The following is a 57,172-nucleotide window of genomic DNA, read 5'->3' as shown; positions in this document are numbered from 1 at the left end:
CGTAGGCAATGAGTCCGAACCGGGAGATGCGGCCATAGGTGGGTTTGAGCCCAACGATGCCGCAGAAAGACGCCGGAGTACGGATGGAGCCGCCGGTGTCGGTGCCGAGGGCCGCATAACACTGGCCCGCCGCCACGGTCGCACCGGAACCGCCGGACGAGCCGCCGGGTACGCGCTCCAGGTCCCAGGGGTTGGCGGTCATGAAAAAAGCGGAGTTTTCCGTGGAGGAACCCATGGCAAACTCGTCCATATTGGCCTTGCCGACGATGACGGCCCCGGCTTCCTTGAGCTTGGTCACGGCTGTGGCGTCATAAAAGGGAACGAAATCATCGAGGATCTTGGACCCGCAAGTGGTCCTGGTTCCCTTGGTGGTCAGCAAATCCTTGAGAACAATGGGAACGCCCCACAAGGGCTTGCTCGCGTCCGGCCCGGCATCGTCCATGGCCTCGGCCTCTTTCATGGCCTCTTCGGTCATGACCGTGATCAGCGCCCTGACCCTGGGTTCGGTGGCATCAATGCGATCCAGACAGCTTTTGACCGCCTGGACGGCCGTCACTTCCCCGGACCGGAGCAGTGCGGCGATTTCGGTCAGCGTCTTGGTATAGAGTTCAGACATCAATCAATCCTGAATTATATCAAATTATTAAACAATGCGAGGAACAATGAAGAACTGACCGTCCTGCTCTGGGGCGTTGGACAGCACTTCTTGGCGGGTGTAATCCTTGCGCGCTTCATCCTTGCGCAGCACCGTGGTGTGCGTGACCGGACTGTACATGGGTTCCACGGCGTCCGTGTCGAGTTCGCCAAGCTTGTCCATGTGGTCGAGAATATCCCCGAGCTGTCCGGCGAACAGCTCAAGCTTGTCCTGGGACAGGTCGAGCCGGGAAAGGCTGGCGACCTTGGCCACTTCTTCGGGACTGATTTTCATTATGGTCTCCTTTATGAACAAGTCTGCTACTGAATCGGCGGAGTATCGGGATTAACCGCAGCGGGCTTTTTCACAACCCCGCCCTCCATGCGCTTCTCATAGGCTTCCATGCGTTTCTCACGCCGGGCCTTTGCCCGAACGACCCTGTCGGTAATCTTGTCGGCATCCACTATCTCCTTGCCGTTCTGGACTGGGCTGAACAGATACAGCTTCTGACTGGCCACGCCATCCTTATTCCAGACCATGGGGGCCATGCTGAACTCCATGTCCTGGGCATCCTGGATGCGTTTGTTGACCAGACGACCGTTCCAGGAAGCCGGCAACGTGCCGAGTTTCCCGGCAAAGCGAATAAAATCGTAGCCCAGCGCCACCCAGAAATCGGCCTGTCCCAGACCCTCTTCAGTGAGCGCGTATTGCAGGGCCTTTCCGCCCTGCGAACCGTCCCACCAGGCACCGGGACAGACTGCCAGCCTGAAGTAATGCTCGTCCACGTCCTTGACGGAATCCAGGGCGCGGCTCCACAATCCGGGGCCGAGAAAGACCAACTGGTCTCCTTCAAAGAAAAAGAAATTGGGCAACAGGGCCTCGGCCTGACTCCAGCCGTCCGGAATGAACACGGCCCCGAAGTCGGGCATCGCCAACGGAACATCCTTGTTGTCGTTGAAATCCGCAGGCACTTTCAACAACTGCCCCACCCGCTTGCTCCACTGCTTGAGATCATGCGAGGGATAGGACACCATGCCCTTGATGCGTCCGCCCAGGGGAGTGGCCTCCTGATAGAAGGTCTGGGCCATGGTCCGGCCGAACTTCTCCTCGGGGTAGAAGACCGCCAGGTCCTTGATGCCAAGCTCGTCCACAGCCAGGGAGACCAGACTGCGAACCTCGTCATTGCGGCTGGTAAAGAACCGCCAGGCGTCCTTGCCCTCGGTCAAATCCCCGAGACTGGAGAGAAAGGTAAACACGGCCCGCTGTTCGAGCAGGTCGCTGGCCGGAGAGCCTGGTTCATAAAGCCGCTTGAAGGCGTCGATCCGCAAGGGGCCGCCCACCACGGTGTAATGACGCGGCAGTTCGGCCAGAAGCTTCTCCCATCCAGCCGCTTCGGTGTTGATAACGCGCAGATCGACGTTGACGCCCTCCTGGGCAAGCCGCCACTGGGCAAGCCCGGCGCCGCGCAAAACCTTCACGCCCACCTTGGCGTAGGGGCCTGTGACAGGCAGCAACAAGGCCAATCCGACACTGGGCACCCCGTACCGGGCTTCAAGTTCGGCCAGCCGGGTCTCCAGCGGAACAGTGTCCACAAGCTCGCTGCCGGTGCTCAGGCTGCGCATGGTGCGCCATACGGCGGACCATGCCTCAGGGTCGACAGCCTTGCGCACGCCTCGCTCAAAAGCCACAAGGGCATAGGGAAAACGCCATTGGTTGGCCGGGGTGACCGCCGTGGACAGGGACTCCACCACCCCATCATCACAGGTCAGCAGCCTCTGCAGGTATTCCTGCTCGAAGAGGGCTTTCGCCTGCTTGTCCGGGGCCTGCTTGTAAAATCCGTCCAGGACGTCCAGAGCGCGCTCGGGGTCGTCTTTTGTCTGAAAATAGCCCGTATACCACAGGGCCACTTCCCGCTTGGTTTCCCATGGGACAGAGGTACTTTCCAGCAACCACTTGAGGTGATTGCGCAGCCGTTCCACCTTGTCCAGCCCGGCCATGGCATTGAGATACGGTTGCTCCCAATCCATGCGCTCCAGGGCGGTGGTATCGATATTGGCCCACTTTTCCAACGCGATGCGCGCCTGGTGGTAATGGCCGTTCATGTTGGCGGATTCGGCAAGGCGGGCATAGACCACAGGCAATTCGCCCTTGGTCAGATCGGCCCTCTCAAGGGCGGCTGCGTAATACAGCTCTGCCGCCTCGTATCGCTTGGCCTGCCAGGAGGCATCGGCCTCGACCAACAGATTGGGCGTGGACAGCATGTCAACACTCTTCATAGATGGCTGCTTGGGGGCGCACCCCCAGGCAAAAAGAACGATCATCACCAGAACGGCAAGACCCCTGGCGCAATATGTTGATTTCTTCATAGGACGGATTCGATCCATTGTCTGTTCTGTTACAGCTATTTCACAGCCAGATAAAAAACCCGGCCCGCAAGGGTGCGGACCGGGTAATGCTATACTTCGCTTGATCTGTGAAAGCAAGCCGAACTACTTGACCTCGGTGTAGTCGGCGTCGACCACGTCATCGTCATCCTTGGCGGCAGAGCCTGCGTCGGCACCTGCTGCACCCGCATCCGGCCCGGCACTTTCGGAATTCTGCTGGGCATAGAGCTGTTCGGCCAACTTATGGGAACTCTGGGCCAGATCATCGGCCTTGGCCTTGATCTCGGCAGTGTCGTCGGTTTCGAGCGCCTTTTTAACGGCTTCGATCTTGCCTTCGATCTCCACCTTCAGTTCCGAGCTGACCTTGTCGCCGAGATCCCGCAGGGATTTCTCGGAGGTGTAGACAAGGGTGTCGGCCTGGTTGCGAGTCTCGATAAGCTCCTGCTTCTTCTTGTCCTCGTCGGCATGAGCCTCGGCGTCCTTGACCATCTGGTCGATTTCGTCGTCGGACAGGCCGGAGCTGGCCGTAATCTGGATGGACTGCTCGCGGCCGGTGCCCAGATCCTTGGCATGGACGTGGACAATGCCGTTGGCGTCGATGTCAAAGGAGACTTCGACCTGCGGCACGCCGCGCGGCGCCGGCGGAATGCCGGTCAATTCGAAGTTGCCGAGCAGCTTGTTGTCCGCAGACATGGGGCGCTCGCCCTGGAAGACGCGGATGGACACGGACGGCTGATTATCGGATGCCGTGGTGAACACCTGGGACTTCTTGGTCGGGATGGTGGTGTTGCGCTCGATGAGGTGCGTCATCACGCCGCCCATGGTCTCGATACCCAGTGAAAGCGGGGTCACGTCGAGAAGCAGGACGTCCTTGACGTCACCGGCCAGGATGCCGCCCTGAATGGCCGCGCCCATGGCTACGACTTCGTCGGGGTTCACGGAGCGGTTGGGTTCCTTGCCGAAGAAGGACTTCACCTTTTCCTGGACCAGCGGCATACGGGTCATGCCGCCCACCAGAATGACTTCGTCGATATCGGCAGCAGACAGGCCTGCGTCCTTGAGAGCCTTCTTGCACGGTTCGACAGTCCGGTCGACCAGATCCTCGACAAGCTTTTCCAGCTTGCTTCGGGTGATCTTGACCATCATGTGCTTGGGACCGTTCTGGTCGGCGGTGATGAACGGAAGGTTGACCTCGGACTCCATGGAAGAGGACAGCTCGTGCTTGGCCTTTTCCGAAGCCTCTTTCAACCGCTGAAGGGCCATGCGGTCCTTGGACAGGTCGATGCCGGTCTCCTTCTTGAACTCGTCCACCAGATACTCGATGATGCGGTGGTCGAAATCCTCGCCGCCGAGGAAGGTGTCGCCGTTGGTGGCGCGGACTTCCACGACGTTGTCGCCCACTTCCAGAATGGAGATGTCGAAGGTACCGCCGCCGAGGTCGAAGACCGCGATCTTCTCGTTGGCCTTCTTGTCGAAACCATAGGCCAGGGAAGCCGCAGTGGGTTCGTTGATGATACGCTTGACCTCAAGGCCGGCGATCTTGCCTGCGTCCTTGGTGGCCTGGCGCTGAGAGTCGTTGAAGTAGGCCGGAACGGTGATGACCGCTTCGGTGACGGGCTCGCCCAGGTAAATCTCGGCATCCTTCTTCAGTTTCTGAAGAATCATGGCAGACACTTCGGGCGGGGAATATTTCTTGCCGTCGATCTCGACCCAGGCGTCGTTGCCGTTACCGGCCACGATTCTGTACGGACAGTGCTTCTGCCACTTCTTGACCTCGGGCGCATCGGAAGCACGGCCCATGAGGCGCTTGATGGCGAACACGGTCTTTTCAGGGTTGGTGACGGACTGGCGTTTCGCGATATCGCCCACCAGGCGTTCCTTGTCAGTAAAGGCCACGACAGACGGCGTGGTACGGCCACCCTCGGGATTGCTGACGCATTTCGGGTCTTTGCCCTCCATGACGTAAACGCAGGAGTTGGTGGTTCCAAGGTCGATCCCTATGATCTTACCCATATGTATGTCCTCCTAAATATAAATGTCGTATGAAACGGTAAATTTACGTTACTTTGTTCAATAATCATGCGTTCGGCCTTGTAAAGAGCCTGCGCATCAAAAAAGCCTTAAACCTTGTTGACCATGACCTTGGCCGGACGGATGAGCCGTCCTTTCAGCCGATAGCCACCCTGGATCACCTGGGCTATCAGGTTGTCGCCCAGCCCCTGTTCTTCCACGGTCCCCACGGCCTCATGAATCTCCGGATCGAATTCGGTGCCGACCTCGGCCTGCACCTGTTCCAGCCCGTGGCCCTTGACCGCCCCCAGAAAGAGCTTGCGGGTCATGTCCACGCCGATGACGAAATTCTGGCATTCAGGGCTCAGCCCGCCGGTGTGCGCCAGTGCAAGATCAAGATTGTCGAGGATCGGCAGCAGATCGGCCAGAATGGACTCTCCCGCGTACTTCTTCAGTTCCTCGGTTTCCCGCATGAGCCGTTTCTTGACGTTCTCGGAATCGGCCAGGGCGCGCAACCGGATTCCTTCGGCCTCCTTGTGCACATCACACGCCGGGCAAACCGACTCGCGGCACAGGGCATACAATTCCTCCTGACTCAGGGAAACCTCGGCCTCGGTTTCTCCGGCCTCTGCCTCGTCGGGCGTCTCGAAGGCCTGTTCTTCGGTGAAGATCCTTCCTTCATCGTCATACAGGCCGTTGATGGGCACTTCGTTTTTGTTTTTCGCCATGAAATATTAATCCTTAAAACGTATTATGGTATGAAAAAGCCCGCAGGGAGCGAGATCTGTTGGGGAAATAAGCATGTGGAAAGGGTTGTCAATGGCCGCGATGACAAGAAAAACACCGTCCGTGCGGCCACGGAAGCGAAGCGGCAATCAGATTTTGAAGACGCCGTTCTCATAGATCAGCCGGGGAGAACCGGTCTTGAGCCAGGCTGTGACCCGCTTGGGCTGGGTGTTGACCAGATCCCAATGCATGTCCGAGGAGTTGAATCCAAGTTCATATTCCAGCTCCGGAGTGAGCATTTCCGGCGGCCCGGTAAAGCTCTCCAGAACCGAGCCACCCAAGGCCAGGTGGCAATTGCCGTGTTCCCCACCGTGGTTCTCGTCCAGCAGGGTGTGGGCCATGAACCGGTCCACGCGGGAAAACCGCTTGTCCGTCAACGAAAACTCGCCCACTCTCCGTGCGCCCGCGTCAGAGTACATCTGGTTCTGCAGGAAGACCTGTCCGCGCTCGGCTTCCACCTGCGTGGCGATACCATCGGAAAAATCCAGGGACATGCCGGTCACGAGATGGCCGTAGCGCAGGGTCGGCTGGTCCATATAGTAGGTGCCGTCGACCTTGCGGGCATCGGGCGCAAAGTAGACTTCATACCCCGGTATATTGGCCCCGTTCACCCCCACGAACCGGCGATTATCGCCCACGCCGACCTTGAGGTTGATATCCTCGGATTCCACCTTCAGACTCCGTATCTCCATGGAATCAAGCCAGGCGCAGAGCTCCCTCACCTCCCGTTGCAGCCGCTGCCATTCCCTGACCGGATTGGGCATGTTCAGCCAGCAGGCACGCTTCAACGCATGGGCGTACTCCTCCAGGGTCATGCCCGAGGCCTCGGCCAGGGCCGAGGTGGGGTAGAGACAGGTCGTCCAGCCCATGGAACCGGACTGCATCCGCCGTTGCAGGATGCGCCGATTGGGCGCGTCGGCCCGCCGGGCCTCGGCAATGGTGCGCGGGTCCACGGTCTGAAGATGAGTCAGAGATTCCGGGGCGATTATGTTGATGACGCCTGCGGCCTGAGAATAAAGTTCCGACAATCCGGGCTGCTGGAACAACAACTGGCCGTAGCTGGAATTGAGATACCGCTCCATCTCCATGTACGGAGTAGGCATGGCCGCGGGTACGGGCATGAGATGAAGGTCCATAAGTCGTGAATAGACCGCCTCGGCCAAAGGCAGCCCGGGGATGTCGTACCTGATGAGCACGACCTCGCTGTTGCGAAGCGGGCGTTCCCTGGTCTGGTTCATGGCCCAGACCATAACCTCGGCGTAGTTTTCCAAATCGACCTGATCGTACAACGACACGGCATCTCCTTGTTTCGCCGTCTTGCACGGCGAAACGCCAGGGTACAAAACCAAGTCGGGCGGAGGCAACCATTTTCATCCCGGCAAGGTCTTTACATCCTGAACGGGTGGCCGTACACATCGGGAATGCCCGTACTGCCGACACCCGACTACCAGCCTCCTCTGCCCTTCCTCTTCGGCAATCTGGCCACCGTGTATCCGCCCCTGTTCCGCCTGACTCCGCTGACCGCCCCCGAACCGGAGCGCATCGAATTGGCGGACACCGATTTCCTGGATCTGGACTGGCATCGCTGCCGGACCGGGGAAACCCGCGGGCTGGCCATTGTCAGTCACGGCCTTGAAGGAAATTCCCGGAAGAAATACATGCTCGGCATGGCCCGCATGGCAACAGGCGCGGGCTGGGATACGGTCTGCTGGTCCCAGCGGGGGTGCAGCTCGGAACCCAACCGGCTTCCTCGTTCCTACCACTCCGGCGAGACCGACGACCTGCATGAGGTCATTCTCCACTGCCTTTCGACAGGCCGATATGACCGGATCGTCTTGATCGGCTTTTCCATGGGCGGCAACCAGATCCTCAAGTACCTGGGGGAAGCCCCGGACCGGGTGCCCGCGCAGGTGGCGGCTGCCGCAACCTTTTCCGTGCCCTGCGACCTGTCCGCAGCGGAACGGATCATTTCCCGGCACCGCATCTATTTCGAATATTTCATGAAGGGGTTGCGCAGCAAAATGCGCGATAAAGGGGTCCGCTTTCCGGACGTCGTGAATGCCTCCCGGCTCAAGGGCATCCGCACCCTGCGCGAATTCGACGACCGATTCACTGCACCGATGGGCGGCTTTCTGGACGCCAACGACTACTACACGCGCGCTTCCAGCCTGCAATTCCTCAAGGACATCCGCATCCCCACCCTGCTGGTGACAGCCCAGGACGACCCGTTCATGGCCCCCTCCTGTTATCCGGTGCTTGACGCCACGACCAACCCGAAGCTGTTCCTGGAGATGCCGCGCTACGGCGGGCATGTGGGGTTCGTTCTGGGTGGCCGGGACAACGTCTATTGGTCCGAGTGCAGGACCAAGGCCTTCCTGGACGAAATCCCCGGCTAGAACCGGCAGCGCTTCTTGATGGCCTGCAGGGCCACAAACGGAACCACGGCGCTGCTCAGAGCCAACCAGCCCAAAACCATCGGCTTGGCATCCCATTCCAGAGAAATAAGCTGCATGGACACGGCGGCGACAAAGAATATTTCGAACGTCAGGATACCCGAGGCCGCACCCACGTCCTTGTCCACCTGGTCCAGGATCATGGAATTGCTGATGGGACGGGAAAAGCCCACGCAAAAGGAAATGCACACCATGGGGATGGCCACGGCAACCGGGGAATGCCCGCCCATGAACAACATGAGCACCCCTGCCCCGAAAAATGCAAACAGGGTAAAATAGAGCATGTTCAAAGGCTTGTACACGCCCACCAACCGGGTACAGACAAAGGAGCCGAGCATGAATCCCAGGGCGTTGAACCCGAAATACAGACCGAACATCTGCTCGGATATGCCGAACCCGTTTATATAGATGTCGGTGGACCCGCCGATAAATCCGAAATGCGGCAGGGACATCATGGCGAATCCCGCTGACAGACCCATGAAAGGCAGGTTCTTCATAACCGTGACGTACCGCCCGGCCATGGACAGGATACCGCCCTGGGTAAACTCGGTGAGCGGCTCTTCCAACCGGTACACGCCATACAACCCGATCAGGGCCAGCAATACCTGGACCACGAAGATATACCGCCATGAAGCGAATTTGAGCATCAGGCCACCCAGGGTGGGAGCCAGCATGGGAGCCAGGGCCATGATCACGCCGATGTAAGCCAATATCTTCTGCCGTTCAGGCCCGGAATACAGATCCTTGGAAAGGGCCAGAGCCAGAGAAGACGCGGCAGCGGCACCTGCGGCCTGAACGCACCGGCCAACAAGAAGCGTGAAGATGGAATTGGAGACCGCGCACAGGATGGTGCCCGCGATGAACAACAGGATGCCGTAAATCAGCACCGGCCGTCTGCCGAAGCGGTCCGAAAGCGGGCCATGGATGAGCAGACAGACACTGAACGTGGCCATGAACAGCACCAGCGAGAGGTTGGCCGTGGCAAAGGATATCCCCCAGCTGGCCTGAAGTGCCGGAATGGCCGGGAGATACATGTCGGTGGATAAAGGCGGAAAAGCCGCAAGAAGGGCCAGTAAAATCAAATTAGGCATTCAGTCCTCTGGGGAAAAGTTGAAGGTGCAACCTTTCAGCAAGAGGCCAGCGTTGTCAAGCGCGTTTTTCCCCCGCGGGCATCACCTCCGATTATGGAACAGCGCAAACAGAATTGCGCCGATCAGGACAATGGCACCGGCCACAAGAATCGCGATCAACCAGCTTGAAGTCGAAGAGGAAAGGACGACCCAATGGCTGAACAGCCGCTCCCGTTTCTTTTCGGTAACCCCCGCCTGACCTGCCCTGACCAGCCGCAGAAGTTCCTCGTTCCCCCGAGCCACCGCCCCACAAACCGAACGGCTATACAGGGTCTTTATCGGTATGAACTCTTCCAACTTGTTCCTGGCCCCCAGATGATTGACCATTGTCGTGTGTTCAGTCAGGAGGACATCCACTTCGCCGGAGAAAGCAGCCTGGACCATCTGGTCGGAATTCTTGTATGCTTTGCGCCGTATCCAGGGATGGGACTTGCGCAAATAGGATTCTGAATAGCCCGATTCCAGCACGGCCACCGGGGTTTCGCCAAGCTCAATCAATGAATCAATGCCAAGGGATTTACGAACGTATATTGCCGTATCCATTGAGAAAAATGAATCGGAAAAATCCAGATACCCATCTCGTTCTTCACTATAATAAAGCCCGCCATGAATATCGGCCCTGCCGTCCCGAACCATTTCCAGCGTTTCCGGCCAATCCGCCTGCACAAACGTGATGGCATTGCCGCTGGCAAGGGACCATGCTTTCCAGTAGTCGACGACCAATCCCTCGGGGTCGCCGTTCAACCCGACATACGAAAGCGGGGGCGTGTTGTTGGAATGCACCACGATGAGCGGTCTCCCCGTTCGCATGCTGTTGCCTGATTGAGAATCGGTCGGAACTGCTGCGACAAGGAGCAGAATGAATATGAAAATGAATCGTTTCACCATCCATCCCCCTGTATCCTCGGCACATTACGCATTCCACCCTCTCCAAGTCAACAGATGCAGGCTGAACGCCAACAAGACAAAAGGCCGACACCCGGTTCCGGGTGTCGGCCTTGATCAATTCATTCCTTCCGTCTAACTGAACACCAACTCGCCGTCCCGTTCGTCCACGGTGACAGACGTCCCATCCAGCAGGTCTCCGCTGATGAGTCTTTTGGCCAGCGGCGTCTCCAGATAGTGCTGGAGATAGCGGTGCAGCGGTCTGGCCCCGAAACTCGGATCGTAGGCGGTCTCGGCAATGAAGCCCTTGGCCTTGTCCGTAAGCTTCAGCTCGATCTTGCGATCCTCAAGCCGACCGCGCAGACCGGCCACCAGCAGATCGATGATGCCCATGAGCTGCGTGGGAGTGAGCGGCCGGAAAAGCACGGTCTCGTCCACGCGGTTGAGGAACTCGGGCCGAAAGTGGTGGCGCAGGACGTCCATGACCTTGGCCTCGACGCCCTCCCTGAATCCACCGACCTCGTCGATGCCGTCGAGCAGGTACTCTGCCCCCAGGTTGCTGGTCATGATGACGATGGTATTCTTGAAATCCACGGTCCGGCCATGGGAATCGGTCAGCCGTCCGTCGTCGAGAATCTGCAACAGGATGTTGAACACGTCATGGTGCGCCTTCTCGATCTCGTCGAACAGGATGACGGAATACGGCTTGCGGCGAACGGCCTCGGTCAGTTGGCCGCCCTCGTCATAGCCTATGTAGCCAGGAGGCGCGCCGATGAGCCGGGCCACGGTATGCTTCTCCATGTATTCGGACATATCGATGCGCACCATGTTCTCCTCGGAATCGAACAGGGCCGAAGCCAGGGTCTTGCACAACTCGGTCTTGCCCACGCCCGTGGGGCCGAGAAAAATGAACGAACCTATGGGGCGTGAGGGGTCCTTAAGCCCGGCGCGGGCGCGCAGGACCGCATCGGCCACGGCCTGAACAGCCGTATCCTGACCGATGACCCGCTCGTGCAGGGTGTCGGCCAGCTTGAGCAGCTTGTCGCGCTCTCCTTCCAAAAGCCGGGAGACCGGGATGCCGGTCCACTTGGCAATGACCTGGGCAACGTCGTCGGGACCGACCTCTTCCCTGACCATGCGCGGTCCATCGCCGGATTCCAGGGCTTCGTTGCGCGCGGCCAATTCCTTTTCCAGGGCATTGAGGCGGCCATACTCCAACTCTGCGGCCCGGTTGTAGTCGTGCACGCGCTTGGCTTCGTCCACCTCGCGGCGGGTGGTCTCGATATCCCCCTTGAGGGACCGCAGCCGCTCAATGCCGGATTTCTCGTTCTCCCACTGGGCGAGCAGCGCACTCTGCTGCTCCTTGAGTTCGGCCAGCTTCTTTTCGAGCACGATCAACCGCTCGCGGGAGGCCTTGTCGGATTCCCGCTTCAATGCCTCGCGTTCGATCTCGAACTGCATGATCTGGCGGTTGGCCTTGTCCAGCTCGTAAGGCTGGGAATCGATCTCTGTACGAATCAGGGCCGCGGCCTCGTCGATAAGGTCGATGGCCTTGTCCGGGAGCTGACGATCGGTGATATACCGGTTGGAGAGCACGGCGGCCTCCACAATGGCACCGTCGGCGATGCGCACGCCATGGTGCACCTCGAACCGCTCGCGCAGCCCTCGAAGGATGGAAATGGTGTCTTCCACATTGGGCTCTTCCACCAGGACGGTCTGGAAACGGCGTTCCAGGGCCGGGTCCTTCTCAATGTACTTGCGGTACTCGTCCAGGGTGGTGGCACCGATGCAGTGCAGTTCGCCACGGGCCAACATGGGCTTGAGGATGTTGCTCGCGTCCATGGCCCCGTCGGTCTTGCCCGCACCCACAATGGTGTGCAGTTCGTCGATGAACATGAGAATCTGCCCGGCGGACTCGGCCACCTCCTTGAGCACGGCCTTGAGCCGCTCCTCGAATTCTCCCCGGTACTTAGCCCCGGCGATCAAGGCGGACATGTCCAGGGAGAACAAGGTCTTTTCCTTGAGGCCTTCGGGGACGTCGCCCTTGACGATGCGCTGGGCCAACCCCTCGGCAATGGCGGTCTTGCCCACACCGGCCTCACCGATGAGCACCGGGTTGTTCTTGGTGCGACGGCTCAGGATGCGGATGACGCGACGGATTTCACTGTCGCGGCCGATGACCGGATCGAGCTTTCCGGATCGGGCTTCCTCCACCAGGTCGCGGCCGTATTTCTTGAGCGACTCGTAGGTCGCCTCGGGATTGTCAGTGGTCACGCGCTGCTTGCCGCGCACCTCTTCCAACGCGCCGAGAATCTTGTTCTTGTCCAGGGAAAACTGCTTGTTGACCTTGCCCACACCTGTGGACGGAGGTTCGTCCATCAGGGCCACGAACACATGCTCCACGGACACGAATTCGTCCTTCATGCGCTTGCGCATGTCGTCAGCCGTCACCAGCGCCTTTTGCATTCGCTGGGTGACCACGATCTGGTCCGGCCTCGCGCCCGAACCGGACACACGCGGCATCTTGGCTATCTCGGCGTCGATGGCCCCGAGATAGGCGTCCGGGGCCACGCCGAGTTTGCGCAGAATCTGACCTGACAGCCCCTGTTCCTGGGCCACCAGGGCATGCATGAGGTGTTCGCAATCTATCTGTTGATGTCCGTTTCGGATGGCCAGGTTCTGGGCCTCGGAAACAGCGTCCTGGGTTTTACGCGTAAAGGTATTGGGATCCATGGGAATGCCTCCTCACGAATTGGGATGTGTTATACGAGCCGCTTGAGTTCTTCGACTTCGGTTTCCAGCTCTTCGACCCGCTCAAGCAGGTCCACTATGATGGAGCCGGAGTTGAAATTGACGTCCAGGTCGTTGACCAGCCGCATGAGCTTGTGAATGCGATAGACATCGCGCAGCCGGAACAGGTACTCCTCGGCGCTGGTCTTCTTGGGACTGATCCAACCAAGATCGACCAACTCGGCCACATCGGCCGGCTGGATGGATGTCAGCTGAACCAGTTGAGCCCAGGCCACATATTCACTGCGCTCGGGCAGGTTGAGACCGGGCAGATGCATGAGCATTTCCTGTAATTTTCTCGTGGTCATAGCATACCTCTAAAAGCTTCTCGGCTTGAATTCGGATACTTTCTGCAACTGCTCCAACAGGTCGCGCTCCTCACTGGTGAGCCGCTCCGGCACCTGGATCATGATGCGCACAAACTGATCGCCCTTTCTGGCCCCGGACCCAAGCCCCCTGCCCTTGATACGCAGCTTCTTGCCCGAGCCGATACCCGGAGGGATCTTCATCTCCACGGCCCCGTCCAGCGTGGGGATGCGCAAAGAAGCCCCGAGCGCTGCTTCCCATGGAGTCAACGGCAGATCGAGGATGACGTCCACATCCGCGACTTTGTACATGGGATGAGGCATGAGCCTAATCTTGAGATACAGATCGCCCTTGGGGCCGCCGCCCATACCGGGGTTTCCCTGGCCAGCCAGACGGATCTTCTGGCCGTCCTTCACTCCCGCCGGTATGGTGATCTCCAGGGTTTTCGTGGACATGCGGGGGATACCCTCGGGACCGGAGGTCTGCTCCTGCAAGGTGACAGACTTCTTTCCGCCGCGGAATGCCTCTTCAAGGGTCAGCTCATAGGCTGCCTCGGAATCCGCGCCGCGCCGTGGCCGTTGCTGGTATCCACCGAAATCTCCCTGCGAAAAACCGCCCTGCTGGAAGCCGCCACGGAAACCGCCGCCACCAGCCTGACCACCGAAAATGGTCTCGAAGAAGTCGGAGAAACCGCCGCCACCGCCGAAGCCGCCGCCACCGAATTGCGCATTCTGGTAGCCTGGCGGGGGCTGGAAATGCTGCCCATGCTCCCAATTGGAACCGAACTGATCATACAGCTTACGTTTCTTTTCGTCCTTGAGGACTTCATAAGCTTCATTGATTTCCTTGAACTTGGCCTCGGCATCCTTGTTGTTGGGATTGAGGTCAGGATGGAGCTTGCGGGCAAGCTTTTTGAAAGCCTTGCTGATCTCATCCCTCGAAGCTGATCGGGAAACCCCGAGAAGTTTGTAGTAATCTTTATATTCCATTGGAGTCTTGTCCCTTCACAAAAAAAATATGTTCTCTGATGACTTTGTAAGTTAATATGCCTTCATGCTGTGTCAAGTCCTGAAGTACTAACATTTCATTCGATTTCCACAGACTTATCCACATGAGCTGCGAGGAGGAATCATGCGAAAACCCGGTTCAATCCCGATCTGCCTCATCCTGTGCCTGGCCCTTTCCTCCGCGGCCTGGACGCCTTGGGGGGCCATCTACGGCAGCGCCCGCGATGAACGGAGCGTTGGCGACCAGGCGTCGGACACCGAGATTTCCCTGTCCGTCAAGAAGGCCATGGCGGATACGGATCCCGGCAAGGCCCTCAAGATTCATGTATACTGTTTTGTCGGCCACGTCTTCCTGGTGGGCGCCATAAATGATGCGGACTTCCAGAACTTCGCCGTCAAGACCGCCCAAGGGACCAAGAACGTCAGGAGTGTCACGAAATACTTCGTGGCCGAGTCCCAAACCACGGCCAACGATTTAAAGACAACCGCCAAGGTACGCACAGCACTCATAGTCGAGGGCGACCTGAGCGCCACCCAGATAGAACAGGAGGTCTTCAACGGCGAAGTGGTGCTGCTCGGCATGGTCCGCAGCACGGCGGACGCCCAATTGGCAATCAAGGTGGCCAGGGGAGTGGAAGGGGTACGCAAGGTCACGTCCTTCTTGATCCCCTCCAAGTAGAGGATGACATAAATCAACCGAATGCGGGAAGTCAGGCTACCTTGCGGTGCATGGAGAACGGCAGGCAACAGCCCTGGTTGAGGGCATCGACAAGGTCTGCAGTGGAAGTGATCGGTACTGTGAACCGGGTGGGGCATCGGCCGAGTTCGTCCAGACGGTGGGCATCGGAACCCGCTACCGCAATCATGTCAAAACGGCTGACCAGGGAATGGGCCTGCTCGTTCTCCTCCATGCTGTTGCGGCCGTTGTTCACTTCCACAAGGGAAAACAGCCCGGTCCCGAACAGGGCCGGATCAGCCGGGCGCCGAACGCGGCAGGGATGCGCGGCAATGGCCGCTCCGCCCAACGCACTGACGCGGGACAGCAAATCCGAGGCAGGTAATCCTCCCGGCAACGAAGCGATATCCCCGAAAACAAGATAATCGCCCTGCGGGGTGGCATACTCCATGCCCACAGCGACAAACAGTCCGTCAGACTGGAAACCTGCTTTGATATGTGACAGGATGTCCATGGTGTCGTGATCGGTGATGCAGACGCCGTCGAGGCCCCTGCCCCTGGCATGGGCAAGGATTTCTGCAGGCGTCAGGACGCTGCACGGTGAACAGGTCGAATGGACATGAAGATCTATGAGCATGTCCCATACTGTACTTATCCGGGCATTCAACGCAACGAGATTGTATCAATGATGTGCATGCTTAAAATAGACATTGTCTATATACTAATGTTCCATGCCGGAGCAGAACGTGCCTGATACCTGCATCCTCATCCTGCTGGATGGCCTCGGCGACCGCTCCCACCCGCAACTCGGCCACCGGACGCCCTTGCAGGCGGCTCACACGCCCTATCTCGACCGCCTGGCCTCCCTGGGTGGAACCGGCCTCTATCACGCCACCCTGTTCGGACAGCCGCTGCCGAGCGAAAACGCCCACTTCGCCATCTTCGGCGGAATGCCGGAGGAGTTTCCCGGACGCGGCCCCCTGGAGGCGCTCGGCGCGGGGCTGGACCTCTGTCCCGACGACGTGGCCATGCTCGCCCACTTCGCCCACCTGGAGCCGGACAACGAGAATCGGCTCATACTGCGGCACGACAAGGTGTCTGCCAGCCCAGACGAAATCCGGCGACTTTTCGACAGCCTGGAGGATTTCGAATGCGACGGCGTGACTCTGAAGCTGCACCCGACGAACGGCATGTTCAGCGTCCTGACCATGGGAGGCGATGTGGCTCCGCACATAACGGACACCAACCCCATGGTGGACGGGCGGTTCATTCCCAAGGTGCTCCCGCTGGCTCCATACGCAGATGACCCGCCGACCCGCCGCACGGCCCGGATACTGACCGAATATCTCAAGTGGGCACACCGCCGCCTGACAGACGCACCCATAAACCGTTCGCGGAGAGCCTCAGGGGATATCCCGGTCAACGGACTGGTCACCCAGCGTGCCGGACGGCTCAAACCGTGCCTCCCCATGCGGACCCGGTACGGCCTCAGGGGGTTGTCCATTGCCAGCGGGACCATTTATGCCGGTTTGGCCCGGTTCACGGGCATGGACTTTCTCAAGGTACCTGACACGGATGATCCCGGCGCGGATATGGTCAAACGGATATCCCTGGCTAGGGAAAGACTTGGCGACTACGACTTCATCCACGTTCATACCAAGACCCCTGACCAGGCGGCCCATTCCAAAGACCCCGACGCCAAGGTCAGGGTCATCGAATCCCTTGACCGGGGACTGGCCCGAAGCTTGGAGCCGCTCCTGGAAGACGATAGTGTGCTCTTGGCCGTGACCGCCGATCACTCCACCCCGAGTTGCGGCAAACTCATCCACTCGGGCGAACCGGTTCCGCTCATGTTCATCGGCACCGGAGTTCGCCGCGACACAGTGACGTCTTTCGACGAAATCAGCGTAGCCTGCGGCTGCCTGGGAGCCATGCGCGGCCCGGAGTTGCTGTTCACCATACTCAACTATCTCGACAGGGCTCGGCTGGTCGGCATCCATGATTCACCGGACCCCGTGGAATATTGGCCCGGCGACCATGAGCCGTTCATCCTCGACCCGAAGCCGCAGGAATGACCATGCTCCACCCTCTCGGCTTCATCCACGGACGTTTCCAGGTTCTGCACAACGACCACCTGGCCTACCTGCTGGCGGGCAAGGATCTGTGCGACCGGCTGATAGTCGGCATCACCAACCCCGACACGGCCTCCATATGCGACGAGGCGACCGCTCCCGAACGGTCAAACCGGGACAACAATCCCCTGACCTATGACGAACGCAAGGCCATGATCGAGACCGCACTCTCCGATACAGGGGTGGACCCAAACGAGTTTTCCGTGGTCCCCTTCCCCATCAGCCGCCCGGAGCTGTTCGAAAAGCACGCTCCAAGAGACGCGGTATATTACCTGACCATCTACGACGATTGGGGACGGGAAAAGAAAAAAAGACTGGAAGCCCACGGCCTTCGCACCCACGTCATGTGGGAACGGCCACTGGAATTTAAAGGCATTTCGGGCAAGGACGTTCGCGCGGCCATCAGGGACAACGGGGACTGGCATCATCTGGTGCCGCCCGGAGTGGCCAAGCTTGTGGAGCAGTGGAACCTTCAGGACCGGTTCAACAGGGAGAAGCCGTTCAAAGCGGGTTCACCACACCAGTGCAAACAGGCCTTCTAGACGCGGAACTCGGACTCTTCGGGATCATAGTCACGGGTATCGGGGTTGTAGCAGTAGCGGCAACTGCCGGGACGCCGGAACCATTTGATCAGGACAATTCCGGCCATGAACCCGCCCACATGCGCCCACCAGGCCACTCCGCTGCTGGCCTGCACCTTGGCAAAGACACCCGAAGCCACCTGGAAGACGAACCAGAGGCCGAGGAAGAGGGATGCCGGGACCTGTATCATCAACGGAATGAAAATGATGGGTATCAGCGTCAGCACCCGACCATGGGGATACAGAACGATGTACGCACCCATGACTCCGGCCACGGCCCCGGACGCGCCCACCACCGGCATGGGGGACGCCTGCTCGAAGAACATATGCAGAGCCACGGCCGCCAGGCCGCACAACACGTAAAAAAGCACGAACCAGCCGTGGCCGGTGACGTCCTCGATGTTGTCGCCGAATATCCACAGCATCCACATGTTCAGGATGAGATGCAGCCAGCCGCCGTGCAGGAACATGTAGGTGACGAGCGGCCAGCCCATGGTGTCGGGATAGCCCGCCCAGATCGCCCACGACGGCTGGAAAAACCGGGCCGGGACCACACCGAACAGGTGGTAGACCTGCGCCGCACCCGAAGGGCCCAGTGACCCCGTGTAAAGAAAGACCAGAGCGTTGACCGCAATGAGCGCGACAACAGCATAGGGCGTCGTCACCCTCGGCACGTTGTCCCGCAACGGGATCACGAATCAGGCTCCGAGGCGTCAAGCTCTGCGGCCAGCGCAGGCCACACCCCGTCCAGCCACTCGGAAAAATCACGCTTGCGCTGCGCGCCGACCTCATAGGCGTAATCCTTAAGCCTTTCGGCCTCGCTTCGCAGTGCGTCCAAACCTTTTGCATTGTCCAGAACCAGGTCGCAGGCCGCCAGCTTGTCCGGTTCCGGCCACTGCCAGGAGTCGAACACGGCAAGGGTTTCGGGCGAAATCCCACGCAGTTTTCGCAATTCTCCGGTGCGCTTGTCCGCAGGGCAACGCACCCCGACGACCAAGTCCACTTGATCGTTTTTGTGCCACCCGCTCTCAAGCAGGAGCGGTATCTCGGCAAAAGCGGCCGGTTCGTCCCGGTGTACCTTGAAGAATTCCTCGCATTGATGGCGGACCATGGGATGGATCATGTCCATGACATCCCGGCGCACGGTCTCGGACACCTGCATGGCGGCAAACAGTCCGGGCTTGTCCACGGCTCCGTCCTCCAGGGAATACTGACCGCCGAACCGCTGCCGGATCATGGCCGCACCATCGCCGTCAGGGCCGTACAGTTCAGCCACGGAATCGTCGGCGGAGAAACACGGCAGTCCCATATCCCGCAAAAATCCGAGCAGTGCGGACTTGCCGCACCCCGGCATACCGACGATGCCCACCCGCAGGCACTCGCGAGGCAGGCTGGACAACAGAGTCTGAAAATCCTCGGGCGGAGCCAACCAACAGGTAACCGGCTCGCCCGTGGCCGGATGAATCACGGAAAGATAGAAGGCATGGAGCATCTGACGGGGAGCAAGATCGGCCAGCGTATCCGGCCTGCGCGACCATTCGATGTTCTCCCTCGGGCCATAGACCGCGTCGCCCAGAAGCGGATGGCCGATATGGGCCATGTGCACGCGAATCTGATGAGTCCGGCCTGTGTGAATGCGCACGGCCAACAGGCTGGCCAGTCCGCGCGGTCCGGTCCAAAGCACCCGGTATTCGCTTCTGGCCTCGCGGCCGCCCTTTTCCACCACGGCCATCTTGGTCTTCTGGCTCGGATGCCGCCCCATGGGTTCCTTGATGATGCCCTCTTTCTGGGCGGGGCAGCCGTGTACAATGGCCAGGTAGACCTTGCGCACCCGGCGTTCGGCAAAATCACCGGCCAACTTGAGCCGGTCGGGCTCGGTGCGGGCCACGACCATGAGACCGGAGGTGTCCTTGTCCAACCGGTGCACGATGCCGGGCCGTTGCTCGTCCATGGTGCTGATGTTCGCGGCAATCTCCGGCCACTGGTGCAGCAGATAGTTGACCAATGTGGGTCCCGGTTCTCCCGGAGCAGGATGCGTGGTCACGCCTGCGGGCTTGTTGATCACCAGGATATGATCGTCCTCGAAGAGCACTTCCAGGTCGCCGGGCACGGGCTCGGGCGCATAGGCTCCGACCTCCGGTTCGGCAGCCCCGATGGTCAGGGTCTCGCCGCCGAAGAGCTTGTGCTTGCCCTTGGTGACCACTTCTTCGCCCACCCGGGCCATACCGCCCTCGATCCAGGCCTTGATCCGTCCCCTGGAAACGCCGTCTTCAGCCAATTCGCGACCCCAAAACTTGTCCAGGCGCAGGCCGACATCGGACACGGAGACTGTCCTCTTCCAAAACTGTGTGTTTTTCTCTTTCATCATTGTTGTGTTGATACACCGGGAATCATTGGAAAGTAAATTCAATTTGATTTTAGGCAATCGCCTATAAAAAAATTGGGTCTTGACCCAGCCTGTCCATCGGCATAGAAAAAGGAAATTTTGCGCAATTGAAACTTTCTTTAAATACTATCAAAACCCATAAGCCAAAGAGAGGCGAACCATGGCCTTACACCTGGTAGATCATCCGCTCATCCGACACAAGGTCGGATTACTACGCGAGCATGACATTTCCACCAGCCATTTCAGAACCTTGGCAAACGAAATCACCCGACTTCTGACCTATGAAGCCACCAAGGACTTCGAGACCGAGAAAAGAACAATACAGGGGTGGGCAGGCGACGTTGAAGTCGATTCCATCAAGGGAAAGAAAGTCACCGTGGTGCCCATCCTGCGTGCAGGCCTGGGCATGATGGACGGCGTGTTCGACATGATCCCCGGCGCCAAGGCGTCCGTTGTCGGCTTCTACCGCAATGAGGAAACCCTCAAGCCGGTACAGTATTACGTCAAGCTCGCCAACAATATCGAGGAACGCACCGCGCTGATCCTCGACCCCATGCTGGCCACAGGCGGCACCCTGGACGCCACCATCCGCCTCTTGAAGGACGCAGGCTGCAAGTCCATCAGAGGGTTGTTCCTGTGCGCAGCACCGGAAGGCATCAACCGTATCCTTGCCGACCACCCGGATGTGGACATCTACACCGCCGCCGTTGACGAAAGGCTCAACGACATCGGCTACATCATCCCCGGTCTCGGCGACGCAGGGGACAAAATCTTCGGCACCAAATAGGTAGAAGGCACGCATCACAGCGTGCCTTTTTTTGCGGCATTTATAGAGGGGTATTTGAATTGGAGCCGGGGGGCTCCGCAACAAGGAGGAGTTGGTAAATTATGAGTGACGTGCATTCCACCGAGTACAATTTCAAACCAAAAGACGCGCTGCTCGGCGCGCAGATGCTGTTCGTCGCATTCGGCGCGCTGGTCCTGGTGCCGCTGCTGACCGGGCTGAACGCCAACGTGGCCCTGTTCACCGCCGGTGCCGGAACCCTGCTGTTCCAGGTCATCACCAAAGGCAAGGTGCCCGTATTCCTGGCATCGAGCTTTGCTTTCATCGCCCCCATCATCTACGGCGTGCAGACCTGGGGCATCCCGTCCACCATGTGCGGCCTGTTCGGCGCGGGCATTCTCTACGTGATCCTCAGCCAGCTCATCCGCATCTACGGCTCCGACATGCTCCGCCGCGTGCTGCCGCCCGTGGTCACCGGCCCGGTCATCATGGTCATCGGCCTGATCCTGGCCCCGGTGGCGGTCCACATGGCCATGGGCCGCACCGGCGACGGTTCCGCATGGCTCGTGCCCAACACCACCGCCATGATCATTGCCGGGGTGGCTTTGATCACCACCGTTTTCGCCTCCCTGCTCGGCAAGGGCTGGATCAAGCTGATCCCCATCCTGCTCGGCATCGTGGCCGGATATGTGACTTCCCTCATCCTGGACATCACCGGCTTCACCTCCGCCCAACAGGCCGTCTTTGATCCGGGCACCCTCCAGAACTGGACAGCCCCGACCCTGGTCAGCTTCAGCAAAATCGCCGAAGCCCCGCTCCTGGCCCTGCCCAAGTTCACCTTCCCCACCTGGAATCTTGAAGCCATCCTGTTCATCGTGCCCGTGGCCATAGCTCCGGCCATCGAACACTTCGGCGACGTGCTGGCCATCGGCGGCATCTCCGGCAAGGACTACGTCAAGGACCCTGGCATCCACAAGACCCTGCTCGGCGACGGCCTGGCCACCTCCCTGGCAGCCGCCCTGGGCGGCCCCCCGAACACCACCTACTCCGAGGTATCCGGCGCCGTGGCCCTGACCCGCGCCTTCAACCCGGCCATCATGACCTGGGCGGCCATCACCGCCATCATCCTGGCCTTTGTCGGCAAGCTTGGGGCTGTCCTGAACACCATCCCGGTGCCGGTCATGGGCGGCATCATGATTCTGCTGTTCGGTGCCATTACCGTCATCGGCATCAACACGCTGGTGCGTGCTGGCAACGATCTGATGCTGCCTCGCAACCTGGCCATCGTGGCCATCATCCTGGTATTCGGCATCGGAGGCATGAGCTTCGACCTGATCATCGTCAAACTCGGCGGCATCGGTCTGGCCGGCATCGTGGGCGTGGCCCTCAACCTCATCCTGCCCTGCAAGGACTGCAACGAGCCTCTGCCCGACGAAGTCAACCCCGTCGGACCGGATCACCACACCGACCTCTAGGCCAACAACCCTCCAAGCCCCCTCTTCGAATGAAGAGGGGGCTTTCCTTATATGACTGCCTGTTTGGGTTTTCCGATGGACCGAATTGTGGATAGCGGCTATGATGCGCCAACTTAAGGAGATATTGTCATGCGCGAAACAGTGACCGGACTGGTTCTGACATTCAACGGCGAACGCCTACTGGAAAAATGCCTCAAATCCCTGGATTTCTGTGACCAGCTACTGGTGGTGGACTCCGAATCCACGGACCGCACCCGCGAAATCGCCGAACAGTGCGGGGCGCGTGTCATTGTCCGCCCCTGGCCGGGACCGGTGGACCAATTCAAGTTCGCCCTGGGCGAGGTCAGCTCCACCTGGGTCATCTCCCTGGATCAGGATGAACTCCTGACCGATGAACTGCGCGACAACATCGTCGATAAGCTGAGTAAAAAGGAACGGGTAGCCGGATATTATGTCCCAAGAAGTTCCTTTTATTTCGACCGGTTCATGAAACATTCCGGCTGGTATCCGGATCATCTGTTCCGGGTCTTCCGCGCCGGAAAGATGGATGTTTCGGCCTCGGGAGCACACTACCGTTTCAAACCGCGCGGCGAGACCATCAAGCTCAAGGGCGATATCCTGCACTACCCCTACGAGTCCTTCCATCAGCATATGGAGAAAATCAACTACTACGCCGAGGAAGGCGCAGCCGCCCTGCGCGAAAAGGGAGTTTCCGGCGGCGTGGTCAAAGCCCTGCTCCATGCCAAGATGCGTTTCATCAAACTCTACCTGCTCAAGCTCGGCTTCCTGGACGGCACCCCAGGACTGTGCAACGCCCTGGCCGGTTTCTACTACACCTTCCAGAAATATATCCGGGTCGAAGAGACCAAGAAGTGGGGCGACACATAAGTATTCGCGTTAAAAGAAAACATCTTTTCGTTCTTCCTACCGTTGTGCTATAGAATTTCCGACCGCATTTTTATCCCGTTATCGGAGGAACCATGGATTATAATTTTGAATCTCTCGTTGAAACCCTGATCTTCTATGTCACCGAATACGGCGTACGCATCCTCATTGCGCTTGTCATATTCGTTGTCGGCCGCATGGTTGCCCGCACCCTGGCCAAGGCTTCCCAAAAAATCATGCTCAAGGCCAATGTTGACGAGACCCTGAGCACCTTCCTGAAAAACATCGTGTTTTACGCCCTGCTGGCAGCGGTGGTCATCGCAGCCCTGGGACAGGCAGGCATCAACATCACCTCCTTCCTTGCAGTACTCGGCGCCGCCGGTCTGGCCATCGGCCTTGCCCTCAAGGACTCCCTGTCCAACTTCGCAGCTGGCGTCATGCTCATCCTGCTCAAATTCTTCAAGAAAGGCGACTATGTCACCGTAGGTGGAGAATCCGGCACCGTCACGACCATCAACATCTTCAACACCGTGCTGACCACCCCGGACAACAAGGTCATCACCGTGCCCAACTCCGCAGTGCTCGGCGGCACCATCACCAATGTCACGGCCAATGACACCCGCCGGGTGGATCTGGTCATCGGCATCGGCTATGACGACGACCTGCTCAAGGCCAAGCAGGTGCTTCAGCGAATCGTTTCCGAAGAACCGCGGGTCCTGGCCGAACCCGCACCGCTGATCGAGGTACTGGAACTGGGCAACTCCTCAGTGAACTTCGTGGTCCGCCCCTGGTGCAAAACCGGCGACTACTGGGGCGTCTATTTCGCCCTGACCGAAAAAGTAAAGCTGGTCTTTGACCAGGAAGGCATCTCCATCCCCTACCCGCAGCAGGACGTGCATATCTATCCTACCGATAAAGCCTAGCCCCTACACCATACACGACCCTCAAAAAGCCCCTGGAAACAGGGGCTTTTTTGGTGCCTCCGGCGGCCAGAGGGATAACTTTTAAAAAAGTTTCCCCTCTGGACTCCTCTTCCAAACTTTTTGTGTGCCTTCGGCAAGGGGGCACGGGCACGACAGGCAAGCCCGGCTCAGACGAGCCGGGCCTTTGTTCTCGGTAAATTCCGCGAAGCGGTATAAAAAGTTTGGGCAAAGGAGGGGATGGGGGTCCTCCCCTTCCCCAGGCCGCCGGAGGCCAAAAAAAAGCCCTCGCAAATGCGAGGGCTTTTTAATTTGATCAAAAGGAGACTACTGGGCATCAATCCAGGCGTTGGCCTCTTTGACGTCCAGGGTGCCCACATAGATGGCCCGGCCGGATATGGCCCCTTCCAACCCCTTGCGGGAAAGCGGATACAGATTCTTGATGTCTTCGAGAGTGTGCACGCCTCCGGCCGCAATGACCGGCACGGACGTTTTGGAGCACAGGGACGCCAGGGCATCGAGGTTGACGCCGGTCTGCATTCCGTCGCGAGAGATATCCGTATACACGATAAAGCTGATGCCGTCGGCTTCCAGACGGGGCAGGACATCATCGATGGTCAATCCGGCATCTTCGACCCACCCCTTTGTCTTGAGCTTGCCGTCCACTGCATCCAGCGATACGCCTATGCGCCCGGGCAGGGCCTTGCACAGGTCGGAAAAGAGGTCGGGTTCCTCAAGGGCCATGGTCCCGATGATCAACCGATGCACCCCGGCCTCCACATACTTTCTGGCCGTTTCGATATCACGAATACCGCCGCCGAGTTGAACCGGGATATCGATCTCGGAACAGATGGACTTGATCAAATCAAAGTTCTTGGGCACGCCGGAAAACGCCCCGTCCAGGTCCACGACATGCAGGAAACGCGCGCCGAGTTCAACCCAGATACGAGCCTGGGCCACCGGATCGGAGCCGAATACGGTGACCTCGTCCTCCTTGCCCTGTGCCAGGCGGACGCATTCACCGTTCTTGATATCAACAGCGGGAAAGAGAATCATAATCCGAGTTCCATGAGCTTTTCGTCCATGCCGTCCTGAGCCAGGCGGGTGGCAGTCACCCACTTGCCGCCCCGGGCAGCAAACTTGTTCGCCTTGTAGAGATCTTCCAGCAGGGACTTCTGGGTTTCCTCATAACGGGAACGGAGCATCCGTTCCTGCTTCACGTCGATGAGATAAAAATCAATGGCCACCGAGGCAGGCGTTTCCACGCCACCGGAACTGCCCACTCTCTCACGCCAGGTGGTGAGTTGCGGTACGAGCAGATAGTCCGCCTGGATGCACTTGGCCACGCTGAGCCAATACTTCCATGCGGATACCCGGGGTTGACCGGATTCCTCGAACACAACCACGTCCTGGCACTGCCGGATGGCATCGGGCGTGATGTAGTCGAAAACCTGATGTGCCTGCAAGGTGTCCGCTAGAACCATGTTCAGGGTTTCCATGGTGCCGTCAGGTGCTGGTTTGCCCTCTTCATCGAGGTACCCGGCCAGCAATTCCCAATTGTAGACGGGATTGGTAAACCCGGCCACGGCAAGCCTGCCCTCGGGACGGGGCACGGCAGCCGAACGCGTGGATTTGCCGCAACCTGCCAGGGACAAAAGAGACAGACACAATACAGCCATTGCGAAAAAGACAGCATAGCGTTTCATCAGTCGAGACTCCCTTTGGTGCTGGAAACACCCTTGCGTCCGATGGTTGTCGCGTGGGCCAGGGCCAAACCCAAGGCCTTGAAAGCGGCTTCCAGCAGATGATGACCGTTTTGGCCATATTCAAATTTGACGTGCAGGTTCATGCCTGCCTTGTAGGCGAAGGATTTCAAAAATTCGCGCCAGACATCCTTCTCGTCATTGGCGATGATATCAGGCAGCAGCGCGTCATCATAGACGATGTAGGGACGGCCGGAAAGATCAAGCACCACTTCGGCCAGGGCTTCGTCCATGGGAACTTTTGCCGATGCCACCCGATTGATGCCCTGCTTGTCGCCGAGCGCTTCGGCAAGGGCCTGACCAAGGCACAGCCCGATGTCCTCAAGGCTGTGGTGGGAGTCGATCTCGAGATCGCCCTTGCAGGAAAGGGTCAGATCGAACCCGGCCCAGAACCCGCACAGGGTGAGCATATGGTCCGCGAACCCGATGCCGGTATTCACGTTCACCACACCCTCGCCGTCCAGGTTCAGCGTCAATTTGATATCTGTTTCTTTGGTGGTCCTTGCGACCGACGCCTGGCGCATAGCGCACTCCTTTCACGGTAGAAATTGACCTTCACACCTATGCATATAGGAAAAGTCTAGAAAAATAAACCGGGCAGGTTCAGCCTTTTTCGGCTCACCTGCCCGGCCATGAGAGTCTATTTCTGACCAGCCCCTGCTTCGGCTTTTCCGGCTTCGGCTGCTACTGCATCCATTTCCGCCTGAACTCTTGCTTCCTCCTCGGCCTGCTTCTTGAGATGACGCTTCTCCTTCTTGCCGAAGAAATAGGCCACCCAGATACCGAGCTCATACAGTATGATCAGCGGTCCGGCCATGAGGCACTGAGTGAACGGGTCCGGCGGCGTCAATATGGCGGCCACGACAAATCCAATGAGAATGGCGTACTTGCGCTTCTTTCTCAGGCCGGCCGAAGAGACCATGCCCAGACGGGCCAGGAAGAATATGAAAAGCGGCAATTCGAAAACAAAACCGAAAGCGAACAGGAGTTTCAGGCAGAAGCTCAAATATTCGTTCAGCTTGGGTGTAAACTGGATACCTTCAGTGGCAAATCCGGCAAAGAATTCAAAACCGAAGGGAAAGACGACGAAATAACCGAACAGGGCGCCGGTGGTGAAGAACAGCGCCGAGATGACGGCCATGGGGATCATCCACTTGCGCTCATGCTCGTAAAGACCTGGCGCGATGAAACCCCATATCTGGGCAAAGACATAAGGGCTGACCAGGAACAGACCGGCCACTATGGAAATGAGGATATGCGAAAAGAACGCTTCCGCAGGATAGGTGTACTGGAAATGCCCTTCCTGGGCCAATTGCATAAGCGATTTCTGCAGCCCCTCCATGAAGAGCGGCAACTGTTCGGTATGCTGGAAGCCTTTTTCTGCAAGCACGGCACCCAAGGCACGGCCCAAATCCTCGTAAAAACCCGGAGTCAACATGGGATTTTTCGCAGCCTGCTGCTGGAACACCTTGAGCATCGGCTCCATGAGGATGTTGAACATCTGCTCGGCAAAGGAATAACAGGCCACCATGCCGATGGCGATGGCGATGAAAGAACGCGTCAGGCGAATGCGCAGTTCTCCGAGATGATCGAGCAGGGACATATGCCCCTCCTCTTCCTTCTCCTGACTCTCCTCCTCGTCCGTCTCTTCGGACGATTCCGGGTCTCCAGAAGCAGTCCCGTCGCCGCCCGGAGTGCTGTTGTCGCCACCCCCGCCGCCGGTCAAGGGCTCTTCGTGTTCCTCCACGGCTTCGGGCACCACAGGCACACCCTGATCGTAGAGTTCGGGGTCGGCACCGGGGTCGTCAGTAGGATCGACAGGGGTCTCTTCCACAAGCTCTTCTTCAGGAGCCTTCACGTCATCTTTTTCGGAGCTCATGCGAATCTAGGCCTTGTTCTCTTCGGGTGCGGTCTCTGGAGCGGCTGCAACAGGCTCGCCCTGCCCCTTTTCCTGCCCAGCTTCTTCAGGTGCAGACTCTGCTGCCACAGTCGTTTCAGCTTCCTGCTTGGCCTTTTCCGCCTTGCGGCGGGCCAGCTCGGCCTCGACTTCCTGCTTGCGGGCTTCGCTCTCCGCCTTGGTGACCTCGTCGTCCAGGGTCGACTTGACTTCATTGCCCACGCGCTTGAACTCGGCCACCCCCTTGCCCAGCGAGCGGAGCAGCTCGGGCAACTTCTTGGGACCGATGACGATGAGCGCCACCACGCATATGATCAGTAATTCAGGTCCACCTATTCCAAACATGTATTCACCTAAAATCCAGTTGAGTCTTTAGGATTATTCCCACTCGATGGTGCTCGGAGGCTTGGAGGAAATATCGAGAACCACACGATTGACGCCTTTGACTTCATTGATGATCCGATTCGACATGCGGGCCAGAACCTCGGACGGCAACCGGGACCAGTCAGCAGTCATGGCGTCAAGGGAATCAACGATACGCAGGGCAATGACGTTCTCGTAGGTGCGGCCGTCGCCCATGACACCCACGGTCTTGAGCGGCAGGAGCACGGCAAAGCCCTGCCAGACCTTGCGGTACCAGTCCGAGGCGACCATCTCGTTCTGCACGATGCGGTCGGCCAGACGCAGGATTTTCAGGCGCTCCTCCGTCACTTCGCCGATGATGCGGATGGACAGCCCCGGTCCCGGGAACGGTTGACGCCAGATGATGTGCTCGGGCAACCCGAGTTCATATGCCGCGCGGCGCACTTCGTCCTTGAACAACTCGCGCAACGGTTCCACCAGCTTGAGATTCATCTTCTCGGGCAAGCCGCCCACGTTGTGATGGGACTTGATGACCGCAGAGGGTCCCTTGAAGGATTCGGATTCGATGACGTCCGGGTACAGGGTGCCCTGGCCCAGGAATTCCACGCCCTCAATGGCCTTGGCCTCGCGGTCAAAGACCTCGATGAACTTGTAGCCGATGAGTTTGCGTTTCTTTTCCGGGTCTTCCACGCCCTTCAGATCAGACAAGAACTCGTCGGCCGCATCGACCAACTTGACGTTCAATTCGAAGTGCTCGGCCAGAAACGCGATCACTTCCTCTTTTTCGCCCATCCGCAGCAGGCCGTTATCCACGAAAATGCAGTGCAGGTTCTTGCCGATAGCCTTGTGCAGCATGACCGCAGCCACGGTGGAGTCGATGCCGCCGGACAGGCCGAGCACGACCTTGGCGTCGCCCACCTGCTCCTTCAGGGCCTCGATGGTGGTGTCCACGAAGGAGGCCATGGACCAGGATGCCTCAAGCTCCGCCACCTTGAACAAGAAATTCTGGATGATGGTGGAACCGCCCACTGTGTGGGCCACTTCGGGATGGAACTGCAAGGCGTAGATCTTCTTTTCGACGTTGCCCATGGCACCGAACTCGATGGAATCGGTCTTGCCCATGGGGACGAACCCCTCGGGAAGCGCTTCCACCCGGTCGCCGTGGGACATCCAGACGGTCAGGTCGTCCTTCTCGTCAATGCCGTCAAACAGAATGCAATCATTCTGCGCCATGAACTTCGCACGACCGTATTCGCGGTCGGTGGAAGCCACGACCCTGCCGCCGAGGTTGTGAGCCAAAAGCTGCATTCCGTAGCAGATGCCGAGCACCGGAATGCCCATGTTCAGGTATTCCATGTTCAGATCCGGGCAGCCGCCTTCCAGCACGCTGGACGGACCGCCGGACAGGATCAGCGCGGAAGGTTTAAATGCCTTGACCCGCTCGGGATCGACGTTGCAGGGATGAATTTCCGAATAAACCCCGGCCTCGCGCACTCTGCGCGCGATCAGCTGGGTGAACTGACTGCCAAAATCAAGGATAAGTACTCTATTGTCGTGCATGAGTTTCTCTCTAATTCACAATGAGACAAATGAAAAGACGAATTAACTTCCCGTGATGTCGCACCGGGGGTTAACCATCGCCACGGTAGTTCGGAGACTCCTTGGTGATGGTCACGTCATGGACATGGGATTCCCGCAATCCTGCCGGGGAAATCTGGACCATCTGGGACTTCTCGTACAGGTCCTGAATGGTGGCTGAACCGGTGTAGCCCATGCCGGAACGAAGCCCTCCGATGAACTGATACAGGGATTCACCCACTTTGCCGCGGTAGGGAACCCGGCCCACGATTCCCTCAGGCACCAGCTTCTTGGACTTCTCCTGGAAATAGCGATCGGAGCTGCCCTTCTTCATGGCGTCGATGGAACCCATGCCGCGATACTGCTTGTAGGTACGGCCCTGGTACAGGATGGTCTCGCCCGGCGATTCTTCGGTACCGGCCAGAACCGAACCCATCATGCAGGTATTGGCACCCACGGCCAGGGCCTTGACCACGTCGCCGGAATACTTGATGCCGCCGTCCGCGATGATGCACTTGTCCGCTTCACGGGCTGCCCGGTTGGCCTCCATGACCGCCGTGATCTGCGGCACGCCCACACCGGCCACCACGCGAGTGGTGCAGATGGAGCCCGGACCGATGCCGACCTTGACCGTATCCACGCCCGCCTCGATCAGGGCCTTGGCCCCGTCATACGTGGCAATATTGCCGCCGACGAGCTGCACCTGCGGATACGCTGCACGCAATTCGCGAACGGATTTCAAAATATTTTCGGAATGCCCATGTGCGGAATCAAGCACCAGGAAGTCGGCCCCTGCATGCAGAAGCGCCTCGGACCGGCTCAGGCAATCCTTGCCCACGCCGATGGCCGCACCCACCAGAAGACGGCCCCGGGAGTCCTTGACCGCATCGGGATACTTCTTGTCCTTTTCAATGTCCTTGATGGTAATCAACCCCTTGAGGCGGTTGTCCATGTCGACAACGAGCAGCTTTTCGATGCGATGCTGATGCAGCTTGCGCTTGGCCTCCTCCGTCTCGATGCCCTCGGGTACGGTGACCAGATCGCGGGAGGTCATCAACTCGGAAACCAATGCATTGTCGTCCTTGACGAAACGGATATCGCGGTTGGTGATGATGCCCACCAGGAGATCGCCCTTGACCACGGGCAGGCCGGAAATGCGGTATTCACTCATAATCGCCTTGACCTTGGCCAGGTCATCGTCAGGATGGACGATGATGGGATCTGTGATCATGCCGGATTCGGATTTCTTGACCCGGTCGATTTCACGGGCCTGCTCGCGCACGGACATATTCTTGTGAATAACGCCGACACCGCCGTGACGGGCCATGGAAATGGCCATGCGGGACTCGGTGACCGTGTCCATGGCTGCGGAAATCAGCGGAATGTTCAATTTGATTTCCGGTGTAAGGTATGTAGAGACGTCCACAGAGTCGGGCAGGACATTGGAGTAACCCGGCAACAACAACACGTCGTCGAAAGTAAGGGCCTTATCAATTATTTTGCTCATGTCATTCCTCCAGAGCGTTTTAATGGCTGTATATGACGAGGCCGAGCTTAGCGCCCGGCCTCGTTGTTTTCAATTATAGACCCAGGTAGGCCCGTTTCACCTGCTCATTTTCCAAGAGCTTGTCGCAGGTGTCGGAGAGCACCACTCTCCCGTTTTCCATGACATAACCCCGATGGCCTATCTTGAGCGCAAGGTTGGCGTTCTGTTCCACCAGGAAGATGGTTGTATTGTTTTCCGCATTGACTTTCTTGATGATCTCGAAAATCTGCTTGACCACCAACGGGGCCAGTCCCATGGACGGTTCGTCCAGCAACAGCAGCGCAGGCCGGGCCATAAGGGCGCGGGCAATGGCCAGCATCTGCTGCTCGCCGCCGGAGAGGGTTCCGCCCTGCTGTCGGCGACGCTCCGCCAGGATGGGGAACAGGTCGAAGCAGTACTCCATGTCCCGCTTGATGCTGGCCTTGTCGGAACGCATGAATGCGCCCATGTCCAGGTTTTCCTGGACGGTCAACTCCGGGAAGATGAGCCTCCCTTCGGGAACCTGGCAGATACCGTGCCCCACGATCTTGTTGGGGGCTTCCCTGGTGATATCTTCGTCCTGATAAAGCACCTGTCCCTGACCGGCCTGGACAACGCCGCACACGGTCATGAGGGTCGTGGACTTGCCGGCACCGTTGGCCCCGATCAGGGTAATGATCTCGCCACGGTCAATGTGCAGGTTGATGTCGTACAGGGCCTGTATATTCCCGTAAAAACTGCTAACGTTCCTGAGTTCGAGCATTCTAGTCATTGTGTTCCTCCCCGAGGTACGCCTTGATGACATCAGGGTTGGCGGCTATTTCCTCCGGGGTTCCGTTGGCGATCATGCGCCCGTAGTCGAGGACGTAGATGCGGTCGGACATGGACATGACCATCTTCATATCGTGTTCGATGAGCATGATGGAAATATTGAACTGTTCGCGGATATCCACGATAAGCTGCTCAAGTTCCAGGGTCTCCTGGGGGTTCATGCCCGCGGCAGGTTCGTCCAGAAGCAGGAGAAACGGGTCCGTGGCCAGGGCGCGGGCTATTTCGAGCCTGCGCTGCTTGCCGTAGGGCATATTGGTGGCCAGCTCATTGATGAACTCCTCAAGCCCCACCAGTTTCAGCAACTCATAGGCCCGCTGGGTGACAGCCCGTTCTTCCTCACGGGTGGCCTTGTTGCGGGAAATGGCTCCCCATATGGACGATTTGGTTCGGCAGTGGGTGCCGATCATGACGTTCTCAAGGGCGGTCATGGAAGGAAAAAGCCGGATGTTCTGGAATGTGCGGGCCATGCCCAACTCGGTCACGACGTTCGGTTTTTTGCCGTTGATGCGCAGTGCCGTACCAGCGGCCTTGGGGTCAATGAGCACATCACCGGCCGTGGGTGTATAAATACCGGTAATACAATTGAAGAAAGTGGTTTTGCCTGCTCCGTTGGGCCCGATCAGGGCCACGATTTCCTTGTCGTTTACCACGAGATCGACTTCGTCCAGGGCGCGGATGCCCCCGAAGTCCTTGCTCACGGCATTGACGTTCAAAACTGGATTATTCATTGCCTGCGCTCGCAGTGTTGGTAGCTGTGTATGCGTAGATCTTGCGCTTGGCGCTGATCAGTCCCTGGGGCCTGAAAACCATGACCAAGACCATGATGGCCCCGAACAGCAGCATCCTGAACTCGGCGAAATCACGCAGATATTCAGGCAGCAGCACCAAAATGATGGCACCCGCGATGACCCCGCGAATGGACCCCATGCCGCCGATGACCACGATGGACAGGATGATGGCCGATTCCCAGAAGGTAAACGAGGCCGGATTGATGAAGGTCGTCTTGGCCGCAAAGACCACGCCGGCCATACCTGCCCAGGTGGCGCCCAGGGCAAAGGCCATGAGCTTGGTCTTGACCTTGTCGATGCCCATGGCCTGACAGGCTATCTCGTCCTCGCGCAGGGCAAGCCATGCCCGCCCTATACGCGAATTCTGCAACCGGTTGACGCTGAAGATGGTGAAGATCAGCAGGCCGATCATGATGTAGTACATGTATTCGGTGGAGGCGATGACACCGAGCTTGACGCCGAACAGGCCGGGCCGGGCGATGGAGGAAATTCCGGAAGGCCCCATGGTCACATCGCCCCAGTTTTCGAGTATCAGTCGGATGATCTCACCGAAGCCCAAGGTGACGATGGCCAGATAGTCCCCGCGAAGGCGCAGGACCGGAAAACCGAGAAGAATGCCGAGAATGGCACCGAGGATTGCGCCCACGGGCAACATATACCAGAACCCGATGTCCCAATGCATGTTGCACAATGCGTAGGCGTAGGCCCCGATGGCGTAAAAGGCGACGTAGCCAAGGTCAAGCAGTCCGGCCAGCCCCACCACTATGTTCAAACCGAGTCCGAGCACGATGTAGACCAGACAGGAAATCATGATGTTGGTCTGATACAGATCGACCACCTGGGGGAACAGAACCGCGATCAGGCCGATCAGGCCGAGGGCGGCGTACTTGAGACCGGCGTTGGACTGCACTTTGGTCAGCAGAACCTCCAACCCGGTTTCATTTCTGGACTCGTCCTTTTTCAGTTCCTTGCGGGCCAAAAGCCAACGCCAGACAAACGATCCGAAGAAAATGGAAACCGCTATGTATCCGATCCGTTCCCAATGCCACACAACGGTTTTCTCAATGGTGTTGACCCGGATGACCATGATCGGGAATGTCAGGAAGACGAACCACAAAGCGGCCAGCAGGGACTTCTTCATGGCATGGGCGAAACTGTCGCATCCGGCTGTGAAGAAGAACTTCAGAAAGCCCTGGTTCAGGGTATTGCTTGAATTGTTCACGTTATATTCCTTGCACGATAAACGGCGCTGGGCCGCGATAATCTTGAACTACACCTTCTGCGTCTTTTCCCTGCCCATGATGCCCGACGGCCTGAAGATCAGGATCAGAACGAGCAACAAGAAAGCGAAGACATCCTCGTAGTCGGAGGAAACGTACCCCGTTGCGAACGCCTCGGTCAGCCCGAGGACCAGGGCACCGAGCATGGCGCCGGGAATGGAGCCGATGCCGCCGAGCACCGCTGCGGTAAAGGCCTTGATGCCTGCGATGAAGCCGATATAATAGTTGATCTGCCCGATGTGCGAGGCGATGAGAACACCGCCCACGGCCGCCAGGCTGGAACCGATGACAAAGGTCGCGGAAATGACCATGTCCACGTTGATGCCGACCAGCATGGCCATCTTGCGGTTCTGTGCAGTGGCGCGCATGGCCTTGCCCAGCTTGGTGAACTTGATGAACAGGGTCAGGCCGACGCAGGATGCGGTTGTGGCAAGAATAATGACCAGCTCGGCGGAACTGATTATGGACCCCATTTTATCCATGAAGGCGAATTCCGGGATGAGTTCCGGGAAGGGAAGAAAATCCGAGGTCTGGGCGAGCATGACGTAATTCTGCAAGAAGATCGACATGCCGATGGCCGAAATGAGCGGCGACAACCGGGGCGCTCCGCGCAAGGGCTTGTAGGCCACCTTTTCAATGGTGTAGCCGTAGGCCGCAGACCAGATCACGGCACAGACTATGGCGATAGCCAGAATGGAAACGCCCGGGAACCCATACATGGTCAGCAGACCGGCAACGATAAGTCCGGTAAAGGCACCGATCATGTAAATCTCGCCGTGGGCAAAGTTGATGAGCTCGATTATGCCATAGACCATGGTGTAGCCCAAAGCAATCAGGGCGTAGATACTGCCGCGGGTAAGGCCACCCATAAACAGCTCAAGGAAATATTCCATTACTTATATTCCTGTTCATTAAATAAATCCAGGGGACAGGCTCCTGCCCGTCCCCTGGTCAAATGCAGCTAGAACTCAATAACTACTTAACTTCCATGTACTTGCCGTCTTTCACTTGGTAGATAGCAAAACCAACACCCTCGGCATCGCCCTTGGCGTCGAACCTGATCTTGCCGACAGCGGTGTCAACGTACTGGGTATGCAGGGCGTCGATGACCTTGTCGTAGTCGGTGCTGCCGGCGTACTCGACAGCCTTGAGCAGAGCCAGGGCAGCGGAGTAGGCTTCGGGGAAGAACGGGCCGGGGTCAGAGCCGAACTCGGCCTTGTGGGCGGCAACGGCTTCCTGATAGATGGGATTGGAAGAGAAGTCCATGGGACCGGTAGCATAGACGCCATCGGCGTACTTGCCGGCGACCTTGATGAAGGTGTCGTCCTTCACGCCGTCATCGGACAGGAAGGGAATGTTGATATCCTTCTTGCGCAGGCCGGTGACGATCTTGGAAGCTTCGGGATGGTACCCACCGAAGATGACGGCGTCAGCCTCGGCGCTCTTGATCTTCTGAACGACAGCGGAATAATCCACGGCGCCGGGAGTCACGCCTTCGAACAGGACAACTTCGACGCCCTCTTCGGCTTCGATGAACTGCTGGCAGAAAGAGGCAAACCCCTTGCCGTAGTCACCCTTGTCGTGAATGACGGCGATCTTCTTGAGACCGAGGCTCTTGACGAAGGCGACTTCGAGGGCGGCTTGGGCATCATCAGGAGCGATGGTGCGGAAGAAATTCGGGTACTCGCCGGACTGGGTCAACGGCGGGTTGGTGGCGGAAGGGGACATGAGAACGATCTTGCCGTCCAGATAGATGGGCAGCGCGGCCTTGGTGGCGCCGGAGCAGATATGACCGAGAACGATCTTCACACCGTCGGAAAGCATCTTGGTAGCGGCGTTTGTGGCCAGTTCGGGCTTGCACTGGTCGTCCTGGGCAACGACCTCAACCATGGCACCGTTGATACCGCCAGCAGCGTTTATCTTCTTGACCACAAGCTTGGCGGCATTGACACTGGGCAGGCCGTAGGAGGCCAGGTCGCCTGAATGGGCGCCAGCGACACCGAGGACCAGCGGGGTCGCCGGAGCTGCGATCTCGCCGGTTTCAACATCGGCTTTCTGGTCGGCTTTCTCGGCTTTCTCTTCTTCCCCGCCACACGCAGCCAGCATGGCCACCATGACGAGACACAGAGCGATCAGACTCAGTTTGACTCTCATGCTTCCTCTCCTAAAAATGTATAAAGGTTCATTCCCATATGAATATGCACGACAAGCAGATGTTCACACAACACTCCGTTTCCAACGGATTCTGCTATGGAATGTGATATTGTAGTTATTTTCAAACTCTTGTCAATAATATCCGACCTGAGCACAGGGGGGCTAATTATCCGGTTTTACGGATTTTATCATTTTCCAAGCTCCTCGCGTGCCAGCTTTATCATATCCGCATCTTCTTTTTCCAGGGCCAGGACCTTCTCGAAGTACGTTCCGGCAACCTCGGGTTTTTTGAAATAATGTTTGTAAATAACCCCCAAATTGAAAAGTGCGAGGGTATCCTGAGGGTCGATTTTCAAAATGGTTTCATAGGCCTCGCTCGCCTTGATGAACTCTTCCTTGTTGAAATGGGCAATGCCGATGGCCTTGAGTATGGTCGTGTCGTCCGGCCGGAGTTCCAGGGCCTTTTCCAGGGGAGCCAACGCACGGTCCCAGGCACGCATCATCAGGAACGAATTGCCCAGCCCGACAAGCGCCTCCACGTCACCCGGATTCTTGTCGACCCGGTCCATGAACTCCTTGACCCTGGACATGGCACCGTTCATTCCCTGATTGGCGCTGCCATCACCATGATCATCTCCGGCATTTCCCATGCCCTGGCGCTGCTGCGCCTTCACGAACAGGTTCGGATTATTCATGCGGTAGACGAAGCTGGTCACGAACATGACGCCGATAGCCACGACCACGGTAATAATGACGGCCTTACGCCCAAATGCGGTTCTGCTATCCGTCATGATCTTCTCCCAGTAGTTCCAACTGCCGGACACGTTTCTCCAGCCCTGTGGACTTGGAGGCCAAAAACACGAGGTACCCGGCCACACCGAGCCATACGGCTACATTGGCAATAAATATATACGAGGTTGCTGACATACTGAATATCCTTGTATTTCAATGAATAAAAGCACTTCGAGACCGGCGTTACTCCGCGTCGTCCCAAACGAGCATGGCTTCCAGCCGAGACTGCAAGGCAAGCTGCCTGATACGGGTGAGCGCCATGGCTCCCCACACGAACCCGAAGGCGGCCAAACCGGCAAAGACCGTATACCACATACGCAGTTCCATGCCCGACCCCTGCCGGGCAAGTCCGTCGGGATGAGCACTGCCCCAGAGCTTGGCCGCAAAGAACACCAAGGGCACATCCAGGAAGGCCACGATGCCGAGCACAGCACAGACAAGAGCCTTGCGGTCCCGGCCCATGGGGGTATTCCTGAGGACCAGGTAACCGGCGTACACATACCACATGATCAGGGCGGTGGTCAGCTTCGGATCCCACAGCCACCAATGCCCCCACTCGGCCCGAGCCCAGACGGAGCCGGTCACCAGCGCCAGGCTGGCGAACAGCACGCCCAGTTCGGCAACGGCCCCGGCCACACGGTCATAGACATCCTTGCGGCTGAACAAAAAAAGGAGGGAAGCCACGAAGACCACGAAAAAGGACACCAGCGCCCACCAGGAACACGGAAGGTGCAGGTAAAATATCTTTTGCACCGGGCCGGACTGGGCAATGGGCGCGTAGAACCAGATCATATACTGGTGCACGAGCAGGGTTATGCCTGCCATGGCTGCCAAAATCTTCACTTTCATAACTACTCTTCCCCACTATAGACAAACGGGAACAGGAAGAGCCCTGCCCCGCCGAACAGGCAATCAAAGGCAAAAATCAGACCCAGCCACTTGTCGTAGCCCATGGTGTGCTCCGGTGAAAAACAGAGCCCGAACAAGGTGATGCCCGACAACAATACGGGCAGGAGCAGCGGGAATACGATGACCGACAAAAGCGATTCGCGCGCGGCCTGTCCTTGGGACAATGCCCCGAGCAGCGCGCCGATGACCACCAGCCCGACATCCGCACCCAAGAGCGTCACCCACAGCAGCCACCAGGGGCCGTGAACCGACTGGCCGAGAAAGGCGGCCGTGGCCGGAAGAAACACCAGTTGCGAGATGACCAGCAGGACCAGCCCCGCTGCGCCTTTACCAAGCCAGACCGCATGTACCGGTGCAGGGGATGACAGAATCCCGATACGCGCACCGTTGGCCTCCTCAATGGCAAAGAGGTCGTTGAAGACCAAAACCAGACCAAAGGAGGATGCCAGCCAGAAGATGGCGCCGGCGGCTTGGGGCGATATTTCGCCGCCCAACGGCTTGGACAGGGAAAACAGAAAAATGAGGAGCAATCCGAGCAGCAGGGCCTGCACCAATCCCTGTCCACCGGACATGGAGAGCTTCAGATCCTTTCGGGCCATGACCAGGGAGCGCCTCAACATACAGCCTCCGGGACAAAGTCCGCCGCCGGGCCGAAATACTCCACCTTCTTGCCGCCCAGAGCCAGGACCGTGTCGGCCAGGGCAGTGTCCTCGACCACATGATGGCTTATCCAGACAACGCTGATGCCCTTGTCGCGAAACCCGGTGATTTCCCCGCGGAGCCGGGCCAGGGACCGTGGGTCCAGACCGGTGCCGGGTTCGTCGAGGAATAGGAGTTTCGGTTCCGCCTGATAGATGCGGGCCAGATTGAGACGTTGGGCCATACCACGCGAGAACGACCCGGCCTTTTCCTCTGCCGCCCGTTCCAGCCCCACCCTCTTCAACAGGGCCATGAATTCTTCACGGGACGGGGACAGGCCGTACATGGACGCCCAGAATTTCAGGTTTTCCAGAGCGGACAGGCCCGGATAAATAAAGGTGGCGTGGCCGAGATAGGCGACGTCCGCAGGATCGAGGTGCAATGCCACCTCTCCTGCCGAAGGCCTGCTCAGGCCCGCCATGATACGCATGAGCGTGGATTTGCCCGCGCCGTTTGGACCGGCCACCAGCAGGATCTGCCCCGGAAGAATCTCGCAGGAGACCTCCTTGAAAACGAGTTTGTTGCCAAAAAACTTGGCCGCTCGTCTCACGGAAAGCAGCGTCTTGCCCGTGCCGTCCATCTAGCCGACCTCTCCCGGGCGGGGCACGCGTCTGAGCAGCAGGAAAGCGATCAGGCACATCAGGGAACCGCCGATCCATATCCAGTTGACCAGCGGATTGACACTGATCTTGAAGCTGGCCTTGCCGTCTTCGGTCAGGCCGAGCAAGGTGACGTAAAGTTCATCGCCCAGGCTCGGGATGGTGGCCACTTCGGCAAACTGCTGGTTGGGAAAGTTCTTGTAGATGCGCTTGTCAGGCCGCACGGTTCCGACACTCTTGCCGGACTCGACCACTTCCAGTGTGGCCGTGGCCCGAGCCAGGATGTCGTCGACATTGCGATCCTCGTCAAGACTGGCAAAAGTCAAAGTGAAATCACCGATGACAGTGAATTCGCCCTTGGCCAGGACCACTTCCTGCTCGGCCTTGTAGGGACCGGAAAAGGCGATGCCAAGGGCCAGCAGCACCAGACCGAGATGGACGCCGTAGGCCCCCCAGGACTGACGCTTATTGCGCATGTGCGGATACAGGACAAAGAGAAGCACGATGCCCGAAATGGCGGCCACGCTGGCAGCGGCGGTCAGGGCGGCCAGGACGTTGGTCATGCCGGCAAAATAGAATCCCGCAAAGCTTGACACCAGCACGACACTGACAGCGGTGAAGCCTTTGCGGTTGCGGATGCCGCCCTTCCAGCCCAGCCAGGGGCAATAGCAGAAGATGAGCACCAGAAACGACATGAACGGCAGGCAGACGCGATTATAGAAATTGGCGTCCAGCCCCATGGGCGAATCTGTCCAGATCTGGCTGATGACCGGCCACATGGTGCCCAGGGTGACGACCAGACCAAGGGCCAGCAGGAACCAGGCCGCGATGACAAGCATGCCCTGCCGACTCAGGAAGTCGGACAGGGAGCGCTGGGTCAGCCGCTCGGACAGGAAAACGACCATCAGGGTGACGAGCAGCCCGACAATCATGAACCAGAACAAGGGTTGGGCCACGCCCGATTCACCGAAGGAATGCAGGGACTGGATGACGCCGGACCGGGTAAGATAGGTCGAAAAAATACACAAGATAAAGGTCAGGGACATCAGGAAGACGTTGCTCCGCTGCAAGGCGTTGCGTCTCGATTCGATGATGGCGGTATGCAGTACTGCGGTACCCGAAAACCACGGAATCAACGAAGCGTTTTCCACCGGGTCCCATGCCCAATAGCCGCCCCAACCCAATTCCATATAGGACCACCAGCCCCCCAGAACGATACCGGCGGTCAAAAAGACCCAGGAGAGGATGTTCCAGTTACGGACCACCGTGATCCATGATTTCTTCTCGCCTGCAATGGAGGCGGCCAGAGCCGCACAGGCGGGAATGGCATACAGGCCGAACCCGAGGAAAAGCAACGGGGGATGGAAGATCATACCGGGATTTCTGAGCAGCGGGTTAAGCCCGCGCCCGTTGACCGGGGCCGGGATGATCTCGATAAATGGGTTGGACCAGCCCGTGAGCAGGAGCATGAAAAACCCCTGCACGGCAAGGAAGAACATCCAGAAATAGAGCTTGGTGTTGTCGCTCAACGACTTGTACCCGGGCGTGGCCACGAAAACCATGCCGGACACGGCTATGATCAATTCCCAAAAAAGAAGCGAACCTTCTCGGCCGCCCCACAGGGCGGTCAGGGTGTAGACGAAGGAAAGTGCATTATCCACGTTGTCATAGACATAACGGAATGAATAATCCCGTGAAGTCAGTCCGGCCAGAAGCAGGATCGTTGAAAAAATGACGCCGCCCGCAGCCACGAGTTGGCCCCGCTCGACGATCTTCAGTGCATCAGACCTCCTGCTCCAGGCCGCGAAACCGGCAAAGCCTGCGAGAAAGAGAAATGCGAGGAGGGAAAAAAGTAAACCGACATATCCGGTCAGGTGCATATAATCTCCTTAAAACAAAATCGACACGCGAGAGCCGGGTGCAAAACAACACCCCTTCCTCGCAACCCCTTGCGGTTAATCATGATGAAGTTAAAGAGAAAAAAGCTGGCATGCAACCATGTGAAAAAGATTTCACTAACCGGCCTTTCCCATGTCCATGTTCTTGCTCTTCTCTTCGTACTTGGAAGGACACTTGGTCACCAGGGTCTTGGCGACAAAGACCTGTCCGTCCGGGGAGAACTTTCCCTCCACGATGACTTCCACGTCCTCCTTGAAGGTGTCCGGCAACGCGCCCTTGAATCTTACCCGCAGGGATTTGTCCGCTTCCATCTTGTCCTGAAGGTCGAAATCGGCACCCAGTTTGCCGTCCACAATCTCGAGATTGTGCGGGGAAACCTTGCCGAACAAACGTGCCTGGCCGATCTGGGTACGGTCCTGAGCCATGGCCTCGGTCACGTTGAGAAAATAGACGGAGTCCTCAGTCAAACCGGAAAATATGAGATAGCCAAGGCCGCCCAAAAACAGAAACAGGGCGACCGCATACACCATTTTATTGGACTTTTTAGCCATTAATCATCCTTGCACCAAAGCGCATTTACAACTTTTTCTCATCGGCGGCTCCCTCGAGGCTGGCGGTCAACTCATCCCGCTGCATGCGAGCGAGTTCCCGCATATCCACCACCTGATCGGTCTCGTCAACTATTTCACTGCCCAGAATCTCCTCAAGCACGTCCTCCAGGGTGACCACACCGGCCACACCGCCGTATTCATCCAGCACCACACACAGGTGCAACCGGCTGCCCAGGAACTTCACCAGGAGCTTGTCCAGGGTGATGGTTTCCAACACGAACCGGACCGGCCGCATGATGTCCGACAACTTGAGATCATCCCGGTCATCGGCAAGGGCCTCAAGCACCTGCCGCCGATAGACCACGCCCACGATATCCTCCGGGTCCTCTTCATACACCGGGATACGGCTGTGCGGCCATTCGGGATGGCTCTCCCGGGCTTCGGCCACAGTCATATCCACCGGCAGAGAAAAAACGACTGTCCGGGGTGTCATGATCCGCTCCACCGTCTTGCAATCCAGGGACAGGATGTTGCGGATGGACTCTTCCTCGTAGGGCTTGATCACGCCGGACCGTCGCGTCAGGCTGACAATGGCCCTGATGTCATCTTCCGTATGATCCGGCTTTGCATCCTTTCTGCTCACCGCCCGCGACAGAACCCCCATCACGGCGATCAAGGGCCTGAACAGCCAAACCATCCCATTGAGCGGACGGGCCAAGGGCGGAGCAATGGCATCGGAGTAGACCACACCGAGCGTCTTGGGCAGGATCTCGGTAAAAATGAGAATAATTACTGTAAAGCCGATTGTAAAGAGCCAAAGGGTCTCTTTCCCGTAAAGGTTTGCCCAGGCCCAGCCTGCCACCGCTGCCCCGGCCGTGTGGGCACAGGTGTTGAGCGTCAGGATGGCCGTGATGGGTTCGTCGATCCTTGAACGAAGCTTGTGGAGCAAGGCCGCAGACTTGCGGCCACTGTCCTTGAGCTTCTGGATGTCTGCCCAGCTCATGGAATAGAGGGCCGCCTCGGCCACGGAACAGAACATGGAGACAAAGACGGCCACACTGACGGCGATAATGAGTTCAAGCATTTTTTTTACTTCCTGAAAACAGGCCGCATAAACGCGGCTTGTCGATTAACGGAATGTAGCAGATGCCATGGTATGGTGCAACACGCAACAGGCTTGACTTCCAAGACGATTGAGGCGAACTGAACGGGCATGAATGCGACCGAAAAAAAGCACCCGTCAGTAGTCTTCCGTCTCGGCCACATGGGTGACGTGGCTCTGACCACAGGCGTCCTGAAGCATTGGCATGACTTGTCCGGGGACACCTTTGTTTTCGTAACCCGAGACAACAACCTGCCCCTGCTCGAGAACCACCCTGCCGTAACCCAGGCCATCGGGCTGTCCGATGCGGACATCAGGGACGGCGGATGGGTCAGGAAGTCGGGAGAGCTGGCCCGCCTGTTTTCCGGGCACACCCTGCTCGACCTGCACGGAACCCTGCGTTCCCGCCTGCTCTCCCTGCGCTGGAAGGGACCGGTCCGCCGTTATCCGAAATACAGCCTGGCCCGAAGGCTGTTCGAACGCAGCCACAATAAATTTCTTCAAACCAAACTGGAAGCGGTCAATGTCCCCCAGCGCTACGCCCTGACCCTGGACCAGACCCCGCCACCGCCAACGTCCGTTGTGCCGCGCATCTTCCTGACCGACCGCGAACGGGCAGCCGCTGCGGCCCTGCTCGCCCCCATCAAGGGCGCGCCCCCTCTCGTCGGGCTGCACCCCTATGCCACCAACCCGGCCAAACAGTGGCCGTCAACACACTGGCTGGCCTTGATCGATCTGCTGGAGTCGGCGGGATACAACTGGTTCGTGATGGGGATGAACGATGCCCCGCTCAAGGACGGGGACAAGCGCGACCTGACCAACGGGACCGACCTGCGCACCACCTGCGCACTGCTCGACCGGGCCGACGTGCTCGTGACCGGAGATTCCGGCCCCATGCACCTGGCCGGAGGAGTGGACACCACTGTGATCGCCATCTTCGGACCAACGGCCAAGGCCTGGGGATTCTATCCGGCAGGACCGCAGGATGTCGTTCTGGAAAAAAATCTGAAATGCCGCCCCTGCTCCCTGCACGGGGCAAGGAGCTGCGCCCGGGGCTTCGAATGCATGGTCGACACCGAGCCTAGCACGGTTTTGGAAACCATCCGGTCCGTTCTCGAACTGCCAAGACAATCAACAAGGCCGCCAGACAACGCCAAAACTGCCGCACATTAGTCAACAAACTGTTTTATACATATTGCGACCGTTCGTTCAGCATGACGCATCAACTCTTCCTGCGTCGGGATGGGATGCAATCCGACAAGCACCCCCATACGCATGGACAAGAGTGTGCTTAACAGCATCTTGACGGCATATTCCGGGTCTTCAGCCCGAAAATGTGTCTTAAAGAATCGCACTAAACACTCTTCTGTTTTACGTGGTCCAACGGCATAATACGCCCGGGTCATTTCTGGAGCAGTCGGACCTTCGGCGATCAGCAGACGAACTCCCGCCAAGTGAACTTCCGACATATGTAGCTCAAGAAAACCGATCGCAAAATGTATCAGCGCATCATATGGGTCACTCCGCTCTAGTTCTTCCTGAAAAGAATTGCTCCGTTCACTCCGCCAGGTCTCCAGCGAGGCCTGAAACAAAACTTCCTTTGAATTAAAATACCTATAAACAGTTTGCTTCGTAACACCTGCATGTTCAGCAATTCTATCCATGCTCGCACCAAGATAGCCGTCCGAATGGAAGACGTCATGGGCCGCACGCAGGATATCACTCCGTTTTCGTTCCTTGTTTAAATCGCTTTTTTTCATGGGACCTCAGGTGGTAAAAAAATAAAGTCATACTGGTTGGTATGATTTTCTTGACGTGCGCATAAAAAGGGCTCATTTTTCATACCGGCGAGTATGAATAAAAGGAGTACCTCATGAACATAGCATCAGTAAAGTCAATGATTCCTCAAAGTGAACGGGGAAAGGGACGGATCGCAGCCCTTGCAGGCGGGCTTCTTCTCAGCTTCGACTCGGTTTTCGTACGCCTGTCAGGAACCGAAGGGGTCAACACAGTCTTCCTGTTCGGCCTGTTTTGGCCATTTCCATGGCGGCAGTAATACAATTCACGAACCGCAGAGGGGTTATACGCACGTTATCGGACAACGGCTGGCCTATCGTTGTATCAGCATTGCTCATTGTCGGCAGCGCATCGTGTTTCGTACTCAGCATCAAACATACATCCGTGGCCAATACCGTCTTCATACTAAGCGCCCGCCCCATCACCACGGCGTTGGTTTCCTGGCTTTTCCTGCGGGAAAAGACTTCAAAAGCATTAGCAATTGCAATAGCAGGGGTAATATGCGGCATATATATCGTCGTAAAAGGAGCTTTAGGGACGAGCGACCTTCTCGGAGACTGTTTTGCGATCATTGCCGTTATCTGCCTCGGCCTAAACGGCACCTTGTGGAGGCGGTACAAGGAGATGAGTCGTTTTGCCGTAGTGGGGCTGGGCGGTTTCTTCATAGCCCTGGTCATGTTCATCCCCTCCACGCCATCCAGTTTCAGTTTGAATACATGGTTGATCATGGGCTGCATGGGACTCGCGTCCGCCCCTCTGGGACGGGTCTTGAATGCGCTGTCATCCCGGTATATCCCGGCTGCAGAGATGGCGACCATCACATTGATCAGCGTAGTCTTGGCCCCGATATGGGCATTTATTATTTTCAAAGAACAACCGCCGGTTACAACCTTGACGGGCGGCGCAGTCATCCTGATTTCCATCGCATCCTTTATCTTGTTCACCAGCAACGGATTGATCCATAAGCAACGCCTGACAACGACCTCCCAAAAGGAGTGACAGAATGGACTCTATCGAATCACGGAACCGGGCCAAGGCGAAGTCTAACCATGCTGCGCCCGCCCGGTTCTGCACGCCGAACACAGTCTATCCCGTTGCCGCTTCCTAGCTGCGCTTCCCCCAATATTCTTCAAGCTCAGCCGCCCGCCCCTCAAGCACGGATTCCACTCCGGCCGGAACCAGCAGGCTCAGATTCCTGTGTTCCAGCCACCGGCGGCGGATATGACCACCCTTGATGTCCAGACGTGGGATGTCGAGGAGCCGGATGGTGTTGCCGCCGGCCAGACGCCACAGCCCCATATCCTCCCGAACCGCCTCTGGCCATCGGTCCTTCACGGTTCCGGCCACGGCATCGGCAGCTTCCCAACGGTTGACCACGACCAGGGAAGCCAACTTCGGTATTTCCAGGCCGCGCCGCCATTTGGGCAATTCCAGAAAGGTGGACGCACCAAGAATGAAATGTATTTCGGACCGGGGTTGTTCCGTACGGTAACAGGTCAGGGTGTCGCAGGTGAACGACGGGCCGGGACGATCGCCCTCAAGGGGATTGATCCCGAGACCGGGGATGCCTTCTATGGCCCGTCCGACCAGGTCCAGACGCAACTCAAAAGGAAGGATGGCCGCATGTGCCTTGTGCGGCGGCTCGCTGGCCGGAACCAGGTCCACACGGTCCAACTCAAGCTGTTCGCGGACCTCGATGGCCATGCGCACATGCCCGGTATGGACCGGATTGAAACTACCGCCGAGAATACCTATCTTCACTGACAAGCTCCTTGATATCCTTGAGGTTAACCCTGTTTACACCAGGACACAAGATATCACTGGCTCACCGAATCCACCAAATCGGCGTCAACGATGAAATCCGCTTTCCGGCCTGTCGGCAGCATGAACTCCACCCGCTGCTCGCCCAGAACCACGCCCTTCAGGGTTGCGCTCACAAAATAGATCCCAGGCGGCACGGCATTGAAAGCGAAATTCCCGTCTGCGGTGGTGAAGGTGACCACCCTGTATTGAGATATCTCCCGGACGCACTCCAGCCTGGCCCCGGCCACAGGACGGCCGTCACCATCGGTCACCACCCCGAATATCCTGCCGTCCCGGGCAAATGCCGAGGTCGCAAGCAACAACAGGCAAAGGGTGAACAATAATATTTTTCTCATGATCTTCTCACTGTTGCTCTTTCCTACCCCAATTCCACGCCCCAAGCAAAAGGCCGCCCCAAGGGACGGCCTGTCGTGATCACTTCAATGTGACGCTGGTTATTCGCGTATCTGCCCTTCGCCCAGAAGCACGAACTTGGCGCTCGTCAACTCCTTGATACCCATGGGGCCATAGGCATGGAGCTTGGAGGTGGAGATGCCGATCTCGGCGCCCAGACCGAGCTGGCCCCCGTCGTTGAACCGTGTGGAGGCGTTGGCCACCACCAGGGAGGCGTCCACTTCGCGGATGAAACGCATGCAGTTGGCATAATCCTCGGACAATATGGATTCCGTATGATTGGAACCGTGCTCCGCAATGTAGTCCAGGGCCTCGTCCATATCCTCCACCACTTTCACGGCCAGAATCAGGTCAAGGAACTCGAAGCCCCAGTCACCGTCCACGGCAGGTTCGGCAAATTCGCCCAACAAGGGCAGGGACTTGGCGCACGCCTTGAACTTTACACCCTTGGGGCCGATGGCCTGGGCCACCTTGGGCAGCAGAACCTCGGCCACATCCTTGTGCACCAACAGACATTCCAGGGCGTTGCAGCCGCTGGGGTACTGCATCTTGGCATTCTCGATGACGGGCACCGCCTTGGTGATGTCACAGGAACTGTCCGCAAAAATCTGGCACACACCCTTGTAATGCTTGAGCACGGGCATGGAGGCCTGGCTGGTCACGGCCCTGATAAGCCCTTCACCGCCGCGCGGAATGACCACGTCGATGTACTGTTCCAGCTTGAGCATCTCGGTCACGGCCTCGCGATCCGTGGTCGGCGGCACCTGGACTGCATCCCTGGGCAGTCCGGCCTTTTCCAGGGCCTGATGCATCAGCCCCGCAAGGCACTTGTTGGAATGAAAAGCCTCGGACCCGCCGCGCAGGATGACCGCGTTGCCTGCCTTGAGACAAAGGATGCCCGCATCCACCGTGGCGTTGGGCCGGGATTCGTAGATCATGGCCACCACACCGAGCGGTACCCGCATACGGCCCACCAGCATCCCATTCGGACGCTTGGTCATGGACTCGATTTCGCCCACCGGATCGGCCATGGCCGCCACCTCGCGGCAGCCCTGAATCATGGAGCCCAACACCTTTTCGCTGATGGTCAGCCGCTGTACGCGGGCCTTGTCCAAACCGCGCTCGGCGGCGGCATCCAGGTCCAGCCTGTTGGCCTCGGCAATGACTCCGGACTCGGATTCCAGCAGGTCGGCCAGAATCAGCAGGGCGTCCTGTTTGGCCTTGCCCGACGCAGTCGCCAAACCACGGGCCGCAGACTTGGCGCGCTTGCCCATCTCCACCATCTGTGTACGTATATCCATACCCACTCCTACAATATTGTCATCAACTGGAGGCCGAATAAAATTCCATCCCCGGCACGTCCTTTTTGCTAACCTCCGCCGGGGGATAAAGTCAATTCCCCCGGGAATGACCGGACATACACTATGGACAACAGAATTCCATTCATTTTACATTTTTTGTAATATCATAAAGAATACTCATGAAAACAAGGGGAGTTTTACCCGATTTTCGGCCTTCTTTCCAAAATAGGCTTTGACCTTTTTTACAATTTTGCTTATCAAGCCCTCTGCGTTGCCGGGCCTTGCTTCCCGGACGAACACACACGAAATTCACCTTCATGGAGGCATGAAAAACCCATGGCTGAAACCAAGACCGCTCAACCCGATGTGCTCGCAGACATCGAGTCCCACACCCCGGAATCCCTGCACCCCATCCTTGAGGCCGCATTCAAATACCGCAAGCAGGTCATCATCGGTGTCTGCGCCATTCTGGCCGTGACCGCCGTTTACGCAGGTTTCAACGCGTACACCTCCAAGGCCATGGCTTCGGCCCAGGCCGAACTCGGCGCCATCCTGACCGAGACCTCCGGACCGGACCAGATCGCCCGGCTCGAAGGACTGCTTTCCGAGGTGCCGGACTCGGTCAAACCCGCTGTGACGCTGGAAGTGGCCAAGGCGTGCATGGCTCAGGGCGATTACGCCAAAGCCGCGACCTACTGGGAAGCCATGGCAGGCAACACCGAAGGCGAGATGCAGTTCGTGGCCCGGATGGGCAAGGCCAAATCCCTGCTCCTCGGAGACAAGGCTTCGGACGCCCTGACCGAAATGAAGGAACTGGTGGGCATCGCCTCGGCCGCCTACACCGTGCCCGTCTACCGCCAATTGGCCCTGACCGCCGAAGCTGCCGGAGACAAGAAAGAAGCGCTGTCCGCTTACAAGAAGCTCAACGAAAACACGATCAGCGACAAACCTTTCATCGAGTACAAAATTTCCCAACTGGAAACCGAATAGTCACATCGAAATATTAATATAATGAAACAAAAGGCTGCCCTGGAACTACCCTCGGGATGGCCACTGGAGAGGCATTATGGCAAATCCGCTCTTGGGTGACACCCCCGGCGACACCCATCTGCTGCTCGGCAACGAAGCCATCGTTCGCGGCGCCATTGAGGCGGGTGTTCAGGTGGTTTCCTGCTATCCCGGAACCCCTTCAAGCGAAGTGCCCGACACGTTCTATCGCATTTCGCCCGAAGGCAAATACTACTTCGAATATTCCGTCAACGAAAAAGTCGCCCTGGAAGTGGCAGGCGGCGCGACCCTGGCCGGAGCCCTGACCCTGTGCACCATGAAACACGTAGGCGTGAACGTGGCTGCCGATCCGCTCCTGACCTTGTGCTACATCGGCGCGCCCGGCGGTCTGGTATTGCTGTCCGCCGACGACCCCGGCTGCCACTCCAGCCAGAACGAGCAGGATAACCGCATCTACGCCCGCATCGCGGGCATGCCCGTGCTGGAACCCGCCTCGGCCCAGGAGGCCAAGGACATGACCCGCGACGGGCTGCTCCTGTCCAAGAAACATAATTCGCCGCTCCTGCTGCGGACCACCACTCGCGTCAACCACCTGCGCGGCGCCGTGAAATTCGGCCCCGCCCCCGATCCGGGCAAGGCCGAAGGGTTCAAACGCAACCCGTCCAAATTCGTTCCCATCCCGGCATTCTCCCGGCCCATGCACCTTGCCCTCATGGAACGCATGGAAGCCCTGCGCGAAGAAGCCGAAAACTCACAATACAACTTTGTCACCGGGTCCGGAGAATACGGCATCGTCTGTTCCGGCATCTCCCGCGCCTACGTGGCCGATGCCCTGGAAAACGCAGGATTGTCCGACAGGGTAAGCGTCCTTGAACTCGGCTTCTCATACCCCCTGCCCGAAAACAAGTGCCTGGACTTCCTCAAGTCCGTGAAAGAGGTGCTGGTGGTGGAAGAACTTGAGCCCGTGGTCGAAAACGATCTGCGCATTCTGGCCCAGAAGAACGGCCTTTCCCTGAAGATATCCGGCAAGGACGTTCTGCCCCGCAACGGCGAATTCAGCGTAACCATGGTGGAGAACATCATTCGTGAGGCCATGGGCGAAGCCCCGGTTCCGGCCTGCGAATGTACCCTGCCCGAACTGCCCATGCGTCCGCCGAACCTGTGCGCGGGCTGCCCCCATCGCGGCACCTACTTCGCCGCCAAGAAGGTCTTTGGCGACGACGCCGTCTATTCTTCCGACATCGGCTGCTACACCCTCGGCATCCTGCCCCCGCTCCAGGCGGCGGACTTCCTGATCTGCATGGGGTCTTCCATCTCCGCAGGCGGCGGCGTGGCCCGGGCTTCCGGCCAGACCGTGGTCGCCTTCATCGGCGATTCCACCTTCTTCCATTCCGGCCTGACCGGCGTGGCCAATGCGGTCTTCAACTCGCACGACATCCTGATCGTGGTCCTGGACAACCGGACCACGGCCATGACCGGCCACCAGCCGAACCCCGGCGTTGACAAGACCGTGATCGGCGACAACGACCATCCCCTGGACATCGAGTCCGCCGTGCGCGGCCTGGGCGTCACCGAAGTGCGCACCGTCAATCCGTTCAACCAGAAGAAGACCCTGGCCGCCTTCGAGGAACTCAAGGCATTGTCCGGCGTGCGCGTGCTCATCGCCAAGGAACCGTGTCCCCTCTTCACCCGCCGCGTCTACAAGACAGTGGCTCCGCAGGTGGCGTATGTCGCCGAATCCTGCACCGGCCGTTTCGAATGCCTGGACCGTTTGGCCTGCCCCGCCATGTACAAGGAAGGCGGCAAGGCCGCAGTCAACCCCATCCTGTGTAACGGCTGCATGCTCTGCCTGCAGGTTTGCGGACATATCAAAGCCAAGAAGAGAGGCAGCTAATCATGAGCGACACCAAGAAAATACGCATATTCATGACCGGTGTGGGCGGCCAGGGCACCCTGACCGCCACCACCCTGCTTGCCCAGACCGTGCTCAGCCAGGGACTGCCCGTCACTTCCGGCGAAATCCACGGCATGGCCCAGCGCGGCGGCGTGGTCGAATCGACCGTGCTCATCGGCTGCAAATCCCCCAAACTCGGCATCGGCGAGGCCGATATCCTGATCGGATTCGAACCCATGGAAACCATGCGAGCCCTGCCCTACCTGAAAAAGGGCGGGCTGGTGGTCTCATCCATCGAGTTCATGCCGCCCCTTTCGGTGGCTATGGGCAAACAGACCTGCCCGACCATAGACGACATCAAGAAAGCCGTTTCCGCTTGTACGGACAAGGCTTACTACATGGCCAACCAGTCCATCGGCCTTCAGGCCGGTGCCGTGCAATCCGGCAACGTGGCCATGCTCGGCGCAGTATGCGCAGCCGGCGACCTGCCCTTTGGCCCTGAAGCCCTGGAAGCCGCCATCAAGGCAAACCTTCCGGCCAAGCTTCAAGCCGTAAACCTCAAAGCCCTGGAGCTGGGCGTAGCCGCATTGAACGCCTAGAGAAAAGCATAATGGCAACCAACACACAGGACCACTCCGATCTCAGCTATCTACATACGCTGAAGACCATTCAAGAGACCCTGATCAAGGACACTCCGCTTGAGGAATCCCTCAACGCGCTCTTGAAAACCCTGGCCCTGGACATGGAATACGTTCGGGCGTTCATGGTCATCATGGACCCCAAGACCGAAAACCTGAAGCTCTCGCTGACCTACAGCCCCGCCCAGGCGGACGACGTCACCTATTCCCCGGGGCGCGGCATCATCGGCCGCGTTTTCGACTCAGGCCAATCCATCAGCGTCCCGCGCATGTCCGACGATCCCGAGTTCCTGAACAAGGCCTTTGGCCGCAGCCAGGAAGAACTGAAGAAGCTCGGCTTCATCTGCGTGCCGGTCATAAACCTGCGCTCCGACGATGCCGAGGTCATCGGTGCACTTTCCGTCGACGTGCCGCTCATTCCGGCCGACGACATGGAAGCCCACCGCCAGTTCCTTGAAGTGGTCGCAGGCATCATCGCCGGGCACGTGGCCCAGCTGCAGGAGGAAATGGCCACACAGAACCACCTGCTTTCCCAAGGCCTCATGGGCAGCAGCACCGAGACCACGCCACCCAAGGATTTCGTGGCGGCATCCAAGGCCATGCGTCTGGTGCTGCGCCAGTCCAGCCAGGTGGCGCCCAGCCGGGCCACCGCGCTGCTGCGAGGCGAATCAGGCACCGGCAAGGAGCTTCTGGCCGAAGCCATCCACCAGTCCAGCCCCCGCGCCGACAAGCCCCTGATCAAGCTCAACTGCGCGGCCCTGCCCTCGGAGCTCATCGAGTCCGAGCTGTTCGGCCATCAGAAGGGCGCATTCACCGGGGCCTTCCAGACCAAGCGCGGCCTGTTCGAAGTGGCGGACCAGGGCACCCTGTTCCTTGATGAGATCGGCGAGTTGTCGCTGGATGCCCAGGCCAAGGTATTGCGGGCCATTCAGGAAAAGGAAATCCAGCGGGTCGGGTCCGAACAGACCATCACCGTTGACGTGCGTCTCATCTGCGCCACCCACCAGCCCCTTGAAGAGCTGCTGGAAAAGGGTTTGTTCCGCGAAGACCTCTATTACCGCATCAACGTCTTCCCCATCTTCATCCCGCCCGTGAGAGAACGGCGCGAAGATATTCTGCCGCTGGCGGAGCATTTCCTTGCCGACTTCACCGAAGAGTACGGCAAGGAAGTCAAGCGCATCTCCACGCCCGCCATCGAACTGCTGGTCATGTACCACTGGCCCGGCAACGTGCGCGAGCTGAAGAACTGCATGGAACGTGCGGTCCTGCTCTGCGAGGAGCAGGTCATCCGCACCTACCACCTGCCGCCCACCCTCCAGTCCGCAGAGAGTTCTGCCACCGGCACCAATCTCTCCTTTGGCGAGGCCGTGGCAAAATTCGAGCAGGAATTGCTCGTGGACTCCCTGAAGAAGACCGGCGGCAACATGCTGCAATCCGCCCGCGACCTGCGCGTCTCGTACCGGATCGTCAACTACAAGGTGAAGAAATACAACATCGACGTGAAAAAGTTTTCGCAATCAAAGCGGAGATCAAAAAAGTCGCTGGAAGCATAACAAAAAGGCGGTTGGGATATCCCAACCGCCTTTGTTCTTTAGAGAGCTCGCCGTCTTATTTGAACGAACGGGCAAACAGGTCTTCAAGGGCCTTCTTGCCGTTGTCTTCGAGAAAACGGGTGCCGGTGCCGGTGAAGTGCTTGTCGGTAATGACGGGAGCGGCCACGCTGATCCACTCGCCCTTCTCCCATTTGAACCAGCCGTTCTTGACCTGGCCGAAAACGTACAGTTCCTTGTTGCAGATCTTGGCAAATTCCGCGCCCCAGCCGGTACCGCCCTTGACGGTGCCGTCTTCCTGGATGGTGCCGATCACAAAGACCTGGTGGCTGGATTCCACCTGCCACATGATGGTCTGCAACACCTTGCGCATTTTCTCTGCATTGGTGAACTTGCGGCCCAGCAGCTTGGAAACGTAGGTCAGGCTGACATCCTTCTGGGTCAGTTCTTCATCGGTCAGGACACGGACGCCGCGTGTACGTTCTATCTTGTGACCATCGAAGGTATAATTGACCTCAGACATCCCATAGTACTCGGCCAGTTTGCCGAACTGGTTCTCTGCGCCCTGGGCGCCGCCGCTGAAAAGAGTGAAGTTCTGATTGGGCATGCTATCTCCTTAAGAATGATTCTATGCGAAATTTGGTCGCGACCAGCTGGCCTGTTCTGGACAGTATGCACGGGCCGCCGTCGTGAAGCAATGCCCTCTGCAACAAAATGGACCAAAAATCCACCATTTTTTGGAAAAATCGCATTTTTGGATGTTCGCAACCACACCTTTCCCAATCCACCATTGACAGCCGCTTTTCCATGCCTACACTGTTTTATGATAAAAATAATTACTACTACCAATTTTCAGGGGTGATGCGTATGTCCCGCAAGTTAACATTTTTGATCGTAGCCGGCGTCTTCGCATTGACGCTGGGTATCATGTTTACCGCGAATATATCCTCGGAGGATCAAGCCATGGCTGACAATAGTAACGTTGAAATCGCCACCATTGCCGGAGGGTGTTTCTGGTGTGTGGAATCCGACATGGAAAAACTGCCCGGCGTGATCAGGGTCGTGTCCGGATATGCGGGCGGTGAAGAGGAGAACCCCTCCTACGAACAGGTTTCGAGCGGAAGCACAGGCCATCGCGAGGCGGTGCAGGTGTATTTCGACCCTGCCAAGGTAAGTTATGCACGGGTTCTCGACCAGTATTGGAAGCACTTCGACCCCACGGACGAAGGCGGTTCCTTTGGCGACCGCGGATTCCAATATACTTCCGCCATTTTCTACCACTCAGAAGCGCAACGCGAAATCGCCGAGTCGTCCAAGAAGGCCCTGGATGAATCGAACCGATTCAACCTGCCCGTAATCACGCCCATCATCAAGTACACCACCTTCCATGAGGCCGAGGGCTATCATCAGGATTACTACAAGCACAATCCGGTGCGGTACAAGACCTACCGCTACTTCTCAGGGCGCGACAAGTTCGTGGAGGAACATTGGGGCGACGAGGCCAACGTTGTCTCCAGGGGGGCGGCCCTGCCCATGGCTGACAGCGAATTCGTCAAGCCCGACGACGCCACCCTCAAGGCGACGCTCACCCCCCTGCAATACAAGGTCACCCAACACGAAGGCACCGAACCTGCCTTCAAGAACGAGTATTGGGACAACAAGGCCGAGGGTATCTATGTGGATATCGTGAGTGGAGAGCCGCTTTTCTCAAGCAAGGACAAGTACAAGTCAGGCACCGGCTGGCCGAGCTTCACCAGGCCACTGGTCCCGGACAACATCGTGGAAAAGGAAGACAGCAGCTTCTTCACCACCCGCACCGAAATACGGAGCAGACATGCAGACTCCCACCTGGGACACGTCTTCAATGACGGACCGCCGCCCACCGGATTGCGGTACTGCATGAACTCCGCAGCCATGCGGTTCATTCCCAAGGCTGAGCTGAAGAGTAGAGGGTATGGAAAGTTTCTGGATTTATTTAAATAAACGCCTTGAAGCAGTTACCAGAAGAGGGAACCTTCCGAAAGGGACGATTCCCTTTTCTCATTTGATAAAGGCTTATAATTTGCGAAAACAAGACAACACTTACCCTTTTTCCCCATCGTTGCTTTGCAAAACTCAAACAAAGGGCTACCTTGGATTGAAGCTAGGAGAAAGTTTGATGCGGATATCCAAAACAACAATGATGCTGTTCGCATCCTTAGTGATCACGGGCATCGCACTTGCCCGACCGCTGGTAATGACCGAGCGGTCCGTCAAGCTGGTGTGCGATATCTGGCCCCCCTACCAGATGAACACGCAGTATGCCGTCACCGGCCTGTCGGCTGAATTGGTAAAAGCCGTATACAACAGGATGGGCATCACCCGCGTCGAAATTCAATCCCGGCCTTGGAAGCGGGCCTTGGACATGGTCCGGTTTGGTGAAGCCGAAGCACTCTTTTCCGCCAATTTCACTTCAGACCGCGAGGACTATCTGTACTATCCCGACGAACCGCTCTTCGAATCGCAGTGGGTTATCTGGACAAAAGGCAATACGCAGATCCAAAGCCTTGAAGACCTGAAGGGCAAAACCATCGGAGTCGTTCTCGGCTACAGTTATACGCCGGAATTCTGGAAGTTCATCAAAACCTATTGCAATGTCGAAGAGGTCTACAACGACGACAGCAATTTCAAGAAGCTCAGCCTTGGCCGGTTGGACGCCACCGTGGCCGAGTACGCCAACGGCCTGTTTCTCGCCGAAAAGCTGTCTGCCCCGGACCTTCGGCCCCAGGTCGGCGTCACCATTAAAAAAGACGGGCTCTATATCGTGTTCAGCCGTGACCATACGGATGCGAAATTCGTGACACAGTTTTCCAACGAGCTCAGAAAATTCAAAACAACTATTGAATTCAAGAACCTTTGGGAAAAATATCTCGGAATGAGGCGGTAAACGCGGTTTTCTTGTCTCTTCTTGCGCATTCGCGGTGATCATTTAATCGTCCTCCCAACGATAGGTTGTGCCTCTTTATTGATGACGTAGCGCATTCGCGGCGGGAGTTAGGCTCGTCATCCTTTTGAAGTGTTGCGCTCTTACAGCGCCCTACTTTTGTCCGAAGCGACAAAAGTAGGCAAAAACGCCTTTTTTGGGCTGTGAGCCTGGCCCCGAAGCCAAGAGCCTGTAGGCGGCTTTTGCTGCCCGAAACGATTGTCCACCCTGTGAACTCAATCGGGCTGCGCTTCGCCGCCCGAGACAGGCTCTAAGCTTCGGTTCCAATTGTCGGTCGTTGTAAGGGGCAATGGGGATGGTGTTTTTTTGTTGGATTAGGTTCTTCGGTTTTTCGGGACGGCAGGCTTCAGCATAGGTTTTGGAGGATTGTTTGATTTAGAGCGCATCCGCGGTGGTGATAAGCGCGTTCTCTGTACGAGGTGTCGTTGATTGTTTGATACGTAGCGCATTCGCGGTGGAAGCTAGGCTCGTCATCATTATGAAGTGTTGCGCTCTTACAGCGCCCTACTTTTGTTCAAGGCGACAAAAGTAGGCAAAAACGCCTTTTTTGGGCTGTGATCCTGGAATCGTGACCAAGAGCCTGTAGCGCGGCTCCACTGCCCGGGAAAGAAAGTTCGTGAACGAACGCTTTCCGGGCCACGCTCCGCCGCGCACAACAGGCTCTAAGCCCCGCTTCCAATTGCCCATCGCTGTAGGATGCTTCAAAAACGGCGTGGCGAGTTCGGAAAAAGAAAAAGCGGATTGCCTTTCGCATCCAGTGGAGCGCCTTGGATGCCAACGGCATCCAACAGCGGCTCTCGTCCCCGACCCCCTCCCGCACAAGCCTCCCC

Annotated in this window: 56 protein-coding genes (1 of these 56 cut by a window edge); 17 read left to right on the top strand and 39 right to left on the bottom strand. The window is 58.0% G+C overall.

What is annotated here, in order from left to right; all coding sequences use genetic code 11:
• The 6 genes from gatA to DWB63_RS00250 form a co-directional block, all read right to left on the bottom strand.
• Positions 1-616 carry the 5' portion of an Asp-tRNA(Asn)/Glu-tRNA(Gln) amidotransferase subunit GatA gene (gatA, locus tag DWB63_RS00275; RefSeq protein ID WP_128326802.1) on the bottom strand. Its footprint begins 842 nt before the window's first position, so the window shows 616 of its 1,458 coding nt (coding positions 1-616); it begins with the start codon at positions 614-616; the stop codon falls past the left edge of the window.
• Positions 617-643: 27 nt separating this feature from the next.
• Positions 644-928 (bottom strand): Asp-tRNA(Asn)/Glu-tRNA(Gln) amidotransferase subunit GatC, encoded by a 285-nt coding sequence (gene gatC / locus DWB63_RS00270; protein WP_128326801.1) that lies wholly within the window; start codon positions 926-928, stop codon positions 644-646.
• 26 nt (positions 929-954) lie between these two features.
• Complete coding sequence (locus DWB63_RS00265) at positions 955-2,910, bottom strand: hypothetical protein (RefSeq protein WP_241648511.1); 1,956 nt, start codon at positions 2,908-2,910, stop codon at positions 955-957.
• 213 nt (positions 2,911-3,123) lie between these two features.
• Positions 3,124-5,031 (bottom strand): molecular chaperone DnaK, encoded by a 1,908-nt coding sequence (gene dnaK, locus DWB63_RS00260; RefSeq protein WP_128326799.1) that lies wholly within the window; start codon positions 5,029-5,031, stop codon positions 3,124-3,126.
• Positions 5,032-5,138: 107 nt separating this feature from the next.
• Entirely contained in the window at positions 5,139-5,756 is a 618-nt protein-coding gene (locus DWB63_RS00255) for a nucleotide exchange factor GrpE (protein ID WP_128326798.1), read from the bottom strand.
• Between the two features lie 147 nt (positions 5,757-5,903).
• Positions 5,904-7,109: an aminopeptidase gene (locus tag DWB63_RS00250; protein ID WP_128326797.1), complete on the bottom strand. Its 1,206-nt coding sequence runs from the start codon at positions 7,107-7,109 to the stop codon at positions 5,904-5,906.
• Positions 7,110-7,235: 126 nt separating this feature from the next.
• On the opposite strand from DWB63_RS00250, the gene DWB63_RS00245 reads away from it, so the two are divergent.
• Positions 7,236-8,210 (top strand): alpha/beta fold hydrolase, encoded by a 975-nt coding sequence (locus DWB63_RS00245; RefSeq protein WP_128326796.1) that lies wholly within the window; start codon positions 7,236-7,238, stop codon positions 8,208-8,210.
• Here DWB63_RS00245 and DWB63_RS00240 read toward each other — a convergent pair.
• From DWB63_RS00240 to DWB63_RS00220, 5 genes are all read right to left on the bottom strand, one after another.
• Complete coding sequence (locus DWB63_RS00240) at positions 8,207-9,358, bottom strand: multidrug effflux MFS transporter (RefSeq protein ID WP_128326795.1); 1,152 nt, start codon at positions 9,356-9,358, stop codon at positions 8,207-8,209. The two genes, DWB63_RS00245 and DWB63_RS00240, sit on opposite strands and share 4 nt — an antisense overlap.
• An 81-nt stretch (positions 9,359-9,439) precedes the next feature.
• Positions 9,440-10,285, bottom strand: coding sequence for a transporter substrate-binding domain-containing protein (locus DWB63_RS00235; RefSeq protein WP_128326794.1), 846 nt, complete (start codon positions 10,283-10,285; stop codon positions 9,440-9,442).
• A gap of 132 nt (positions 10,286-10,417) precedes the next feature.
• On the bottom strand, positions 10,418-13,015 hold the full coding sequence (gene clpB, locus DWB63_RS00230) for an ATP-dependent chaperone ClpB (RefSeq protein WP_128326793.1): 2,598 nt from the start codon (positions 13,013-13,015) through the stop codon (positions 10,418-10,420).
• A gap of 29 nt (positions 13,016-13,044) precedes the next feature.
• A complete protein-coding gene (locus DWB63_RS00225; RefSeq protein ID WP_128326792.1) occupies positions 13,045-13,380 on the bottom strand; it encodes a chaperone modulator CbpM in 336 nt (111 codons plus the stop codon).
• Between the two features lie 9 nt (positions 13,381-13,389).
• A complete protein-coding gene (locus DWB63_RS00220; RefSeq protein WP_128326791.1) occupies positions 13,390-14,367 on the bottom strand; it encodes a DnaJ C-terminal domain-containing protein in 978 nt (325 codons plus the stop codon).
• A 142-nt stretch (positions 14,368-14,509) separates the two neighbouring features.
• Between DWB63_RS00220 and DWB63_RS00215 the strand changes: the two genes are divergently transcribed.
• Positions 14,510-15,064 carry a BON domain-containing protein gene (locus DWB63_RS00215; protein WP_128326790.1) on the top strand — a complete coding sequence of 185 codons (555 nt, stop codon included), beginning with the start codon at positions 14,510-14,512 and terminating at the stop codon, positions 15,062-15,064.
• Between the two features lie 31 nt (positions 15,065-15,095).
• On the opposite strand, the gene DWB63_RS00210 is transcribed toward DWB63_RS00215, so the two are convergent.
• On the bottom strand, positions 15,096-15,698 hold the full coding sequence (locus DWB63_RS00210; RefSeq protein ID WP_241648508.1) for a PHP domain-containing protein: 603 nt from the start codon (positions 15,696-15,698) through the stop codon (positions 15,096-15,098).
• A 94-nt stretch (positions 15,699-15,792) separates the two neighbouring features.
• On the opposite strand from DWB63_RS00210, the gene DWB63_RS00205 reads away from it, so the two are divergent.
• Together DWB63_RS00205 and DWB63_RS00200 are read left to right on the top strand one after the other, a co-directional pair.
• Positions 15,793-17,136, top strand: coding sequence for an alkaline phosphatase family protein (locus DWB63_RS00205; RefSeq protein ID WP_241648506.1), 1,344 nt, complete (start codon positions 15,793-15,795; stop codon positions 17,134-17,136).
• Positions 17,137-17,138: 2 nt separating this feature from the next.
• Positions 17,139-17,735, top strand: coding sequence for an adenylyltransferase/cytidyltransferase family protein (locus tag DWB63_RS00200; protein WP_128326788.1), 597 nt, complete (start codon positions 17,139-17,141; stop codon positions 17,733-17,735).
• Here the strand turns inward: DWB63_RS00200 and DWB63_RS00195 are convergent.
• A complete protein-coding gene (locus tag DWB63_RS00195) occupies positions 17,732-18,469 on the bottom strand; it encodes a rhomboid family intramembrane serine protease (protein WP_128326787.1) in 738 nt (245 codons plus the stop codon). The two genes, DWB63_RS00200 and DWB63_RS00195, sit on opposite strands and share 4 nt — an antisense overlap.
• On the bottom strand, positions 18,466-20,097 hold the full coding sequence (locus DWB63_RS00190) for a dephospho-CoA kinase (protein WP_241648504.1): 1,632 nt from the start codon (positions 20,095-20,097) through the stop codon (positions 18,466-18,468). Before DWB63_RS00190 ends, DWB63_RS00195 begins: the two co-directional genes overlap by 4 nt.
• A 223-nt stretch (positions 20,098-20,320) precedes the next feature.
• Between DWB63_RS00190 and upp the strand changes: the two genes are divergently transcribed.
• The 4 genes from upp to DWB63_RS00170 all read left to right on the top strand — a co-directional run bounded on the left by upp (position 20,321) and on the right by DWB63_RS00170 (position 24,227).
• Positions 20,321-20,947, top strand: a complete 627-nt coding sequence (gene upp, locus DWB63_RS00185; RefSeq protein WP_128326785.1) for a uracil phosphoribosyltransferase — start codon at positions 20,321-20,323, stop codon at positions 20,945-20,947.
• Positions 20,948-21,048: 101 nt separating this feature from the next.
• Complete coding sequence (locus DWB63_RS00180; protein WP_128326784.1) at positions 21,049-22,419, top strand: uracil-xanthine permease family protein; 1,371 nt, start codon at positions 21,049-21,051, stop codon at positions 22,417-22,419.
• Between the two features lie 129 nt (positions 22,420-22,548).
• Positions 22,549-23,307: a glycosyltransferase family 2 protein gene (locus tag DWB63_RS00175; protein ID WP_128326783.1), complete on the top strand. Its 759-nt coding sequence runs from the start codon at positions 22,549-22,551 to the stop codon at positions 23,305-23,307.
• Between the two features lie 92 nt (positions 23,308-23,399).
• Complete coding sequence (locus tag DWB63_RS00170; protein WP_128326782.1) at positions 23,400-24,227, top strand: mechanosensitive ion channel domain-containing protein; 828 nt, start codon at positions 23,400-23,402, stop codon at positions 24,225-24,227.
• Positions 24,228-24,551: 324 nt separating this feature from the next.
• On the opposite strand, the gene hisA is transcribed toward DWB63_RS00170, so the two are convergent.
• From hisA to DWB63_RS00070, 20 genes are all read right to left on the bottom strand, one after another.
• Positions 24,552-25,280 (bottom strand): 1-(5-phosphoribosyl)-5-[(5-phosphoribosylamino)methylideneamino]imidazole-4-carboxamide isomerase, encoded by a 729-nt coding sequence (hisA, locus tag DWB63_RS00165; RefSeq protein WP_128326781.1) that lies wholly within the window; start codon positions 25,278-25,280, stop codon positions 24,552-24,554.
• A complete protein-coding gene (locus DWB63_RS00160) occupies positions 25,277-25,930 on the bottom strand; it encodes a hypothetical protein (RefSeq protein ID WP_128326780.1) in 654 nt (217 codons plus the stop codon). Before DWB63_RS00160 ends, hisA begins: the two co-directional genes overlap by 4 nt.
• The gene (gene hisB / locus DWB63_RS00155; protein WP_128326779.1) at positions 25,930-26,511 is read right to left on the bottom strand and encodes an imidazoleglycerol-phosphate dehydratase HisB; all 582 of its coding nucleotides are present in this window, start codon (positions 26,509-26,511) and stop codon (positions 25,930-25,932) included. Before hisB ends, DWB63_RS00160 begins: the two co-directional genes overlap by 1 nt.
• A 116-nt stretch (positions 26,512-26,627) precedes the next feature.
• Complete coding sequence (tatC, locus tag DWB63_RS00150; RefSeq protein ID WP_128326778.1) at positions 26,628-27,866, bottom strand: twin-arginine translocase subunit TatC; 1,239 nt, start codon at positions 27,864-27,866, stop codon at positions 26,628-26,630.
• Between the two features lie 6 nt (positions 27,867-27,872).
• Positions 27,873-28,229, bottom strand: coding sequence for a Sec-independent protein translocase protein TatB (gene tatB, locus DWB63_RS00145; RefSeq protein ID WP_128326777.1), 357 nt, complete (start codon positions 28,227-28,229; stop codon positions 27,873-27,875).
• Positions 28,230-28,262: 33 nt separating this feature from the next.
• On the bottom strand, positions 28,263-29,807 hold the full coding sequence (gene guaA, locus DWB63_RS00140; protein WP_128326776.1) for a glutamine-hydrolyzing GMP synthase: 1,545 nt from the start codon (positions 29,805-29,807) through the stop codon (positions 28,263-28,265).
• 70 nt (positions 29,808-29,877) lie between these two features.
• Entirely contained in the window at positions 29,878-31,332 is a 1,455-nt protein-coding gene (gene guaB / locus DWB63_RS00135) for an IMP dehydrogenase (protein WP_128326775.1), read from the bottom strand.
• 73 nt (positions 31,333-31,405) lie between these two features.
• Entirely contained in the window at positions 31,406-32,113 is a 708-nt protein-coding gene (locus DWB63_RS00130) for an ABC transporter ATP-binding protein (RefSeq protein WP_128327117.1), read from the bottom strand.
• A gap of 1 nt (position 32,114) precedes the next feature.
• Positions 32,115-32,909 (bottom strand): ABC transporter ATP-binding protein, encoded by a 795-nt coding sequence (locus DWB63_RS00125; protein WP_128326774.1) that lies wholly within the window; start codon positions 32,907-32,909, stop codon positions 32,115-32,117.
• The gene (locus tag DWB63_RS00120; RefSeq protein WP_241648502.1) at positions 32,902-34,191 is read right to left on the bottom strand and encodes a branched-chain amino acid ABC transporter permease; all 1,290 of its coding nucleotides are present in this window, start codon (positions 34,189-34,191) and stop codon (positions 32,902-32,904) included. Before DWB63_RS00120 ends, DWB63_RS00125 begins: the two co-directional genes overlap by 8 nt.
• Positions 34,192-34,239: 48 nt before the next feature.
• Entirely contained in the window at positions 34,240-35,142 is a 903-nt protein-coding gene (locus DWB63_RS00115; RefSeq protein WP_128326773.1) for a branched-chain amino acid ABC transporter permease LivH, read from the bottom strand.
• Between the two features lie 82 nt (positions 35,143-35,224).
• Positions 35,225-36,403, bottom strand: a complete 1,179-nt coding sequence (locus DWB63_RS00110) for a branched-chain amino acid ABC transporter substrate-binding protein (protein WP_128326772.1) — start codon at positions 36,401-36,403, stop codon at positions 35,225-35,227.
• Between the two features lie 188 nt (positions 36,404-36,591).
• Positions 36,592-37,194: a tetratricopeptide repeat protein gene (locus DWB63_RS00105; RefSeq protein ID WP_128326771.1), complete on the bottom strand. Its 603-nt coding sequence runs from the start codon at positions 37,192-37,194 to the stop codon at positions 36,592-36,594.
• Positions 37,184-37,330 (bottom strand): CcmD family protein, encoded by a 147-nt coding sequence (locus DWB63_RS00100; protein WP_128326770.1) that lies wholly within the window; start codon positions 37,328-37,330, stop codon positions 37,184-37,186. Before DWB63_RS00100 ends, DWB63_RS00105 begins: the two co-directional genes overlap by 11 nt.
• A 48-nt stretch (positions 37,331-37,378) precedes the next feature.
• Positions 37,379-38,044, bottom strand: a complete 666-nt coding sequence (ccsA, locus tag DWB63_RS00095) for a cytochrome c biogenesis protein CcsA (RefSeq protein WP_128326769.1) — start codon at positions 38,042-38,044, stop codon at positions 37,379-37,381.
• Between the two features lie 2 nt (positions 38,045-38,046).
• Positions 38,047-38,724 carry a heme exporter protein CcmB gene (locus DWB63_RS00090; protein ID WP_128326768.1) on the bottom strand — a complete coding sequence of 226 codons (678 nt, stop codon included), beginning with the start codon at positions 38,722-38,724 and terminating at the stop codon, positions 38,047-38,049.
• Entirely contained in the window at positions 38,718-39,383 is a 666-nt protein-coding gene (locus DWB63_RS00085) for an ABC transporter ATP-binding protein (RefSeq protein WP_128326767.1), read from the bottom strand. The genes DWB63_RS00090 and DWB63_RS00085 overlap by 7 nt, the downstream gene beginning before the upstream one ends.
• Positions 39,384-41,282 carry a cytochrome c-type biogenesis CcmF C-terminal domain-containing protein gene (locus DWB63_RS00080; RefSeq protein ID WP_128326766.1) on the bottom strand — a complete coding sequence of 633 codons (1,899 nt, stop codon included), beginning with the start codon at positions 41,280-41,282 and terminating at the stop codon, positions 39,384-39,386.
• A gap of 135 nt (positions 41,283-41,417) precedes the next feature.
• Positions 41,418-41,852, bottom strand: a complete 435-nt coding sequence (locus DWB63_RS00075; RefSeq protein WP_128326765.1) for a cytochrome c maturation protein CcmE — start codon at positions 41,850-41,852, stop codon at positions 41,418-41,420.
• 25 nt (positions 41,853-41,877) lie between these two features.
• The gene (locus DWB63_RS00070; RefSeq protein WP_128326764.1) at positions 41,878-42,936 is read right to left on the bottom strand and encodes a hemolysin family protein; all 1,059 of its coding nucleotides are present in this window, start codon (positions 42,934-42,936) and stop codon (positions 41,878-41,880) included.
• 129 nt (positions 42,937-43,065) lie between these two features.
• Here DWB63_RS00070 and DWB63_RS00065 point away from each other — a divergent pair, with 129 nt between their 5' ends.
• Positions 43,066-44,127: a glycosyltransferase family 9 protein gene (locus tag DWB63_RS00065; RefSeq protein WP_128326763.1), complete on the top strand. Its 1,062-nt coding sequence runs from the start codon at positions 43,066-43,068 to the stop codon at positions 44,125-44,127.
• Here DWB63_RS00065 and DWB63_RS00060 read toward each other — a convergent pair.
• Positions 44,124-44,714 carry a TetR/AcrR family transcriptional regulator gene (locus tag DWB63_RS00060; protein ID WP_128326762.1) on the bottom strand — a complete coding sequence of 197 codons (591 nt, stop codon included), beginning with the start codon at positions 44,712-44,714 and terminating at the stop codon, positions 44,124-44,126. The two genes, DWB63_RS00065 and DWB63_RS00060, sit on opposite strands and share 4 nt — an antisense overlap.
• A 113-nt stretch (positions 44,715-44,827) precedes the next feature.
• Between DWB63_RS00060 and DWB63_RS17410 the strand changes: the two genes are divergently transcribed.
• Together DWB63_RS17410 and DWB63_RS00055 are read left to right on the top strand one after the other, a co-directional pair.
• Positions 44,828-45,010, top strand: a complete 183-nt coding sequence (locus DWB63_RS17410) for a hypothetical protein (protein ID WP_206613104.1) — start codon at positions 44,828-44,830, stop codon at positions 45,008-45,010.
• Entirely contained in the window at positions 44,998-45,750 is a 753-nt protein-coding gene (locus tag DWB63_RS00055) for a DMT family transporter (protein WP_206613103.1), read from the top strand. Before DWB63_RS17410 ends, DWB63_RS00055 begins: the two co-directional genes overlap by 13 nt.
• A 105-nt stretch (positions 45,751-45,855) precedes the next feature.
• Here the strand turns inward: DWB63_RS00055 and nadD are convergent, their stop codons facing one another.
• From nadD to DWB63_RS00040, 3 genes are all read right to left on the bottom strand, one after another.
• Entirely contained in the window at positions 45,856-46,512 is a 657-nt protein-coding gene (gene nadD / locus DWB63_RS00050; protein ID WP_128326761.1) for a nicotinate (nicotinamide) nucleotide adenylyltransferase, read from the bottom strand.
• 56 nt (positions 46,513-46,568) lie between these two features.
• Positions 46,569-46,910, bottom strand: coding sequence for a carboxypeptidase-like regulatory domain-containing protein (locus tag DWB63_RS00045; RefSeq protein WP_128326760.1), 342 nt, complete (start codon positions 46,908-46,910; stop codon positions 46,569-46,571).
• A gap of 99 nt (positions 46,911-47,009) precedes the next feature.
• Entirely contained in the window at positions 47,010-48,284 is a 1,275-nt protein-coding gene (locus tag DWB63_RS00040) for a glutamate-5-semialdehyde dehydrogenase (protein ID WP_277749735.1), read from the bottom strand.
• A 321-nt stretch (positions 48,285-48,605) separates the two neighbouring features.
• Between DWB63_RS00040 and DWB63_RS00035 the strand changes: the two genes are divergently transcribed.
• From DWB63_RS00035 to DWB63_RS00020, 4 genes are all read left to right on the top strand, one after another.
• Entirely contained in the window at positions 48,606-49,259 is a 654-nt protein-coding gene (locus DWB63_RS00035) for a tetratricopeptide repeat protein (protein ID WP_128326758.1), read from the top strand.
• A 76-nt stretch (positions 49,260-49,335) separates the two neighbouring features.
• Positions 49,336-51,171 (top strand): indolepyruvate ferredoxin oxidoreductase subunit alpha, encoded by a 1,836-nt coding sequence (gene iorA / locus DWB63_RS00030; protein ID WP_128326757.1) that lies wholly within the window; start codon positions 49,336-49,338, stop codon positions 51,169-51,171.
• Positions 51,172-51,173: 2 nt separating this feature from the next.
• Complete coding sequence (locus DWB63_RS00025) at positions 51,174-51,770, top strand: indolepyruvate oxidoreductase subunit beta (protein WP_128326756.1); 597 nt, start codon at positions 51,174-51,176, stop codon at positions 51,768-51,770.
• A gap of 11 nt (positions 51,771-51,781) precedes the next feature.
• Positions 51,782-53,362 (top strand): sigma 54-interacting transcriptional regulator, encoded by a 1,581-nt coding sequence (locus tag DWB63_RS00020; RefSeq protein WP_128326755.1) that lies wholly within the window; start codon positions 51,782-51,784, stop codon positions 53,360-53,362.
• Positions 53,363-53,417: 55 nt separating this feature from the next.
• Here the strand turns inward: DWB63_RS00020 and DWB63_RS00015 are convergent, their stop codons facing one another.
• On the bottom strand, positions 53,418-53,966 hold the full coding sequence (locus DWB63_RS00015) for a hypothetical protein (RefSeq protein ID WP_128326754.1): 549 nt from the start codon (positions 53,964-53,966) through the stop codon (positions 53,418-53,420).
• 356 nt (positions 53,967-54,322) lie between these two features.
• Between DWB63_RS00015 and msrB the strand changes: the two genes are divergently transcribed.
• The gene (msrB, locus tag DWB63_RS00010; protein ID WP_241648501.1) at positions 54,323-55,342 is read left to right on the top strand and encodes a peptide-methionine (R)-S-oxide reductase MsrB; all 1,020 of its coding nucleotides are present in this window, start codon (positions 54,323-54,325) and stop codon (positions 55,340-55,342) included.
• Positions 55,343-55,517: 175 nt separating this feature from the next.
• Positions 55,518-56,285 carry a transporter substrate-binding domain-containing protein gene (locus tag DWB63_RS00005; RefSeq protein WP_164879729.1) on the top strand — a complete coding sequence of 256 codons (768 nt, stop codon included), beginning with the start codon at positions 55,518-55,520 and terminating at the stop codon, positions 56,283-56,285.
• Positions 56,286-57,172 lie beyond the last annotated feature (887 nt).

The sequence above is a fragment of the Pseudodesulfovibrio sp. S3 genome, assembly GCF_004025585.1.
Classification (GTDB): domain Bacteria; phylum Desulfobacterota; class Desulfovibrionia; order Desulfovibrionales; family Desulfovibrionaceae; genus Pseudodesulfovibrio.
This window is presented reverse-complemented; position numbering and strand designations above follow the sequence as displayed.

Excerpts from the sequence above, each read along its gene's own strand:
- gatC (WP_128326801.1), bottom strand. The coding sequence starts at position 928 with ATGAAAATCAGTCCCGAAGAAGTGGCCAAGGTCGCCAGCCTTTCCCGG.
- DWB63_RS00265 (WP_241648511.1), bottom strand. The coding sequence starts at position 2,910 with ATGAAGAGTGTTGACATGCTGTCCACGCCCAATCTGTTGGTCGAGGCC.
- dnaK (WP_128326799.1), bottom strand. The coding sequence starts at position 5,031 with ATGGGTAAGATCATAGGGATCGACCTTGGAACCACCAACTCCTGCGTT.
- DWB63_RS00255 (WP_128326798.1), bottom strand. The coding sequence starts at position 5,756 with ATGGCGAAAAACAAAAACGAAGTGCCCATCAACGGCCTGTATGACGAT.
- DWB63_RS00245 (WP_128326796.1), top strand. The coding sequence starts at position 7,236 with ATGCCCGTACTGCCGACACCCGACTACCAGCCTCCTCTGCCCTTCCTC.
- DWB63_RS00240 (WP_128326795.1), bottom strand. The coding sequence starts at position 9,358 with ATGCCTAATTTGATTTTACTGGCCCTTCTTGCGGCTTTTCCGCCTTTA.
- DWB63_RS00235 (WP_128326794.1), bottom strand. The coding sequence starts at position 10,285 with ATGGTGAAACGATTCATTTTCATATTCATTCTGCTCCTTGTCGCAGCA.
- clpB (WP_128326793.1), bottom strand. The coding sequence starts at position 13,015 with ATGGATCCCAATACCTTTACGCGTAAAACCCAGGACGCTGTTTCCGAG.
- DWB63_RS00225 (WP_128326792.1), bottom strand. The coding sequence starts at position 13,380 with ATGACCACGAGAAAATTACAGGAAATGCTCATGCATCTGCCCGGTCTC.
- DWB63_RS00220 (WP_128326791.1), bottom strand. The coding sequence starts at position 14,367 with ATGGAATATAAAGATTACTACAAACTTCTCGGGGTTTCCCGATCAGCT.
- DWB63_RS00215 (WP_128326790.1), top strand. The coding sequence starts at position 14,510 with ATGCGAAAACCCGGTTCAATCCCGATCTGCCTCATCCTGTGCCTGGCC.
- DWB63_RS00210 (WP_241648508.1), bottom strand. The coding sequence starts at position 15,698 with ATGCTCATAGATCTTCATGTCCATTCGACCTGTTCACCGTGCAGCGTC.
- DWB63_RS00205 (WP_241648506.1), top strand. The coding sequence starts at position 15,793 with ATGCCGGAGCAGAACGTGCCTGATACCTGCATCCTCATCCTGCTGGAT.
- DWB63_RS00200 (WP_128326788.1), top strand. The coding sequence starts at position 17,139 with ATGCTCCACCCTCTCGGCTTCATCCACGGACGTTTCCAGGTTCTGCAC.
- upp (WP_128326785.1), top strand. The coding sequence starts at position 20,321 with ATGGCCTTACACCTGGTAGATCATCCGCTCATCCGACACAAGGTCGGA.
- DWB63_RS00180 (WP_128326784.1), top strand. The coding sequence starts at position 21,049 with ATGAGTGACGTGCATTCCACCGAGTACAATTTCAAACCAAAAGACGCG.
- DWB63_RS00175 (WP_128326783.1), top strand. The coding sequence starts at position 22,549 with ATGCGCGAAACAGTGACCGGACTGGTTCTGACATTCAACGGCGAACGC.
- DWB63_RS00170 (WP_128326782.1), top strand. The coding sequence starts at position 23,400 with ATGGATTATAATTTTGAATCTCTCGTTGAAACCCTGATCTTCTATGTC.
- hisA (WP_128326781.1), bottom strand. The coding sequence starts at position 25,280 with ATGATTCTCTTTCCCGCTGTTGATATCAAGAACGGTGAATGCGTCCGC.
- DWB63_RS00160 (WP_128326780.1), bottom strand. The coding sequence starts at position 25,930 with ATGAAACGCTATGCTGTCTTTTTCGCAATGGCTGTATTGTGTCTGTCT.
- hisB (WP_128326779.1), bottom strand. The coding sequence starts at position 26,511 with ATGCGCCAGGCGTCGGTCGCAAGGACCACCAAAGAAACAGATATCAAA.
- tatC (WP_128326778.1), bottom strand. The coding sequence starts at position 27,866 with ATGAGCTCCGAAAAAGATGACGTGAAGGCTCCTGAAGAAGAGCTTGTG.
- tatB (WP_128326777.1), bottom strand. The coding sequence starts at position 28,229 with ATGTTTGGAATAGGTGGACCTGAATTACTGATCATATGCGTGGTGGCG.
- guaA (WP_128326776.1), bottom strand. The coding sequence starts at position 29,807 with ATGCACGACAATAGAGTACTTATCCTTGATTTTGGCAGTCAGTTCACC.
- guaB (WP_128326775.1), bottom strand. The coding sequence starts at position 31,332 with ATGAGCAAAATAATTGATAAGGCCCTTACTTTCGACGACGTGTTGTTG.
- DWB63_RS00130 (WP_128327117.1), bottom strand. The coding sequence starts at position 32,113 with ATGCTCGAACTCAGGAACGTTAGCAGTTTTTACGGGAATATACAGGCC.
- DWB63_RS00125 (WP_128326774.1), bottom strand. The coding sequence starts at position 32,909 with ATGAATAATCCAGTTTTGAACGTCAATGCCGTGAGCAAGGACTTCGGG.
- DWB63_RS00115 (WP_128326773.1), bottom strand. The coding sequence starts at position 35,142 with ATGGAATATTTCCTTGAGCTGTTTATGGGTGGCCTTACCCGCGGCAGT.
- DWB63_RS00110 (WP_128326772.1), bottom strand. The coding sequence starts at position 36,403 with ATGAGAGTCAAACTGAGTCTGATCGCTCTGTGTCTCGTCATGGTGGCC.
- DWB63_RS00105 (WP_128326771.1), bottom strand. The coding sequence starts at position 37,194 with ATGACGGATAGCAGAACCGCATTTGGGCGTAAGGCCGTCATTATTACC.
- DWB63_RS00100 (WP_128326770.1), bottom strand. The coding sequence starts at position 37,330 with ATGTCAGCAACCTCGTATATATTTATTGCCAATGTAGCCGTATGGCTC.
- ccsA (WP_128326769.1), bottom strand. The coding sequence starts at position 38,044 with ATGAAAGTGAAGATTTTGGCAGCCATGGCAGGCATAACCCTGCTCGTG.
- DWB63_RS00090 (WP_128326768.1), bottom strand. The coding sequence starts at position 38,724 with ATGTTGAGGCGCTCCCTGGTCATGGCCCGAAAGGATCTGAAGCTCTCC.
- DWB63_RS00085 (WP_128326767.1), bottom strand. The coding sequence starts at position 39,383 with ATGGACGGCACGGGCAAGACGCTGCTTTCCGTGAGACGAGCGGCCAAG.
- DWB63_RS00080 (WP_128326766.1), bottom strand. The coding sequence starts at position 41,282 with ATGCACCTGACCGGATATGTCGGTTTACTTTTTTCCCTCCTCGCATTT.
- DWB63_RS00075 (WP_128326765.1), bottom strand. The coding sequence starts at position 41,852 with ATGGCTAAAAAGTCCAATAAAATGGTGTATGCGGTCGCCCTGTTTCTG.
- DWB63_RS00070 (WP_128326764.1), bottom strand. The coding sequence starts at position 42,936 with ATGCTTGAACTCATTATCGCCGTCAGTGTGGCCGTCTTTGTCTCCATG.
- DWB63_RS00065 (WP_128326763.1), top strand. The coding sequence starts at position 43,066 with ATGAATGCGACCGAAAAAAAGCACCCGTCAGTAGTCTTCCGTCTCGGC.
- DWB63_RS00060 (WP_128326762.1), bottom strand. The coding sequence starts at position 44,714 with ATGAAAAAAAGCGATTTAAACAAGGAACGAAAACGGAGTGATATCCTG.
- DWB63_RS17410 (WP_206613104.1), top strand. The coding sequence starts at position 44,828 with ATGAACATAGCATCAGTAAAGTCAATGATTCCTCAAAGTGAACGGGGA.
- DWB63_RS00055 (WP_206613103.1), top strand. The coding sequence starts at position 44,998 with ATGGCGGCAGTAATACAATTCACGAACCGCAGAGGGGTTATACGCACG.
- DWB63_RS00045 (WP_128326760.1), bottom strand. The coding sequence starts at position 46,910 with ATGAGAAAAATATTATTGTTCACCCTTTGCCTGTTGTTGCTTGCGACC.
- DWB63_RS00035 (WP_128326758.1), top strand. The coding sequence starts at position 48,606 with ATGGCTGAAACCAAGACCGCTCAACCCGATGTGCTCGCAGACATCGAG.
- iorA (WP_128326757.1), top strand. The coding sequence starts at position 49,336 with ATGGCAAATCCGCTCTTGGGTGACACCCCCGGCGACACCCATCTGCTG.
- DWB63_RS00025 (WP_128326756.1), top strand. The coding sequence starts at position 51,174 with ATGAGCGACACCAAGAAAATACGCATATTCATGACCGGTGTGGGCGGC.
- DWB63_RS00020 (WP_128326755.1), top strand. The coding sequence starts at position 51,782 with ATGGCAACCAACACACAGGACCACTCCGATCTCAGCTATCTACATACG.
- DWB63_RS00015 (WP_128326754.1), bottom strand. The coding sequence starts at position 53,966 with ATGCCCAATCAGAACTTCACTCTTTTCAGCGGCGGCGCCCAGGGCGCA.
- msrB (WP_241648501.1), top strand. The coding sequence starts at position 54,323 with ATGGCTGACAATAGTAACGTTGAAATCGCCACCATTGCCGGAGGGTGT.
- DWB63_RS00005 (WP_164879729.1), top strand. The coding sequence starts at position 55,518 with ATGCGGATATCCAAAACAACAATGATGCTGTTCGCATCCTTAGTGATC.